This is a genomic window from Vibrio proteolyticus NBRC 13287 (assembly GCF_000467125.1).
GTDB lineage: Bacteria > Pseudomonadota > Gammaproteobacteria > Enterobacterales > Vibrionaceae > Vibrio > Vibrio proteolyticus.
The window spans coordinates 1-57,671 of record NZ_BATJ01000020.1 but is presented as its reverse complement, the minus strand read 5'-3'; the positions used below and the strand labels follow the sequence as shown (position 1 = coordinate 57,671).

General features: G+C 48.8%; 54 protein-coding genes and 1 tRNA gene (1 of these 55 running past the window's edge). 33 read left to right on the top strand and 22 right to left on the bottom strand.

All coding sequences use genetic code 11. The features are described 5' to 3' along the window. Positions 1-480, top strand: the 3' portion of a protein-coding gene (gene djlA / locus VPR01S_RS18200) for a co-chaperone DjlA (RefSeq protein WP_021706841.1). 369 nt of this gene lie to the left of the window's left edge; only the last 480 of its 849 coding nucleotides appear in the window; the start codon falls outside the window, past its left edge; its stop codon occupies positions 478-480. Between the two features lie 142 nt (positions 481-622). Continuing rightward, entirely contained in the window at positions 623-1,660 is a 1,038-nt protein-coding gene (locus tag VPR01S_RS18195; RefSeq protein WP_040903101.1) for a DUF4382 domain-containing protein, read from the top strand. Between the two features lie 62 nt (positions 1,661-1,722). On the opposite strand, the gene VPR01S_RS18190 is transcribed toward VPR01S_RS18195, so the two are convergent. The 5 genes from VPR01S_RS18190 to VPR01S_RS18170 form a co-directional block, all read right to left on the bottom strand. Further along, positions 1,723-2,112 (bottom strand): RidA family protein, encoded by a 390-nt coding sequence (locus VPR01S_RS18190; RefSeq protein WP_021706839.1) that lies wholly within the window; start codon positions 2,110-2,112, stop codon positions 1,723-1,725. 100 nt (positions 2,113-2,212) lie between these two features. Further along, positions 2,213-2,674, bottom strand: coding sequence for an aspartate carbamoyltransferase regulatory subunit (gene pyrI, locus VPR01S_RS18185; protein WP_021706838.1), 462 nt, complete (start codon positions 2,672-2,674; stop codon positions 2,213-2,215). A 16-nt stretch (positions 2,675-2,690) separates the two neighbouring features. After that, positions 2,691-3,620 (bottom strand): aspartate carbamoyltransferase, encoded by a 930-nt coding sequence (pyrB, locus tag VPR01S_RS18180; RefSeq protein ID WP_021706837.1) that lies wholly within the window; start codon positions 3,618-3,620, stop codon positions 2,691-2,693. A gap of 233 nt (positions 3,621-3,853) precedes the next feature. Then, positions 3,854-4,858 (bottom strand): ornithine carbamoyltransferase, encoded by a 1,005-nt coding sequence (locus VPR01S_RS18175; protein ID WP_021706836.1) that lies wholly within the window; start codon positions 4,856-4,858, stop codon positions 3,854-3,856. A gap of 118 nt (positions 4,859-4,976) precedes the next feature. Continuing rightward, positions 4,977-6,353 (bottom strand): PhoH family protein, encoded by a 1,377-nt coding sequence (locus tag VPR01S_RS18170; protein WP_021706835.1) that lies wholly within the window; start codon positions 6,351-6,353, stop codon positions 4,977-4,979. A gap of 437 nt (positions 6,354-6,790) precedes the next feature. Here VPR01S_RS18170 and rapA point away from each other — a divergent pair, with 437 nt between their 5' ends. Beyond that, on the top strand, positions 6,791-9,700 hold the full coding sequence (rapA, locus tag VPR01S_RS18165; protein ID WP_021706834.1) for an RNA polymerase-associated protein RapA: 2,910 nt from the start codon (positions 6,791-6,793) through the stop codon (positions 9,698-9,700). A 244-nt stretch (positions 9,701-9,944) separates the two neighbouring features. Further along, on the top strand, positions 9,945-12,623 hold the full coding sequence (locus VPR01S_RS18160; RefSeq protein ID WP_021706833.1) for an Ig-like domain-containing protein: 2,679 nt from the start codon (positions 9,945-9,947) through the stop codon (positions 12,621-12,623). 82 nt (positions 12,624-12,705) lie between these two features. Here the strand turns inward: VPR01S_RS18160 and VPR01S_RS18155 are convergent, their stop codons facing one another. Further along, on the bottom strand, positions 12,706-13,977 hold the full coding sequence (locus VPR01S_RS18155; protein WP_021706832.1) for an NRAMP family divalent metal transporter: 1,272 nt from the start codon (positions 13,975-13,977) through the stop codon (positions 12,706-12,708). Between the two features lie 196 nt (positions 13,978-14,173). Between VPR01S_RS18155 and VPR01S_RS18150 the strand changes: the two genes are divergently transcribed. Both VPR01S_RS18150 and VPR01S_RS18145 read left to right on the top strand, forming a co-directional pair. Beyond that, positions 14,174-14,911, top strand: coding sequence for a pseudouridine synthase (locus tag VPR01S_RS18150; protein ID WP_021706831.1), 738 nt, complete (start codon positions 14,174-14,176; stop codon positions 14,909-14,911). A 31-nt stretch (positions 14,912-14,942) separates the two neighbouring features. Then, a complete protein-coding gene (locus VPR01S_RS18145; RefSeq protein WP_021706830.1) occupies positions 14,943-15,905 on the top strand; it encodes a D-2-hydroxyacid dehydrogenase in 963 nt (320 codons plus the stop codon). Positions 15,906-15,976: 71 nt separating this feature from the next. Here VPR01S_RS18145 and VPR01S_RS18140 read toward each other — a convergent pair whose 3' ends face one another. The 3 genes from VPR01S_RS18140 to pepA all read right to left on the bottom strand — a co-directional run bounded on the left by VPR01S_RS18140 (position 15,977) and on the right by pepA (position 20,957). Beyond that, positions 15,977-18,835, bottom strand: coding sequence for a valine--tRNA ligase (locus VPR01S_RS18140; protein ID WP_021706829.1), 2,859 nt, complete (start codon positions 18,833-18,835; stop codon positions 15,977-15,979). 95 nt (positions 18,836-18,930) lie between these two features. Next, positions 18,931-19,380, bottom strand: a complete 450-nt coding sequence (locus VPR01S_RS18135) for a DNA polymerase III subunit chi (RefSeq protein ID WP_021706828.1) — start codon at positions 19,378-19,380, stop codon at positions 18,931-18,933. 68 nt (positions 19,381-19,448) lie between these two features. After that, positions 19,449-20,957, bottom strand: a complete 1,509-nt coding sequence (pepA, locus tag VPR01S_RS18130; RefSeq protein ID WP_021706827.1) for a leucyl aminopeptidase — start codon at positions 20,955-20,957, stop codon at positions 19,449-19,451. Between the two features lie 190 nt (positions 20,958-21,147). On the opposite strand from pepA, the gene lptF reads away from it, so the two are divergent. Together lptF and lptG are read left to right on the top strand one after the other, a co-directional pair. Then, positions 21,148-22,257 carry an LPS export ABC transporter permease LptF gene (lptF, locus tag VPR01S_RS18125; protein WP_021706826.1) on the top strand — a complete coding sequence of 370 codons (1,110 nt, stop codon included), beginning with the start codon at positions 21,148-21,150 and terminating at the stop codon, positions 22,255-22,257. Positions 22,258-22,259: 2 nt separating this feature from the next. Next, positions 22,260-23,330 (top strand): LPS export ABC transporter permease LptG, encoded by a 1,071-nt coding sequence (lptG, locus tag VPR01S_RS18120; protein ID WP_021706825.1) that lies wholly within the window; start codon positions 22,260-22,262, stop codon positions 23,328-23,330. Positions 23,331-23,377: 47 nt separating this feature from the next. Here lptG and VPR01S_RS18115 read toward each other — a convergent pair whose 3' ends face one another. Both VPR01S_RS18115 and VPR01S_RS18110 read right to left on the bottom strand, forming a co-directional pair. Next, a complete protein-coding gene (locus VPR01S_RS18115; RefSeq protein WP_021706824.1) occupies positions 23,378-23,854 on the bottom strand; it encodes an RDD family protein in 477 nt (158 codons plus the stop codon). Between the two features lie 107 nt (positions 23,855-23,961). Continuing rightward, positions 23,962-25,230: a DUF2254 domain-containing protein gene (locus tag VPR01S_RS18110; protein WP_021706823.1), complete on the bottom strand. Its 1,269-nt coding sequence runs from the start codon at positions 25,228-25,230 to the stop codon at positions 23,962-23,964. A gap of 263 nt (positions 25,231-25,493) precedes the next feature. On the opposite strand from VPR01S_RS18110, the gene VPR01S_RS18105 reads away from it, so the two are divergent. The 9 genes from VPR01S_RS18105 (at position 25,494) to VPR01S_RS18060 (ending at position 34,392) form a co-directional block, all read left to right on the top strand. Next, positions 25,494-25,578 (top strand) — tRNA-Leu (locus VPR01S_RS18105). 165 nt (positions 25,579-25,743) lie between these two features. Next, the gene (locus VPR01S_RS18100; RefSeq protein ID WP_021706822.1) at positions 25,744-26,976 is read left to right on the top strand and encodes an integrase arm-type DNA-binding domain-containing protein; all 1,233 of its coding nucleotides are present in this window, start codon (positions 25,744-25,746) and stop codon (positions 26,974-26,976) included. 102 nt (positions 26,977-27,078) lie between these two features. Next, positions 27,079-27,777, top strand: coding sequence for a hypothetical protein (locus VPR01S_RS18095; RefSeq protein WP_021706821.1), 699 nt, complete (start codon positions 27,079-27,081; stop codon positions 27,775-27,777). Positions 27,778-27,927: 150 nt separating this feature from the next. Continuing rightward, a complete protein-coding gene (locus tag VPR01S_RS18090; RefSeq protein WP_021706820.1) occupies positions 27,928-28,143 on the top strand; it encodes a helix-turn-helix transcriptional regulator in 216 nt (71 codons plus the stop codon). A gap of 28 nt (positions 28,144-28,171) precedes the next feature. After that, on the top strand, positions 28,172-29,026 hold the full coding sequence (locus VPR01S_RS22030) for a BRO-N domain-containing protein (protein ID WP_021706819.1): 855 nt from the start codon (positions 28,172-28,174) through the stop codon (positions 29,024-29,026). 606 nt (positions 29,027-29,632) lie between these two features. Then, complete coding sequence (locus VPR01S_RS18075; RefSeq protein ID WP_021706818.1) at positions 29,633-30,058, top strand: hypothetical protein; 426 nt, start codon at positions 29,633-29,635, stop codon at positions 30,056-30,058. Next, on the top strand, positions 30,042-30,941 hold the full coding sequence (locus VPR01S_RS22025; RefSeq protein WP_021706817.1) for a tail fiber domain-containing protein: 900 nt from the start codon (positions 30,042-30,044) through the stop codon (positions 30,939-30,941). Before VPR01S_RS18075 ends, VPR01S_RS22025 begins: the two co-directional genes overlap by 17 nt. Beyond that, positions 30,928-32,124, top strand: coding sequence for a phage DNA ejection protein (locus tag VPR01S_RS22020; protein ID WP_021706816.1), 1,197 nt, complete (start codon positions 30,928-30,930; stop codon positions 32,122-32,124). The genes VPR01S_RS22025 and VPR01S_RS22020 overlap by 14 nt, the downstream gene beginning before the upstream one ends. Positions 32,125-32,127: 3 nt before the next feature. Continuing rightward, the gene (locus VPR01S_RS18060) at positions 32,128-34,392 is read left to right on the top strand and encodes a hypothetical protein (RefSeq protein WP_021706815.1); all 2,265 of its coding nucleotides are present in this window, start codon (positions 32,128-32,130) and stop codon (positions 34,390-34,392) included. On the opposite strand, the gene VPR01S_RS18055 is transcribed toward VPR01S_RS18060, so the two are convergent. Then, entirely contained in the window at positions 34,389-34,610 is a 222-nt protein-coding gene (locus tag VPR01S_RS18055; RefSeq protein ID WP_021706814.1) for a hypothetical protein, read from the bottom strand. The two genes, VPR01S_RS18060 and VPR01S_RS18055, sit on opposite strands and share 4 nt — an antisense overlap. A gap of 14 nt (positions 34,611-34,624) precedes the next feature. Beyond that, a complete protein-coding gene (locus VPR01S_RS18050) occupies positions 34,625-34,942 on the bottom strand; it encodes a hypothetical protein (protein ID WP_021706813.1) in 318 nt (105 codons plus the stop codon). Positions 34,943-35,841: 899 nt separating this feature from the next. On the opposite strand from VPR01S_RS18050, the gene VPR01S_RS18045 reads away from it, so the two are divergent. The 6 genes from VPR01S_RS18045 to VPR01S_RS18020 all read left to right on the top strand — a co-directional run bounded on the left by VPR01S_RS18045 (position 35,842) and on the right by VPR01S_RS18020 (position 39,243). After that, positions 35,842-36,060, top strand: a complete 219-nt coding sequence (locus VPR01S_RS18045) for a hypothetical protein (protein WP_021706812.1) — start codon at positions 35,842-35,844, stop codon at positions 36,058-36,060. Beyond that, entirely contained in the window at positions 36,057-36,410 is a 354-nt protein-coding gene (locus tag VPR01S_RS18040) for a hypothetical protein (protein ID WP_021706811.1), read from the top strand. Before VPR01S_RS18045 ends, VPR01S_RS18040 begins: the two co-directional genes overlap by 4 nt. A 3-nt stretch (positions 36,411-36,413) precedes the next feature. Further along, positions 36,414-37,220 (top strand): hypothetical protein, encoded by an 807-nt coding sequence (locus tag VPR01S_RS18035; protein WP_021706810.1) that lies wholly within the window; start codon positions 36,414-36,416, stop codon positions 37,218-37,220. Positions 37,221-37,428: 208 nt separating this feature from the next. Further along, the gene (locus VPR01S_RS23205) at positions 37,429-37,746 is read left to right on the top strand and encodes a terminase small subunit (RefSeq protein ID WP_040903095.1); all 318 of its coding nucleotides are present in this window, start codon (positions 37,429-37,431) and stop codon (positions 37,744-37,746) included. Between the two features lie 297 nt (positions 37,747-38,043). Further along, entirely contained in the window at positions 38,044-38,478 is a 435-nt protein-coding gene (locus tag VPR01S_RS18025) for a Rha family transcriptional regulator (protein WP_021706809.1), read from the top strand. A 309-nt stretch (positions 38,479-38,787) separates the two neighbouring features. Further along, positions 38,788-39,243, top strand: coding sequence for an antiterminator Q family protein (locus tag VPR01S_RS18020; protein WP_021706808.1), 456 nt, complete (start codon positions 38,788-38,790; stop codon positions 39,241-39,243). A gap of 54 nt (positions 39,244-39,297) precedes the next feature. On the opposite strand, the gene VPR01S_RS18015 is transcribed toward VPR01S_RS18020, so the two are convergent. Both VPR01S_RS18015 and VPR01S_RS18010 read right to left on the bottom strand, forming a co-directional pair. After that, entirely contained in the window at positions 39,298-40,461 is a 1,164-nt protein-coding gene (locus VPR01S_RS18015) for a phage integrase Arm DNA-binding domain-containing protein (protein ID WP_021706807.1), read from the bottom strand. Beyond that, positions 40,451-40,675, bottom strand: coding sequence for an excisionase (locus tag VPR01S_RS18010; RefSeq protein ID WP_021706806.1), 225 nt, complete (start codon positions 40,673-40,675; stop codon positions 40,451-40,453). The genes VPR01S_RS18015 and VPR01S_RS18010 overlap by 11 nt, the downstream gene beginning before the upstream one ends. 352 nt (positions 40,676-41,027) lie before the next feature. Here VPR01S_RS18010 and VPR01S_RS18005 point away from each other — a divergent pair, with 352 nt between their 5' ends. Continuing rightward, positions 41,028-41,864: a hypothetical protein gene (locus VPR01S_RS18005; RefSeq protein WP_021706805.1), complete on the top strand. Its 837-nt coding sequence runs from the start codon at positions 41,028-41,030 to the stop codon at positions 41,862-41,864. A 245-nt stretch (positions 41,865-42,109) separates the two neighbouring features. On the opposite strand, the gene VPR01S_RS18000 is transcribed toward VPR01S_RS18005, so the two are convergent. The 5 genes from VPR01S_RS18000 to cod all read right to left on the bottom strand — a co-directional run bounded on the left by VPR01S_RS18000 (position 42,110) and on the right by cod (position 46,251). Then, complete coding sequence (locus VPR01S_RS18000) at positions 42,110-43,030, bottom strand: IS5-like element ISVpa3 family transposase (RefSeq protein WP_021706804.1); 921 nt, start codon at positions 43,028-43,030, stop codon at positions 42,110-42,112. Positions 43,031-43,248: 218 nt separating this feature from the next. Further along, positions 43,249-43,380, bottom strand: a complete 132-nt coding sequence (locus tag VPR01S_RS23170) for a hypothetical protein (RefSeq protein ID WP_021706803.1) — start codon at positions 43,378-43,380, stop codon at positions 43,249-43,251. Positions 43,381-43,567: 187 nt separating this feature from the next. Beyond that, positions 43,568-44,089, bottom strand: a complete 522-nt coding sequence (locus VPR01S_RS17995) for an ImmA/IrrE family metallo-endopeptidase (protein WP_021706802.1) — start codon at positions 44,087-44,089, stop codon at positions 43,568-43,570. Positions 44,090-44,093: 4 nt separating this feature from the next. Beyond that, positions 44,094-44,447, bottom strand: a complete 354-nt coding sequence (locus VPR01S_RS17990; RefSeq protein ID WP_021706801.1) for a helix-turn-helix domain-containing protein — start codon at positions 44,445-44,447, stop codon at positions 44,094-44,096. A gap of 520 nt (positions 44,448-44,967) precedes the next feature. Beyond that, positions 44,968-46,251, bottom strand: a complete 1,284-nt coding sequence (cod, locus tag VPR01S_RS17985; protein WP_021706800.1) for a chitin oligosaccharide deacetylase — start codon at positions 46,249-46,251, stop codon at positions 44,968-44,970. Positions 46,252-46,510: 259 nt separating this feature from the next. Here cod and VPR01S_RS17980 point away from each other — a divergent pair, with 259 nt between their 5' ends. From VPR01S_RS17980 to VPR01S_RS17955, 6 genes are all read left to right on the top strand, one after another. Continuing rightward, the gene (locus tag VPR01S_RS17980) at positions 46,511-46,816 is read left to right on the top strand and encodes a PTS sugar transporter subunit IIB (protein ID WP_021706799.1); all 306 of its coding nucleotides are present in this window, start codon (positions 46,511-46,513) and stop codon (positions 46,814-46,816) included. A gap of 99 nt (positions 46,817-46,915) precedes the next feature. Further along, positions 46,916-48,250 carry a PTS sugar transporter subunit IIC gene (locus tag VPR01S_RS17975; protein WP_021706798.1) on the top strand — a complete coding sequence of 445 codons (1,335 nt, stop codon included), beginning with the start codon at positions 46,916-46,918 and terminating at the stop codon, positions 48,248-48,250. Positions 48,251-48,301: 51 nt separating this feature from the next. Then, entirely contained in the window at positions 48,302-48,610 is a 309-nt protein-coding gene (locus VPR01S_RS17970) for a PTS lactose/cellobiose transporter subunit IIA (protein WP_021706797.1), read from the top strand. 9 nt (positions 48,611-48,619) lie between these two features. After that, positions 48,620-49,930 carry a 6-phospho-beta-glucosidase gene (locus VPR01S_RS17965; RefSeq protein ID WP_021706796.1) on the top strand — a complete coding sequence of 437 codons (1,311 nt, stop codon included), beginning with the start codon at positions 48,620-48,622 and terminating at the stop codon, positions 49,928-49,930. A 27-nt stretch (positions 49,931-49,957) separates the two neighbouring features. Continuing rightward, positions 49,958-50,698, top strand: coding sequence for a chitin disaccharide deacetylase (gene chbG, locus VPR01S_RS17960; RefSeq protein WP_021706795.1), 741 nt, complete (start codon positions 49,958-49,960; stop codon positions 50,696-50,698). Between the two features lie 111 nt (positions 50,699-50,809). Then, positions 50,810-51,805, top strand: coding sequence for a LacI family DNA-binding transcriptional regulator (locus tag VPR01S_RS17955; protein WP_021706794.1), 996 nt, complete (start codon positions 50,810-50,812; stop codon positions 51,803-51,805). Positions 51,806-51,843: 38 nt separating this feature from the next. On the opposite strand, the gene VPR01S_RS17950 is transcribed toward VPR01S_RS17955, so the two are convergent. Together VPR01S_RS17950 and VPR01S_RS17945 are read right to left on the bottom strand one after the other, a co-directional pair. Beyond that, entirely contained in the window at positions 51,844-53,394 is a 1,551-nt protein-coding gene (locus tag VPR01S_RS17950; protein WP_040903088.1) for a DHA2 family efflux MFS transporter permease subunit, read from the bottom strand. Between the two features lie 4 nt (positions 53,395-53,398). After that, on the bottom strand, positions 53,399-54,475 hold the full coding sequence (locus VPR01S_RS17945) for an HlyD family secretion protein (protein WP_021706792.1): 1,077 nt from the start codon (positions 54,473-54,475) through the stop codon (positions 53,399-53,401). A 127-nt stretch (positions 54,476-54,602) separates the two neighbouring features. Here VPR01S_RS17945 and VPR01S_RS17940 point away from each other — a divergent pair, with 127 nt between their 5' ends. From VPR01S_RS17940 to VPR01S_RS17930, 3 genes are all read left to right on the top strand, one after another. Then, the gene (locus tag VPR01S_RS17940; protein ID WP_021706791.1) at positions 54,603-55,514 is read left to right on the top strand and encodes a LysR family transcriptional regulator; all 912 of its coding nucleotides are present in this window, start codon (positions 54,603-54,605) and stop codon (positions 55,512-55,514) included. Positions 55,515-55,581: 67 nt separating this feature from the next. Then, positions 55,582-55,989, top strand: coding sequence for a VOC family protein (locus VPR01S_RS17935; protein ID WP_021706790.1), 408 nt, complete (start codon positions 55,582-55,584; stop codon positions 55,987-55,989). 115 nt (positions 55,990-56,104) lie between these two features. Further along, positions 56,105-57,367 carry an HD-GYP domain-containing protein gene (locus tag VPR01S_RS17930; RefSeq protein WP_021706789.1) on the top strand — a complete coding sequence of 421 codons (1,263 nt, stop codon included), beginning with the start codon at positions 56,105-56,107 and terminating at the stop codon, positions 57,365-57,367. Positions 57,368-57,671: the final 304 nt, after the last annotated feature.

The following is a 57,671-nucleotide window of genomic DNA, read 5'->3' as shown; positions in this document are numbered from 1 at the left end:
CGGGTGCGCATTTCGACGGGGGGCCGTTTTGACCTATTGCAGTTCTTTCTCGAGCTGCAAATATCGGCGGCGTTTGCCGATGGCAGCCTGCATCCGAGTGAACGCAATGTCCTGCACAAAATCGCTCGTGGCCTGGGTTTTTCGTCCGAGCAACTCGAACAACGTCTGCGGATGCAGGAAGCGGCGTTTCGCTTTCAGCATGGGGGCGGGCAGCAAAGTGGCCAGCGTTCCCATCAGTCTGGTTGGCAACAAGCGTCTCGGACCAATCACCTTGCCGATGCCTACGACGTGCTTGGTGTGAGTGAGAGTGACGATGCGAAAACGATCAAGCGTGCGTATCGCAAACTGATGAATGAACACCATCCTGATAAGTTGATGGCGAAAGGTCTGCCACCGGAAATGATGAATGTGGCCAAAGAAAAATCGCAGGAAATCCAGAACGCCTACGATTTGATTAAAAAAGTCAAAGGGTTCAAATAGCGCACGCGGAAGCAGGATCGCACTTTACCTGAGTATTGCCATTTACTAACCAAACGCTGACCCTTAAACGGGGCAGCGTGCCCATATGTTTGCTAATGTTTTATTTGTTAATAAGAAAAGTCACTTATTCAAGGTAATACATATGAAACATTGGAATATGGCGATGGTTGCCGGAGCTGTGGCTCTGGCTTTGACTGGTTGTGGTTCAGATTCAGGATCGGATTCGAACTCAACCACACCAGTGACGTTATCGGTATCGGATGCGCCGGTGGACGATGTCTCCGAAGTAGTCGTGACCTACAGCAAAGTCGCGTTTCTGCCACTGGGTGGCGGTGATCCGGTTGTGGTCGAGGTGTACAAACGCGATGCTGAGGGAAATTTGATTGACGAGAACGGCGATCCACTGCCGGACGGTCAGGAACCGTTGCCGTTGAGTGTCAACCTGCTGGATTTCCAGGGCAGTGACGCGCAGGCTCTGGTGGAAGACCAGGTCTTAGGCAACGGTGACTACAAACTGTGCGTGTTCGCCAACGACGGTGACCATCCTGAGTACCCTTCTTATGTCGTTGAAACCGCTTCCGGTAACCAGTATCCGCTGACGGTCAAAGGTGAGGGCAAGTGCCCTCAAGGGGTTGGTGAAGAACCTAACGCCGGCGTGTTGTACTTTAACGACACCTTTACGGTTAATAACCAGAACGACGATTTTGTCCTGGAGTTTGATCTACGGCGTGGCCTCAAAGAGGACACCACGTCACCAGACAACTACACCATTCAGCGTACGTCCGTGGCGCTGGTTAATACCGTGACCACCGGAGAGATTGAAGGGGAGATTGCCACGGCCACTTATGGCGCATGCGAAACGGATTCGCCATCCGGTAATGGCTACGCGCATGCTGTTTACCTGTACTCGGGCGATGTCGCCCAAGCTGATATGGGCACTTTTGCCGGAACGGGCAGCGTTGCGCCACTGAGCGCCGCCAATGTCACAACCGACGATAACGGCGTAAGCTACGAATACGAATTCGGCTATCTGGCGCCGGGCACTTATTCGATCGGCTACACCTGTACTGCGAACGATGACTCGGAAGAGGGCATTGTGGACGGTGAAACTTTCCGTATCCACGCGTCTCAGAGTAATATCGTGGTGACGGCAGGGCAAGATAGCGAAGCCAATCTGTAACGATGACCAGCACGAAAAAGGCGAGCATGAGCTCGCCTTTTGTGTCTTGCGCGCCGCTTAGGTTATTTACGCACTGCGATGGCTTCGATTTCGATACCTACGTCTTTTGGCAGGCGTGCCACTTCCACACACGAGCGTGCCGGGTAATTGGCAACCTGATGCTCATCAAAGAACTTGCCGTACACCTCGTTGACGGTGCCAAAGTCGTTCAGGTCTTTAACGAAAACCGTCATTTTCACGATGTCTGCGACGGTCAGGCCAGACGCTTCTACTACGGCTTTGACATTGTCCAGTGACTGACGTGCCTGCTGTGCGATGTCGGCAGACACTTCACCTGTCGCCGGGTTCACTGGGATCTGACCCGAAGTCAGTACCATATTACCCAGATCAACGCCTTGTACGTAAGGACCAATTGCCGCTGGCGCGGATTCCGTGTGAAGTACTTTCGTCATTATTATGTTCCATCTTAGTAAGGGGAAATCGGAAGCCCCAGTGTGCCGCGAAAGCCGCGGGGGGTAAAGAAAAATCCCCGCTCGAGGCGGGGAAGAGTGACTAGCGTTCGGTGACGATTTCGCGCGAGAAGACTTTCTCGCAGTACTTGCATTTAAGGCGGATATCATCCCGTTTTTCAATCACCTTAAAGCTGCTGTCGACTGGCTCATTGTGTGAAATGCAGTTGCTGTTTGGGCACTCGAACACGGCGTTGATTTGCGGTGGCAGTGTCAGCGCCAGTTTTTTCACTACCTGATAGTCTTCAATCTGGTTAACGGTTGCGTGCGGCGCATACAGAGCCAGTTTGTTGGCCTGCTCTTCACTGATGAATACGTTTTCAATCTTGAGTAAATCTTTGTGGCCCAGCGCAGAAGACGGCAGGTTGAGGCCTATGGTCACGCGTTGCTCCGCTTTGTCCATTGCAAACAGTTTCAGCACCTTGATGCCGATCTGAGCCGGGATATGGTCAATCACAGTGCCGTTTTTGATCGCTTCGACCTGAAGTTGCGTTTCTTTTCCCATTTGAATTGTCTCCCGATTACAGTGTTTCGTTTAGGACCAGTGCCAACAAAGCTTCACGCGCATAGACGCCGTTTTCTGCCTGCTCAAAGTAGTAGGCATGGGGGGTCTTATCCACGTCGGTGGTGATTTCATCGACACGCGGCAGTGGGTGCAGCACTTTCAGGTTATCCCGCGCCTCCTTGAGCATCGAGGCCGTCAGGATGTAGGCGGACTTAATGTGGGCGTATTCTGACTCGTCGAAGCGCTCTTTCTGTACCCGGGTCATATAGAGGATATCCAGTTGTGGAATCACGCTCTCCATGTCGGTATGCAGGCTGTATTCAATGCCCGCATCGTCCAGTTCTTCGCAGATGTAATCCGGCATCGCCAGCGCCTCTGGCGCGACGAAGTAAAAGCGGACCTGCTTGAATTTCGCCAGTGCCTGAGTCAGTGAGTGGACCGTACGGCCATACTTGAGGTCTCCGACAAACGCGACGTTCAGTTGGTCGAGGCGTCCCTGGGTTTCCGCAATGGTAAACAGATCGAGCAGGGTTTGGGTGGGGTGCTGGTTGGCGCCATCTCCGGCGTTGATGACCGGAACGCCTTTCGAAAATTCCGACGCCAGACGCGCCGCGCCTTCCTGAGGGTGGCGCATCACAAACGCATCGACGTAAGAAGCGATCACTTGCACGGAGTCCGCCAGGGTTTCTCCTTTTTTCGCCAGCGAGGTGTTACCGCCGTTGTCAAAGCCGATCACATCCCCCCCGATGCGTTGAATGGCCGTCTCGAACGACAGGCGGGTACGGGTGGAAGGTTCAAAGAAACAGCTGGCGATGACCTTATTTTTAATCAGCTCCGGATTTGGCTGCGCTTTCAGCTGACCAGCGGTGTCCACGATGAGTTCCAGCTCTTCGCGTGAGAGTTCCGGAATTGAGATGATGTGCTTGTGATAAAGCGTATTGGTCATGATCGTCTTCCCTAGCAGTATACTTCAGACAATAAAAAAGCCTCCCGAGATGGGAGGCTTTAGAAATCAGATGAGGAAGAAAAAGAATTCGCCGGTAAGCCAACCAGCTTACCTAGAGTATGTCGCATTGTCGCTACCAGACTCGGCTTCATTTCACTTCCCTCAGACAAATTGCCGAGCATTATACGCCGGAAATTTGTGAGCGCAAGCGATTACATCATGCTTTGCGCGTCTTACTGGCCAAGTGTGGCGACCATGACGGCTTTGATGGTATGCATGCGATTTTCGGCCTGATCAAACACGATGGAACATCCGGATTCAAACACGTCTTCCGTGACTTCGAGCCCTTGCATGTCATATTGTTCGGCCACTTGCTTGCCGATGGTGGTTTCATCATTGTGAAATGCAGGCAGGCAGTGCATGAATTTCACCTGTGGATTGGCGGTTTTTTCAATCACCGTCTGGTTGACCTGATAAGGCGTCAGAGTGGCGACGCGTTCACCCCATGCTTCGGCGGCTTCGCCCATGGAAACCCAAACGTCAGTGTAGAGGAAGTCACAATCTTTGACGCCGTCGTCGACACTTTCCGTCAGCGTGATCTGGGCGCCTGTCTCGGCCGCAATCGCCTGACACTCCGCGACCAGCTCTGCCTGCGGCCAGAACGCTTTCGGGGCGACTAAGCGAATGTCCATCCCCATTTTTGCGGCGCCGACCATCAGCGAGTTGCCCATGTTATTGCGCGCATCGCCCAGGTAAGCGAAACGGATCTGGTGTAACTGCTTGCCGCGGCCGTGTTCGAGCATGGTGAGGAAGTCGGCCAGGATCTGAGTGGGGTGATATTCATCGGTCAGACCGTTCCATACCGGTACACCGGCGTGGGTCCCCAGCTCTTCGACAATCGCCTGACCAAAGCCACGATATTCAATGCCGTCATACATACGTCCCAACACCCGGGCGGTGTCTTTCATCGACTCTTTGTGGCCGATCTGGGATCCGGACGGACCGATGTACGACACCTGGGCGCCCTGATCAAAGGCGGCCACTTCAAACGCGCAGCGGGTTCGGGTCGAGGCTTTTTCAAAAATCAGGGCGATGTTTTTGCCGCATAAGGTTTTCTGCTCGGTACCGGCGTATTTGGCCTTTTTCAGCTCTGCTGACAGCTCGAGCAGGAAATGGATTTCTTTTGGGGTAAAGTCCAGTAACTTGAGGAAGTTACGGTTACGTAAGTTAAATGCCATGCTCCAGTTCCTGAATCGTTATTTAATTATCAGGATTAGTTAACCATAAAAATAGACTTTTTGTGAATAATTATTTTAAAAATAAAGCGAGATATAAATAATATCTCGCTTTTTTTGATTATAAATTCTCTTCTGCAAACTCAGCCAGACGACTGCGGACCACGCCGTTGAGGTGAATGTTGGCGCTGCCTTCAAAGTTTTTGAAGCGTTCAACCATGTAGGTCAGGCCGGAGGTGACCGGAGTCAGGTAGTGAGAGTCGATCTGGGCCAGGTTACCCGAGCAAACGATCTTCGTACCTTCACCACAGCGGGTAATGATGGTTTTGATCTGTGAAGCGGTCAGGTTCTGACATTCATCGAGCAGCACAAATGCATTTTGAATTGAGCGGCCGCGCATGAAGTTGATCGACTTGAACTGAATGTTGGCTTTGTCGCAGATGTATTTGAGAGAGCCTTCAGTGCAGTGATCGTGTTTGTGCAGCGCTTCCAGTGTGTCGGTGACCGCCGCCAGCCAGGGCATCATTTTCTCTTCTTCTGTCCCGGGCAGGAAGCCGATGGACTCACCGATATCTGGCGTATTACGGGTGACGATGATCTTATCGAACATGCCTTTCTCAATGGTCTGCTCAAGCGCCGCCGCCATCGCCAACAGGGTTTTACCACTGCCGGCTGCTCCGGTGAGGATCACCAGATCGATGTCGGGATCGAGCAGGGCATCCAGCGCCATGCCCTGATAGATGTTTTTCGGCGTGATATCCCACGCTTTGCGGTGCATCATACGTTCGCGGCTGAGATCGCGCAGCGTAATTTGCTCCGGATTGATCGACTCGACTCGTCCGGCGAAGTCACTTTTCTGGTCGATGACGTATTGATTAATGAAGGTCGGTTCAAACGGCCCACGGGCCAGAGTGTGATAGGTGTAGCCGTTGATGGTACGGCTGTCGACCTGGTCGATGTTGCTCCAGAAGTCACCTTCGACCTGCTGAAAGCCTTTGGTCAGGTACTGAACGTCATCGATCAGTTGATCGGTCCGGTAGTCTTCGACAAAGCGCACGCCGGCACCTTTGGCACGCAGACGCATATTGATGTCTTTGGTGATCAACACGACTTCGCGCGGCGCTCGTTTATTTTGCAGGTACAATACCGCGTTGAGAATCCGGTTGTCACCCTCTTTGTCGGTGAAGGCTTTGACGGTTTCCTGCAGTTCAAAATCGGCCAGAATGGAGATGTGGCCTGTCTCATTGCCTTCCTTATTGATGGGAATGCCTTCTGAAATCTGATCGGGAGTGGCGTCACGGAACAGATCTTCAAGTGCGCGAATCGCCACACGAGCATCGCGCGCCACATCGCGTTTGCTGTCTTTGATTCGGTCGAGTTCTTCGAGGACGGTCATGGGAATGACCACGTCGTGTTCTTGGAAGGAATAGATGGCAAAAGGTTCGTGAAGAAGGATATTGGTGTCGAGTACAAACAGTTTCCGATCGGTATCGCCCATAAGCGTCTCCTTGCCGCAGCGCGGCGTGCTTAGCCGAAGATGCTTGCAACAGAGGTGACGGATTTCTGCTTGCCGGGATGCGAGGGAGAAATCCACTACGTGCTGCAAACCCGTGTTGATACATCGTCTCGTATACCGAAGATACAGGCTTAAGCTTATGAGTCCGTAAGTGCTGTCCTGCATATTCAGTTCGAGTATAGCAACACTCCTGACTAGGAATGACACGAATTTCTTACAGTTTGATTTCAGCCACAAAAGCGCGGTAAAAAAAACGTCGTAAACGGGGTGTTTGCACGTGACCTGTATCACAGCTTCAAGTAATATTAGCGGCCTTTTTTCCACCTCCTTACTGAGCCGGATTATCCTGTTCAGTCGCCTTTCAACAGGTGGGATTCACACTAAAATAGTTTCAGACCAACAGATGAGGTAGTCGATTCATGACATTTGCTTTGGGGCAGCGCTGGATTAGCGATACGGAAAGCGATTTGGGATTAGGTACCGTCGTAGCAATGGATGCTCGAACCGTAACGCTGATGTTCTCAGCATCGGAGGAAACCCGGGTTTATGCCCGCAAAGATGCGCCAGTGACCCGGGTGACGTTTAATCCCGGTGACCTTATCGAATGTCAGGAAGGCTGGTCTCTGAGTGTTGAGGACGTGCAGGAAAGCAATGGTCTGTTCTGCTATATCGGCACCCGGCAAGACACCGGCGAAAGCGGTGTGGTTTTGCGTGAAATCATGCTCAGCAACCAGATTCGTTTCAATAAGCCACAGGACAAACTGTACGCCGGCCAGATTGATCGTATGGACAATTTTGTCCTGCGTTATCGTGCCCTGAGCAATCAATACCAACAGCACAAGAGCCCGATGCGTGGTTTGTGTGGCATGCGCGCCGGCCTCATCCCTCATCAATTGTACATTGCTCACGAAGTTGGCCGCCGTCATGCGCCGCGTGTGCTGCTGGCGGACGAAGTGGGGCTGGGGAAAACCATCGAAGCTGGGATGATCATTCACCAGCAGGTCCTGTCTGGGCGTGCGGAGCGCATTCTGATTGTGGTACCCGAAACCCTGCAGCATCAGTGGCTGGTGGAGATGATGCGTCGTTTCAACCTCCATTTCTCCATTTTTGATGAAGAGCGTTGTGTCGAAGCGTTCGAAGAAGCCGACAACCCGTTTGATACGCAGCAGTACGTGTTGTGTTCATTGGATTTCCTGCGCAAGAGCCGTCAGCGTTTTGAACAGGCGCTGGAAGGGGAGTGGGATCTGTTGGTGGTGGACGAAGCGCATCACCTGGAGTGGAGTCAAGATAATCCGAGCCGTGAATATCAGGTGATTGAAGCGCTGGCAGAGAAAACACCGGGAGTGCTGCTGTTGACCGCGACGCCTGAGCAACTGGGACGTGAGAGCCACTTTGCCCGTTTGCGTCTGCTCGATCCGGATCGCTTTTACGATTACGCCGCGTTTGTCGAAGAAGAAGCGCAATATGCTCCTGTGGCCGACTCGGTGGCGGCGCTGTTTGCCGGTGAGCAACTGGCGGATGCGGCCAAAAACCAGATCAGTGAGTTGTTGTCCGAGCAGGATGTCGAACCACTGTTTCGAATCATTGAAAGCAACAGCGACCAAGACGCCAAAGCGAGTGCCCGTCAGGAATTGATCGACAACCTGATGGACCGCCACGGCACCGGACGCGTGCTGTTTCGCAACACCCGTGCCGCCATCAAAGGCTTCCCGCAGCGCAATGTACAGTTGCTGCCGATGGACATTCCGTCACAGTACACTACGTCGATGCGCGTTGCCGGTATGTTGGGTGGCAAGATGAGCGATCAGGCCCGGGCTTTAAAGAACCTCTATCCGGAAGAAATCTTCCAGGAATTTGAAGGCGATGACGCCAGTTGGTGGCAGTTCGACTCTCGGGTCAACTGGCTGCTGGAGAAGATCAAAGAAAAACGCAGCGAGAAGATCCTGGTGATTGCATCGCGCGCCAACACGGCACTGCAACTGGAGCAGGCGTTGCGAGAGCGTGAAGGGATCCGCGCAACGGTCTTCCATGAGGGGATGTCGATTCTCGAGCGTGATAAAGCGGCGGCGTACTTTGCACAGGAAGAGGGCGGCGCTCAGGTACTGATTTGCAGTGAAATCGGCTCGGAAGGGCGCAACTTTCAGTTTGCTAATCAGTTGGTGATGTTCGATCTGCCGTTCAACCCGGATCTGCTGGAGCAGCGTATCGGTCGTCTGGATCGGATTGGACAACAACGCGATATCGACATTTATGTGCCGTACCTGAAAGACACGGCACAGGCGATCCTCGCTCGTTGGTTTGATGAAGGTCTGAACGCGTTTGCTGAAACCTGCCCGACCGGGCGCGCGGTGTACGATCAGTACGCCGATGCGCTGATTGAGATGCTGGCCAGCGGAAATGTGGACGCGTTGGATGAGGTGATTGAGGCGTCTGCCAAGCTGAACAAGTCATTGAAATCGCAGCTCGAACAGGGGCGTGACCGTTTACTGGAAATGCACTCTAATGGTGGCGACAAAGCGCAGCAAATCGTGGAAAAAATTGCTTCAACCGACGGCGATACCAATTTGGTGACGTTTGCTCTTAGCCTGTTTGACACCATTGGTCTTAATCAGGATGACAAAGGCGAGAACGCCTTGGTGGTTACTCCGTCGGAGCATATGATGGTACCGAGCTATCCGGGGTTGCCGTATGAAGGTGCCACCATCACGTTTGACCGGGATACAGCGCTGTCACGCGAAGATATGCACTTCATCAGTTGGGAGCACCCGATGATTCAGGGAGGGATTGATCTGCTGATGAGTGAAGGGGTCGGCACCTGTGCGGTGTCGCTGCTGAAAAACAAAGCCCTGCCGGTGGGCACTATTTTACTCGAGCTGGTTTATCTGGTGGATGCGCAGGCACCAAAAAGCAGTGGCATCAACCGCTTCCTGCCGCAGACGCCAATCCGACTGATGCTTGATAAACAGGGCAACGATCTGTCCGCTCAGGTGGAGTTCGAAAGCTTTAACCGTCAGCTGAGTCCGGTGAACCGTCATTTGGCCAGCAAGTTGGTGAACTCAGTACAGGCGCAGGTGCATCAGTTGATTGAACAGGCTGATCAGCGCATTGTCGAGCAGGTCGCGGCGGTGCGTGATCAGGCTCAGAAGGAGATGCAGGCCAGTCTCAACAGTGAGCTGGGGCGCCTACAGGCACTCAAAGCCGTCAATCCAAATATCCGTGATGAAGAGCTGGAAGCCATCGATCGTCAGATTCAAGCATTGTCGGATTACATCAGTCGTGCTCAGTATCAGCTGGACTCTCTGCGTCTGATTGTGGTGTCTCATAACTGATCCATGCTGTGACACTCTCAGGGCAGACACAGATTGGTCTGTTGCTAACAAAAAAACCTGCTGCGGCAGGTTTTTTTGTTGGCGAAGCCTCAATCAGGGCCTGATAGGGTGACTTTTATCACGCATTCAATGAGTTGGGAGTCGCAGACCCGGACATTTCTTACCCATATTTCATGGAAAATATGAAAATACTTCATATCCTACTTATTGCTTATGTTGTTGACGTGAATAATAAGGATATGAAATGGGTAGACGATTCAAGAATGGATACCTCAGAGCCGCTGTGGTACTGATGTTATCGACATTGGGACTGGTCGGGTGTAACAGTGACTCCGACGATGATGTGTCCAGCCAGGTGCAGGCATTGTCGTTCAATGTGACCAATACGACCGATGACACGCCACTATCGAATCTGGAAGTGAGATTTGTGTTTGATGTCAGCAATCAGTCACAGGACTTTCGGGTGAGTGTGACTGACGTTTCGGGGCGTGAGGTGGCCGGTTATGTTGACGGGACGGCTTATCAAAGCAATGTGCTGCTGGTTCCGGACTCAGGCATCGTGCCAATTTCTATCAGTGCTTTCAACGTGTCCTCCAGTGGTGATAGCCGAGCCAGTTTGACACTGGTGACGCACGGCAAAGGCTTTTTCTCTAACTCCCAATATTTCGATCTGACCCAAACGTCGATGGAGACGAGCTACTGGGTCGAGGTCATGCCGAAATCTTCCTCTGACGATGTGGCGACCGCGTACGCAGCACAAATCGTCGCCATGTCCGGTTCCTCAACCGCGAGCACGCTGACGTTGTCCACGCCTATCCAGTCAACTACCACCAGCGGGGGGCAGATTCTCGATGGAGCCAGCGCCAGTTTAACCATCCCTGCCGGTACGACCCTGCTGGCAGAAGACGGTTCGGCGTTTGTGCCCGTCGGTGACATCACCGCGTCGTTGATGATGTTCTCCGCCGATCCCCAGGGGATTGCCGACGCAGACAACAATCCGTTGTACCTGTTCCCGGGGGGGCTGTCGCCACAAGAAGTCACCGGTGATTTACCGGCAGACATTCGCTCTGCTACCGGGTTGACCTTTATTTCTGCAGGCTTTGTGGCCATCGAACTGGAAGACGAAGCGGGCAATCAGGTCAAAGGCTTTGATGGCAGCGGGATTCGCCTGACCTTTGACGTGCCTAAGTCCACCACTAACCCAAATACCGGCGCACCGCTTTCTCTCAATGATCAAACCATCCCGATCTGGAGTTATACCGACACCACGGGTAAATGGCACTATGAAGGGGAGGCGAGTATCGTGAAGGAAAACAGCGATACCTTTACCCTATCCAAGCAGATCACTCATCTGTCTTATTATAATCTCGACTGGTATGATCAGGATCGTTGTAAGCTGGACATCAATGTGGTCGACCAGAATGGTGAGCCGAATAATCAGAAACTGAGGCTGTCGTTTGCTAAAGCTGGCGGTGGCTGGGCCTACAAGCCGTCGGGCTGGGGTGACAATCCGGAAAAACTGGAAATTAACCGGGTACCGGCGTTTGCGGGGCATTTTGATTTGCTGGACAGTCAGGGCAACAGCTTACTGGCCTCTATAGAAGTTGATAGTCAGGTGACATCGGTTGCCAGTGGTGACACCGGCCTGGATCTGGACGATTTTTGTTTTGGTTTGTCGGGGGATAACACCAAGTCGCTGAAAGCCACCCTGAATATCACTAATCCACCGACGATTGATATCCAGCCGACTCTGAAGCTGGTGTGTCCGACCAACACCAGTGTTGCTCAGGCGGTGACCTCTGGCCGTTATTACCTCTATTCCGGTTATTCCTATGAGTCGTCCGGCGAGATCTCTGGGGATACGCTGTCACTGACGAATTTGCTGCAAGATGGGCTCTATCGTCTGTACTACTATGGCGGACAAACCTGGGGACAGGTCGAGTTCACGGCCAGCGCGAATCTGGATGAAATCCAGCTCATGTCGCTGGAGCTGTGCGACAAGATCGACCAAACCGTAAACGTGCGCTTGGTTTGTCTTGATGATCAGCAAGATGTCACCCGCGAGAAAGCCGCGCCTTCGGCGTACTATTGGATGTATAACCAAGACTACGGCCAATACTTGTGGGGACAAGTGGATGAGGACGGCACCGCTCAGGAGAGCCGCGCCGTCGATACGGTTCAGTACGAAGGGTCGGCGTACGTGCGACTGGACAACCAGTATTACTGGGGCGAGCGGCAAACGGTGACCGCCAGTGATTCACAGCCGGTTGTGTTCGATATCGCACTGCCTTCGGATCACACCTTCTGTAGCGAGGTATCGACTGTGGATTACAGCGGCAGCACGTTAGTTATTGCTGATACCCAAGGAATGGATATCGCCGCGACCACAACTCTGACTGTGACACTCAAAGACGGCGATAATCAGGATTATACGCAAAGTGGCGGAACGCTGGAGTTGGCGTCATCGCCGTCTGGACTGGTGTTTACGGATATCACCGATAATGCTGATGGTACTTACAGTGCCACCGTGTCAGCGACGGACGCCGGCAGTTATACGATTTCCGCGACGGTAGGCGGCGAGGTGCTGAGCAACACAGCGCCGCTGACGATAACGGCAGTCGATACGTCGTTGAGTGCGGTGTCTCCGGATACGGTCGCCCAGGATGAAGGCAGTACCACCAACGTGACCTTAACGCTACGTCAAGCAGACAACTCCGTGGTCGGACACGGTGGTCATACGGTGACTGCGACTGGGCTGGCGATTGATTTCGGGCTGGTCAGTGTCGCGACCACCGATCATGATGATGGTACCTACACGTTGGCGGTCACCTGCGACAACGGATTTAATGGTTCACAGGACATTAACGTCAATGTGAACGCAGTCGTCGTGGATACCTTATCGGTCAGTTGTAACAGTATTTAGCGGTAAAGACCGTACGACAAAGGGCAAGCGTGAGCTTGCCCTTTGTATTTTCTGGATACCGATGGCGCTTTTCAGGCCGGCGTTACATCAACCACTTCCACCACACAAACAGCGCCAGAAAGCCAAACAGATACACCAGACCGGCGAGCGACAACCATCTGAGTTTACGACTCAAGGCCAGATTGGCCGGCAGCGCGGTGCGAGTCACCAGAATGTAGTTCAATAACGCGAAGAAAGGGGTGGTCATAAATGCCATCACCATGGCGAAGTCAAGCATGGGTAACAGCGCTGACATCCAGAACATCAGAATGGCCAGAGCGGCACCAGACACCAGCAGCATCCAGGCCTGGGTTATTTTAGGATTGGCCTCTTCTTGATTACGCAGCAGGCGCTGAGACTCGGAAATCACTCGTGAATAGCCATCGATCACGGTAATCGTACTGCCGAAAATCGCAAAAAAGGCGATCACCGTGATCAGGTAACGTGACCACTCACCAATGGTGGAGGCGTACAGGCTGACCAGTTGGTGAGAGAAGCCGACACCAGATTGAGACAGTTCTACTCCCGTACCATGCAGCACCAGGGCGCCCAAAGCGAGAAACACAATGGCCAGCAGTGCCGTGCCGATGTAGCCGACATTGAAATCGAACAGCGCTGACTGAGCGGTAACCTGTTGATGACGACGCTGACTCTTAAGCCACATCGACGTCAGGCTGGAAATTTCAATCGGAGCTGGCATCCAGCCCATGGTCACTACAATAAAACCGATGGCGGCCAGAGACCAGGGAGAAGGCGTCTCGAATGTGGGCGGCGTGGTGACCGGATTTCCGGCTGCGACCGCGACGGCCAGTAGTGTTGCCAAAGTCAGGACCAGCATGATGGCCTTAGACAGAGTGTCCAGCGCTTTGTAGTGACCGGCAAACAGGATCACCAGGCAAGTGACCAGAACAATGATGGCCAGTGTGGTCATCGGCAGTTCGAGCGGCATGAAATAGCCGAGCAGGCTGGCGCTGAAGAGCGTCAGGGCCGCGGTGTTAATGATCGCGGAAATCACCGCCAGTGCGACAAACAACCACAGATACGGGCGCCCCAGCTTAGCATAACCTTCGACCAGGCTCTCCCCCGTGCCCATGGTGTATTGGATACCGGCCCGGAAAAAGGGGTATTTAAACAGGTTGACCAGCAGGATCAGTGCGGCCAATTGCCAGCCGTAGATGGCACCGGCTTTGGTGGATGCGACCAGGTGGGAGCCACCGACACAGGCCGCAGCCATCATTATTCCGGGGCCCAGAGAGCGTATCAGTTGAGGCAGAGAAGCGCGCTTCTCCAACGTTTGCACGGCGGCAGTGTCCATTCTCATTCTTCCTTTATGTTGTATTTGTTTTTTCAGGCGTTTTTATTTTTGTCAATATTCTCTATGAGTATCATAGATTTTTACTCCGTCCAAAGGGATTTACATGGTTGTGACCATTTTATCGTGACAGATGGGCATTCAGCCGCTCTGGCTCTCCTGTTATACTCGTCGGTCATCGATTGAGTAGAGACAAACTATGGCCATGCTGGAATATCACCCGCCAACCCAACCCTGGGTCGATGTGGTTTATGAAGATGACCACATCATTGCCGTCAACAAACCCTCGGGCCTGTTGTCGGTTCCCGGGCGACTGGAAGAGCATTACGACAGCATGTGGAGCCGTCTTCTGGAGAGCTATCCTGATGTCAAAGTAGTACATCGATTGGATATGTCGACGTCTGGATTAATGGTGTTTGGCAAAAATCGCCATGTGGAAGCGGCGCTGAAGAAACAGTTCCAATATCGACTGACACATAAAGTGTACTATGCACGCGTGTGGGGAGAGGTTGAGCAGCAGGAGGGGGACGTGGATCTGCCCTTGTGTTGTGATTGGCCAAATCGGCCAAAACAGATGGTGAGCCATGAACACGGTAAGCCTTCCCGCACTTTGTATCAGGTTGCCAAACGTGAAGAGAAAACCACGGTGGTGCGGCTGTTTCCGATCACCGGGCGCTCGCATCAGTTACGGGTCCACATGCAAGCGATAGGACACCCGATCGTCGGGGATGAGTTCTATGCTGAGCAAGAGGCGTACCAGTTTTCTGAGCGTTTAGAATTGCATGCGGCAGAGCTGAGTTTCTACCACCCGCGTAGTCACTGGTTGCGCAATATCTTTGTGCCGTGTGATTTCTATCCTGAAGCGCAGGAGATGCTCTTTGATTATTTCGATCCTGTGCGAAAATTGCCAGACTATAAAATGCTGCCGCGTCCATAACGAGACCGCTTAGGCAGCACAAGGAGATTGTATGTCGCTGCCTACTATTGTGTTTCTCGACCGGGCCACCATCCCGGCTCATATCCGTCTGCCGCATCTGCCGTTTGATCATCAATGGGTAGAATATGACTTAACCGCGCCTGATCACGTGTTTGAGCGGGTGCAAAGTGCCGATATCGTCATCACCAACAAAGTTGTGCTGGATGAGCCATTACTGCGCCGTCTTCCGGAGCTGAAATTGATCGCCGTGGCGGCAACCGGATATAACAATGTCGACCTCCAGACTTGTCGTTCGCTCGGTATCGCTGTTGCCAATGTCAGAGGGTATGCCACTCAGTCGGTTCCTGAGCATGTGGTCGCGATGATGTTTGCACTGCGGCGCAACTTGGTGGGCTACCATCAGGATATCCAACAGGGAGAATGGCAGCGCAACAAGCAGTTCTGCTTCTTTACGCATCCGATCGGAGACATTGCCGGGGCCACGCTGGGTGTGATAGGCAGTGGCGAGTTGGGGCAGGCAACCGCGGTACTGGCCCAAGCGTTGGGGATGCACGTTATTTTTGCTGAACGTAAAGGTGCGCAGCAGTGCCGGGAAGGCTACCTGCCGTTTGAACAGGTACTGATGCTGGCCGATGTTCTGACCCTGCACTGTCCGTTGAACGCCGAAACGCACCATTTGATCGGTGCCAAAGAGTTGGCCCGGATGAAGCCTGATTCGGTATTGATCAATACCGGTCGCGGTGGCCTGGTGGATGAAGCCGCACTGGTGGCTGCGTTACAGCGAGGGGGGATTGGCGCGGCGGGCGTAGACGTCTTCAGTACTGAGCCAGCGGATGAGCACAATCCGTTGTTGGCGAACATGAACATGCCCAACCTGCTACTGACTCCGCATGTGGCTTGGGGCAGTGACTCATCGTTTGAAAAACTGGCCCACATTCTGATCGAGAACATCCAGGCATTTGTAGAAGGGCGCGAACAAAACCGCTTGGTATAGTCCGCTTATCGAATGAACCCAGACAGAAAAAAGGCAGCGAAATCGCTGCCTTTTGGGTGCCTGTCTCCGCGTTACAGCGCGGCGATGGTGGTCTTTTGCTCGGCCAGTTTCACCAGCGTTTCTTTGTAACCGTCCAGCTTCTCGCGCTCTTTCGCAACGACCGCTTCCGGCGCTTTAGCGACAAAGCCTTCGTTGTTCAGCTTGCCTTCCAGACGCTTGATTTCACCTTCGGTTTTCTTGATTTCGCCATCCAGACGAGCCAGTTCGGCGTCTTTGTCGATCAAGCCCGCCATTGGGATCATCAGTTCAGACTTCGCTACCAGTGCAGTGGCACACGCTGGCATCTCTTCACCGGCGGCGAGCACGCGCACAGACTCAAGCTTCGCCAGAGAAACCAATACTTGTTTGTTGGCTTCCAGGCGCACTGCGTCTTTCTCGCTGGCGGCTTTGAGCATCACTTCCAGTGGTTTGCCCGGGTTGATGTCGTATTCTGCACGCAGGTTACGAATACTGGTAATGAAAGACTTCACCCATTCGATGTCATCGAGTGCTTCTTGGTGGAAGTTCGCTTCATTGTACTGAGGCAGGGCTTGCAGCATGATGGTGTTACCTTCAACGCCGTCTACCAATGGTTTCACGCTCTGCCAAATGGTTTCGGTGATGTATGGGATCACCGGATGCGCCAGGCGCAGCGTTTTCTCAAGTACTGTGATGAGCGTGCGACGTGTGCCGCGTTGCTGCGCTTCCGAACCTTTCCAAAGCACAGGCTTGGTCAGTTCCAGATACCAGTCACAGAATTGGTTCCAGATAAACTCGTAGAGGGTGTTCGATGCCATATCGAGACGGAAGTTGTCCAGATGATGGTTAAAGTCTTTGGCTGCCAGTTCAAACTGAGACTCGATCCACTTATCAGCCAGTGAATATTCGATCTTGCCACCGTTAAAGCCACAATCCTGCTCTTCGGTGTTCATCAGCACGTAGCGGCTAGCGTTCCAAAGCTTGTTACAGAAGTTACGGTAACCTTCCAGGCGCTTCATATCCCAGTTGATGTCGCGACCGGTTGATGCCATCGCGGCCAGAGTGAAACGCAGCGCGTCAGTGCCGTAGGCTTCGATACCATTTTCAAACGTCTTACGTGTGTTCTTTTCGATCTTCGCCGCAAGTTGAGGCTGCATCATGTTACCGGTGCGCTTCTCAACCAGAGATTCCAGATCGATGCCATCAATCATATCGATTGGGTCAAGGACATTACCTTTTGACTTCGACATTTTGTCGCCGTTTTCGTCACGGATCAGACCGGTCACGTAAACTGTCTTAAATGGTACCTGCGGCTTGCCGTTTTCATCCTTACAGAAGTGCATCGTCATCATGATCATACGAGCAACCCAGAAGAAGATGATGTCGAAACCAGTGACTAGTACGTCTGAAGGATGGAAGGTTTTCAGATCGTCAGTGTTCTCTGGCCAACCTTGCGTACCGAACGTCCATAACGCTGAAGAGAACCAGGTATCCAGTACGTCGTCGTCTTGGCGTAGAACCACAACTGGCGCTAGGTTGTTGTTAGCACGAACTTCTTCTTCTGTGCGACCTACGTAGACGTTGCCGTCGTTGTCGTACCATGCCGGGATGCGGTGACCCCACCAAAGCTGACGAGAGATACACCAGTCTTGAATGTCGCGCATCCAAGAGAAGTACATGTTTTCGTATTGCTTAGGTACGAACTGGATTTCGCCGTCTTCCACCGCTTTGGTTGCTGTCTCTGCAAGTGGGGCAGTACGTACATACCATTGGTCAGTCAGCATCGGTTCGATAACCACGCCACCACGGTCACCGTAAGGAACGGTTAGGTCGTGGTCTTTGATTTCGTCCAGCAGGCCAAGTTCTTCAAATTCTGCCACGATCGCTTTACGCGCCGCAAAACGCTCCATAGTTTGGTATTTGGCTGGAATCTCGGTGGAGTAAGCATCGCTTGCTTCGCCGTTGGTGTTAAACACTTCAGCCGTGTCACGAATGTTCGCGTCAAACGTCAGGATGTTGATCATTGGTAGCTGGTGGCGCTTACCGACTTCGTAGTCGTTGAAATCGTGCGCTGGCGTGATTTTCACACAGCCAGTACCTTTTTCCATATCTGCGTGCTCGTCACCCACGATAGGGATACGACGGTCAACGACAGGAAGCAGGATTTCTTTACCGATCAGATCTTTGTAACGAGGATCTTCTGGGTTAACCGCCACACCGGTGTCGCCCAGCATGGTTTCAGGGCGGGTCGTCGCTACAACGATGTAGTCTTTGCCGTCGGCGGTTTTCACACCGTCGGCTAGCGGGTAGCGGAAATGCCACATGTGGCCTTTTTTGTCTTTGTTTTCAACTTCCAGGTCCGAGATCGCTGTGTGCAGTTTTGGATCCCAGTTCACCAGACGCTTACCGCGATAGATCAGATCGTCTTCGTACAGACGCACGAACACTTCCTGAACCGCGTTAGACAAGCCATCGTCCATGGTGAAACGTTCACGATCCCAGTCGACCGAGGCACCCAGACGACGCAGCTGTTTGGTAATGGTGCCGCCAGACTGGCCTTTCCATTCCCAGATCTTGTCGATGAACGCATCACGGCCGTAATCGTGCTTGGTTTTGCCTTCTTCTGCTGCGATCTTACGCTCAACCACCATCTGAGTTGCGATGCCCGCGTGGTCGGTACCCACTTGCCAAAGGGTGTTTTTACCCTTCATACGCTCAGCACGGATCAGTGTATCCATGATGGAATCCTGGAACGCGTGGCCCATGTGCAGGCTACCAGTGACGTTCGGTGGCGGGATCATGATGCTGTATGATTCTTTAGTCGTGTCACCGTGTGGCTTAAAGTAGCCTTTCTCTTCCCAAGTCTGATACAGAGCTTGTTCGATTGAAGTTGGGTTGTATGTCTTTTCCATAGCGCTCTTAAATGGATACGTTGATGGTTTAAATCAGTGGTCAATCTCTATAAGTGAACTCTCTGAAGAGAGAGCTTAACTATAAGGATTGACCGTTATGGGTGTTGTATTTCGACCGTCTGCAACTGGTAGCCAGCCTGACGGTAAAGTTTATACCTTTCTCTTGCGAGCTGCTTCGCTTTTTCCTCGCAGGGGACGAAGTCTACCACTTCGGCAAACTTGTTCGCAAAGGTTGTCTCATTATCGGCCAGATTAATCACCAACTGGCGGTTCCAGCTCGGGCGAACACCTTGAAATCCGATTTCGATCGCGGTGGCGTATTTCGGGCCTTCCCCCACCAGATTGTGCGCGACGAACTGATCCGGCTCAACTTGCCAGAACGCTTCGGCCAGCTGTTCAGCATGAATTTTATTGTGACAGTTGAGGTAGACCTTAGCCCCTTGCTTGGCAAAGTGGTGAGCCAGAAAAACCACATACGGTATAAAGCCAGCGGGCTCGGCTTGCGGGCTGCCGTCTTTAACGATGTAAAAGGTTGCCGTTTGCATTGTGTTTTCGTCGTGGTGAAAGTGGTATTAAAAAAGGGCCTGACGGCCCTTTTGGATGTTTGCAGAAATTATTCTTCTGTCTCTTGGCCGCTGCGGTTCAGGAGGAACTGGACAAGCATCGAGACTGGTCGGCCAGTTGAGCCTTTCGCTGCGCCAGATTTCCACGCCGTACCGGCGATATCCAGGTGCGCCCAATTGTACTTTTTCGTGAACTTCGACAGGAAGCAACCGGCCGTAATGGTGCCACCCGGACGACCGCCGATGTTTTGCATATCCGCAAACGGGCTCTTCAGCTGTTCATGGTATTCGTCCGCCATTGGCAGGCGCCATGCACGGTCACTGGCCTGTTCAGACGCATTCACTAATTCGTGCGCCAGCGGGTTGTGGTTCGACAGAACCCCGCTGATGTGATGACCCAGCGCGATCACACAGGCGCCAGTCAGCGTTGCAACGTCGACCACACAATCGGGTTCGAAACGCTCAACGTAGGTCAGTGCATCACACAGGACCAAACGACCTTCTGCGTCCGTATTGAGCACTTCGACAGTCTGACCGGACATGGTGGTCAGAATGTCACCCGGACGGTATGCGTTGCTGCCTGGCATGTTCTCACACCCAGCCAGGACACCCACTACGTTCAAAGGCAGATTCAGTTTGGCCAATGCTTTCATCGCACCAAATACCGAAGCTGCACCACACATGTCGTACTTCATCTCATCCATGCCTTCGCCGGGTTTGAGTGAAATACCGCCTGAGTCGAATGTCAGACCTTTACCCACCAACACGATAGGTTTGGTGTTCGCATCTGGGTGGCCTTTGTATTCGATGATCGACATCATGGACTCGTTTTTCGAGCCACGACCAACCGCCAGGTAAGACGTCATACCCAGCTTTTCCATCTCTTGCTCACCAATGATTTTGGTGGTGATGGTCTCGTAGTCGTCAGCCAGACGTCGAGCCTGAGAGGCCAGATACGCCGGGTTGGCAACGTTGGGTGGCATGTTACCGAGATCTTTACACGCTTTCACGCCAGATGAGATAGCCAGACCGTGCGTGATCGCTTTTTCACCCAGGCTCAGTTCGCGACGAGTCGGGACATTAAATACCAGTTTACGCAGCGGACGACGGGTTTCCGGTTTGACGGTTTTGAATTGATCAAAGGTGTACAGGCCATCTTTGGTTGCTTCCACCGCCTGGCGGACCTTCCAATAGGTATCACGGCCTTTCACATGCAGTTCAGTCAGGAAGCAGACCGCTTCCATCGAGCCGGTTTCATTCAGCGTACTGATGGTTTTCTGAATGATTTCTTTGTACTGACGCTCACCAAGTTCACGCTCCTTGCCACATCCGACAAGCAGAACACGTTCAGACAGAACGCCTGGTACTTGGTGAAGCAGCAACATCTGCCCCGGTTTTCCTTCCAGATCACCACGACGAAGTAGTGAACTTATGTAGCCATCGCTAATCTTATCTAATTGTTCGGCTACTGGAGAAAGGCGACGTGGCTCAAAGACACCAACGACGATACAGGCACTGCGTTGTTTCTCTGGACTGCCACTTTTTACACTGAACTCCATGCGTACTCCTACATCCTGAAGACAAATAGACCTAAATGTTAGATAATGGACGCTTAACTTGTTGAATCCTTAATCAGGACTAAGTTTAAAAGGTCCTCAACACTTAGTGAAATTTTTAAAAAATAAAAGGTTCAACGGGAAATTATAGTGATTCGACTAAAAAAACAAGTTTTGTATAGGTAATTTCAGCGTGATTATTGTTAGATATTTGATCCGCGAGACACTCAAGAGCCAATTAGCGATATTCTTTGTGCTGTTTCTCGTGTTTCTAAGCCAAAAGTTTATCCGGGTTTTGGCGGAAGCGTCGGATGGTGAAATTCCTGCACGAATGATTATGTCCATCGTCGGGTTGAACATGCCGTCGATGGGGCTGCTCATGCTGCCACTGAGTCTGTTTATTGGCATCCTGCTGACGTTCGGTCGCTTGTACGCGGAAAGTGAAATTACCGTGATGAACGCCACGGGGATCGGCAATAAGTTCCTGATCCGGGCGGCGCTGTATCTGGCGATCATAACCGGTGCGGCCGCGGCATTTAACGCGTTCTGGCTGTCACCGTGGAGTCAGGACAAAGAAGCGCAGCTGATGGAAGAGTTTTCCTCCGAAAACAGTGTGGATCTGTTGCAAAAAGGCACGTTCCAGCGTACGCCGGATGGATCGTCGGTGATGTTCATCGATGACATTAAAGGCAAGCAACTGGAAAACGTGTTTGTGGCTCAGCTGCGTCCGCGTGATTCGGTGTCGCCGAGCGTGGCCTTTTCTGACGCCGGTGTGGTGAAAGAGCTCAGCGACGGGCGTCAGGTGATTCGCATGTTTAACGGTACCCGCTACGAAGGAATGCCAACCAGCGTGCAGTACATGATCACCGATTTTGAGCAGTATGAAGGCTTGATTGGTCAACGTGACGTGAAGAAAAAGCGCCGCGACTGGGAAGCGATCCCAACTCATCAGCTGATCAAAAATCCGGACCCGGAAGCCCAGGCGGAGCTGCAATGGCGGATCTCGTTGGTGGTGTGTATTCCATTGCTGACCATGTTGGTGGTGCCACTCTCTGCGGTTAACCCGCGTCAGGGGCGTTTCGCCAAAATGGGCCCGGCGATCTTGATCTACCTGACTTACTTCCTTGCTATCAGTGCAACCAAATCGGCACTGGAAGACGGAGCCATTCCGGGCTGGCTGGGTATGTGGCCAATCAACCTGTTGTTGTTGATTACCGCGGTCATGGCGAACTCCATGGACAGTGTGGCAATGAGACGATTCAAAGATAAATTACGACAGAAGAAACTGAAAAAGGCAGCCTAACAGTGTTTAAAATTCTGGATCTTTACATTGGCCGAACCATTGTTGCGACCACGTCACTGGTTTTGGTGACCTTTGTCGGTCTGTCGGCCATCATTAAATACGTCGAGCAGTTGCGTAAAGTTGGACAAGGCACCTACGATTTACTGCAGGCACTGTTTTTTGTGGTGTTGAGTATTCCTCGTGATGTCGAAATGTTTTTCCCAATGGCCGCTCTGCTGGGAGCGTTGATCGGGCTTGGGATGTTGGCGTCCAGCTCAGAGCTGGTGGTGATGCAGGCGGCAGGGTATTCCAAACTTAATATTGGTATGTCGGTGCTGAAAACCGCGGTGCCGCTGATGATTTTTGTCACCTTGCTTGGCGAATGGGGCGCACCACAAGCGCAGAAAATGGCGCGTGATTTACGGGCATTTGCCACTTCGGGTGGTAGCCTGATGTCGGTCCGGACCGGGGTTTGGGCGCGTGATGCCAATGATTTTATCTTCATTGGTAAAGTGGATGAAAACAAAATCCACAACCTGAATATGTGGCGTTTTGATAAGAATAAAGATTTGTTCAGCGTTATATACGCCCGCGAGGCGGATTACATCGGTGACAATCAGTGGGAAATGAAGCATGTTCAGCTGACGGACATGACCGATGACATCGTGATCAGTAAAGAAAATTTACCGGAATACCGCTGGGTGACATCCCTGGCGCCCGATAAACTGGCGGTAGTGACCGTCAAACCGGAAGAGCTGTCGTTGTCAGGATTGTATGACTATGTCAGTTATCTGAAAGCGTCAGAACAGGACGCTTCCCGTTACGAGCTGGCGTTATGGCGGAAGATCACCTCGCCGTTTTCGATTGCCGTGATGATGTTGATGGCGCTGTCGTTTATCTTTGGTCCGTTACGTAGTGTGACCATGGGGGCGCGGATTCTGTCAGGGGTAATTGCCGGATTTACGTTTTACATTTCCAGTGAGTTCTTTGGTCCGCTAAGTTTGGTCTATGGCATTCCACCAGCATTGGGTGCGATTGCACCAAGTGTGGTGTTCTTGTGTATTGCCGTGATGCTCATGCGGCGCAAGTTGTAAATCGTCAAATAGAAAAGGAAGGCGCCAGCCTTCCTTTTTTGTATCGCTCAGTTGGCTTTGGGCAGAACCACGACCTGCGTTTTCGCCACCAGATCGTGCAGTCCGCGTTTTTTCGGGTCAACCAGCGCCATAATGTTCGCTAACCCGAAGCCCGCCACCGCCAGTCGCAGCACAGCCTGTGTCCAGCGGATCGCGCTGCCATCTTCGTTTTGGATTCGCAGTTTCCAGGCTCGCATCCCGAGCGTCTGTCCGGCTCGAGTCCAGAAGAAAATAAAGAAGTAGCACCCGGTTAATACCAGGTACAGACTGTACAGCGGGCTCCAGAGCGGATGATTCGTCAATAGATCGCTGACATCCACATAGTTGCCATAGGTGATAAGGCCCGCCGCGAACAAGGCTTCAAGGATCGCAATCACGATACCGCCCGCGATCATTTCAATCGCAATCACAATCAGCGCATCGTAAAACAGCGCCGCCAGACGGCGGAAAAAGCCCGCAGGTGGCAAGGTTTGAGAAGGAGTCATAAATTCGTGTCGTACCAGAAAATTTGGGCGTCAGAATATAGTGCTCATCAGAGGGAGAAAAGTGTCCGCGTTAAGTGACCGGTATTTATGTCGTGGCTATCACAGATTTACCCCCGCCGAGTCTGTGCTGTGATCTGGTGCGACAGTTCGGCAAGCAGGTGTTTCTCATCTTCGGTGTAATGTTGAGGCAAGGCCAGTTCGAGGGCTTTTTCCGACAAGCGTAGCGCGGGCTGAGCGAAGCGTGCTGGTTGCATACTCGCCAGCGCCAGCAACGATTTCTGCAAACGAATCTGAATGGGGAGTTGTTCACAACCATCATGAGCAATGGGCAGAAAAATATCATCAAACAGATCCTGGTTACTGAGCGCGGGTACATAGAGACGTGGGAACCGGATCGTTTGCGGAGGCTGATCTTGCAACTCCCCCCACAGTGCCAGCGCACGCACCGCTCGGCCCATTACATCAATCGCAGTACCGCTGTCATTAACCGCCGGTGACAGCGCCCGGGATGCAATCTCCGCCAGTACCACCAAACCGAAACGTGGATCCTGATCATAGGAGCGTTCGCTGCGCACGCTGAAGGCAGAAAGCATGTCTTCGCTGTCGGGCGCTGAACCACAAATCCAGGCCAGCGGTTGTCCGAGGTACACAAAGCTGCCAGGTTGTCTGGCCAGATAAATTGTGCAGTCATGATGCTCGGCGAGGTCGTTGAGGTGACGCATATCGACGTGCTGAAGGTAGCCGATCGCCTCGCTGCACAGGGGGGGACTGTTTCGCGGCTTGTGCTCAGGGTGGCTCCAGGGGTGACCGCCCAACCAAGGTGCTGCCCCGCGTTTTTGGATCGCGTCGCGCAGGGCCTGCTCCACTTTTGCGGTGGTTTCGTTGACCCGGCCCAACACCGAAAGGTGCTGTATCCAGCGCAGTAAAGTCAGGATGATCATCACGATGACCGCCATAGTGACGACAAACAGATAGATTCGTCCTTGTTGATGGTAGGCGCCAATGCCCAGTGCGATAATGCCAACCAGACTGAACAGAAACGAACCGAGAAATGTCGCCAGCGCATTTTGTGTGGTGCTGTCTTCCATCAGTAAACGCGTCGCTCTGGGGGTGACCCCCGCGCTGGCCGCGCTGTACGCGGAGACCATAATATTGAGCGAGAAAGTGGTCACAGCCAACATACTGGTCGCCAGAATATTGAGAATGTTTTCCAGCAGATCAATATTAACCGTCATCGCGGCGGGTAGGGTCAGCACCTGATTCAGAGCTAGCGATAGCAGGGCGGTCAGCACAGCCAATAAAGCAAACAATGAGGTACGAAACCACAATTTACGCGTCATCTGATTCAGTAACCACTGCCACTTTGACACCATCATTGGCGTACTCCTGTCAATTATTCGTTTTATCTCCAAGCGCTATCTGCTGAGAACGCTTTGTTTAGCTTAGATGAAACGTTTGGTAACTGTGTGATGCGGCGGGGAAAAGTGATAAGCGGCGACGGAAAAGGAGGCCAATGAGTGAGGAAATTCGAACTTATGGCGAAATTATCGGCAAACGAGTTGAAATCCTTGCTTTTCTTGTTGCGCACGCTCCGGAGTTACGTATAATGCCATCCATCGAAAGGCAATAGCCTCAAGATGCCGGTGTGGTGAAATTGGTATACACGACGGATTCAAAATCCGTTGCCTTCGGGCGTGGCGGTTCAAGTCCGCCCACCGGTACCATATTTAAGATGAAGACGTCCTCGGACGTCTTTTTTCGTTTTATAACCCCCTGAAATATCAATACCTTAACTCCGAGGATGTCGAAGAGGTATTGTTACAGCCAGTGATTTATGTAACCCTGTTAGTAACCCTAGCGGTATATTTCCCCTAACACGGAACTGAATTATGGCGCGTCTCACCACCAGCTTAACAGCGACTCAAATCAAGCAAGCGAAGCCAAAAGAGAAAGAATACACATTGGCTGACGGAAATGGTTTGCTCCTTCGTATCCGTCCAAATGGCGCAAAATCTTGGATGTTTAACTATTACGTCCCGATCACTAAAAAGCGAAACAAGATCAGCTTAGGTAGTTATCCAGAGGTGTCTTTAGCTTTTGCCCGGGAACAGAGAGACGAAGCTAGAAAACTACTTGCTCAGGGTATAGACCCAAAAGCTCATAAATTGGCATTAGAGCAATCTAAACGTGATGAACTCACGAATACCTTTGCAGCGTTCGCTGATGAATACCTGGCTATCAAGAAAGAAACGACCGTTATCACGACATATAACAAGCGTGCTCGAATGGTGGACAAGTATTTAATACCTGCAGTTGGCCATGTGCCGGTGACCGAAATTAAACCCATGTTGATGAAGGGTGTTCTGGATCCGATAGCTAAGCAAGGCAAGATAGAAACGGTTAAACGTATTTGTATCATTGCTAATGAGATCATGCGCATTGCGGTGGTAAATGGTGCTATTGAATTTAATCCCCTGGTTGAACTCACTAAGCTGTATCCATCTCAGAAAGTGAAACATAACCCCGCTCTTAGCCCCGAAGAACTCCCAGAGCTCGTTACCTCCATAGATAACGCTAACCTATCTACCACGACCAGAAACCTTATCCTTTGGCAGTTGCACACTATGGTGAGACCTAGTGAAGCTGCAACCGCTAAATGGTCGCAGATAGACTTGGAAGAAATGGTTTGGGTTGTTCCGGTACCCAAAATGCACACTACTCACACAGTGCCTATCACCCCTCAGGCATTGGCCATCATTGAAAGCATGAAACCTATCTCTGGCCATAGAGAATATATTTTCCCTGCCGACCGCAACCCTAAGACTCACGTAAACACCCAGACGGCTAATGCAGCTCTTAAGCGTATGGGCTTTAAAGACAGGACTACGGCTCATGGTTTACGTGGCCTAGCAAGTACTACGCTAAATGCTCAGGGCTTTGATGGTGATGTTATCGAGAGTGCTTTGTCGCACCAGGAACCAAATAAAATCAGGCGAGCGTATAACCATTCCGACTATCTAGAACGAAGAAAGCCGGTTATGTGCTGGTGGAGTGATCGTATTGAACAAGCCAGCAAAGGTGAAACATTAAAGGTTGGTATCCGTGGTTTGAGAATCGCCTAACCACCAGCATGACAAGATTAGTGTTGCCTAGGGTAGCTCCCGAACGCCGTCACTCTAACGGCTGGCAACACTTCCCTTTAGAGGTCGCATTAAGAGGATGTGATGAATATTCCGCAATTATATTATTCGATTGATGAACTTGCCTTGTATCTGGCTGGGCTAAACCCCTTCGAAGTAAGCAGTGTTAACCAAGCTGAATATGAGAACTGGACTAATTCAGCAGAAGCTAAGCAGTGGCAAATAACCATTGTTCAACATCTAGCATCCAAGTCATTGCGATTGAGAGGTGATGTTTACATCAAAACTGAACAACATTGCCATAGCTTAGATGGAGAGGTTATCAGTGATTATTACTCTCCATTTGATTTACTTGTTCAGGAGCTTGACAGTATTAATCCTCCTTTAGATAAAAGGGTTATTCCTGTCATTGAGATTGTTAAATGGGCGGAAAGGTTTTCCATAAAGCTATGGTTTAACTATGAATTACCAGCAGAAAATGGGAAAACAGCTAGCAAAGTAATACAACCTGAGCCTAATCAATCGGAAGGGAGCAACTGTTCCTGCCCTGACTGGGTTAAGGATGTCGAATTATTGCTTGATTATTCGCATGAAAAAACGGCACCAGAGCTAGCCATAGCGTTAAGATCATGGCTAAAAGCAATTAAAGACCCAAAAATTAACCAAATAAATGTACCTGATGGAATTCAAGATTATTTTCCAGATGGGTTGAGTAATGCAGCAACTGAGAGATTACGTACAGTTACCAACTGGAATAAACTAGGAAACGCACAAAAAAAATAGTACCCCGAGAAGCCTTTATTTATAAGGGATACGCACGGGGTATACCCCACTATTCATAAAAAATCTTCGGGGTGGTTCTATCCCACTCCCACAATTCATCCCCTTATATTTGTCCTTGTCGAAAACGTACACAGTTAACGCGAGGGCAACATGACAGAACAAGTTAAAACCACACGACGCCTAATGCGCATGATCGAAGTCATTCGTATGACAGGCTTATCTCGTAGTTCCATCTATGACCGCATGAATGCCGGTCAATTTCCAAAATCTGTTTCTCTTGGTTGCCGATCAGTGGCTTGGGTTGAAGCTGAAGTTGATGATTGGGTTGAAAACCAAATCGCTCAGCGTGATGAACTGGCTGCATGAGAGTGCACTAAAGGGGGGACGTTGAGTCATGAAAAAAGAAAACGCCCACGAGAGGGCGCAATCTAACTTAGTTTCCGAGAAAGATTATAACACTGATAGTTCACTGAAGGTATTCACAAACTCCCAGTTCGGAGAGTTAAAGGTTGCCACTGATGTTGATGGTCAGCCTTGGTTTATTGGTGGAGAAGTCGCTAAAACGTTGGGCTATAAAAATCCACGAGATGCATTAGCTAAGCATGTTGACATTGAGGACAAGGCCGTCGCGAGGCACGACACCCGTGGAGGTGAGCAGGAAGTAACCACGATTAACGAGTCCGGTTTATATGCTCTTATCTTTTCTTCAAAGCTTCCTAAGGCTAAAGCGTTTAAGCGCTGGGTAACGAGTGAGGTATTACCGTCTATTCGAAAGCATGGAGGTTATACACATGGTCAGAGTGAGCTATCACCGGAAGAGCTAATGGCAAAAGCATTGCTGGTGGCACAAAGCGCTATCCAGGAGAAAGAGCAGGAGAACGCTCGGCTATCAAGTGCTATTGAAGATCTTTCTGCGCAGTTGGCTACAGGAGTAACAATCCCGTCGTTCTGTATGCAGCTTAATGGAGTTAACACTCAAGACGTTCAGGGATCTTTGGCGTCTATTGGTGTTCTGATTGCTGAGAGACATGGTTTTAGACCGTCTTCAGCTTATAGAAATACATCGTTTACGTGTAGTTCATATGAATACCAACCAGGGAAGCGCAGTTATAAGACGCTTGTTACTCCAAAAGGTGCTGAGCTTTTGTATCGATTGTATCGGAAAGACAAATTGCCGATGCGTAAGGACTGGGATGGGCTTTATACCACCAGCCAACTGACTCCGGCGCAGCTTAAAGCTCTTCACTAATAAGGTGGCGGACTAATGATTTATGGCAATAACGAGAGAAAGGACTAAAGGGCGCCAGAGTGGACGAAGGAGCTTTGCCGGTATACCTCGCCATGTCATGGATAGTGACGACTTTCGGTACTTATCTGCTAATGCTGTTCGTCTGCTGTTGTGGCTTGCTTATCAATACAAGGGCAATAATAACGGTGATTTATCTGCCACACATACGCAAGCTCAAAGCTGGGGGATTGCTGGAAAGGCCACTTTAACCAAAGTGTTGGGAGAGCTTCAAGCTCGCAGATTCTTAGTATTGACGCGGCAAGGCAAGTTCACGAATCCAGGGGGAAGGTGTGCCCTGTATGCTTTGTCATGGGTTCCAATTGATGAGTGCCCGGGAAAGCATTTAGAAAGAGATGCAACAAGGAGGCCTGACAGGTTGGACTGGTAAAACTACCCGGTTCAAGTTTTGAACTGAGTTCGGTTCAATTGTTGAACCTTAAGGCGATTAAAAGGCGGGAATGTGATGTTCATCAGTTCAGTTCTTGAACCCATGGGGTGAATAACTGGGTTCAAATTCTGAACACCTTTATAACAATACCATGTATCTAAGATACGGATGGGGGCGGTGTGAGTTATATGCGCTTTTCTGGTGAAAAAAAACTTAGTAAGACACTACATAAGATAGACGAGTATACCGGGTCTCAATTGATGCGCCTTTGGGGGGTGGCTTCGTGGCCTCAGGTAGAGGGCAACTATTACCTTTGGAGTGATTGTGGCGTATTTGTTGTGATCAATCGCGTAGGTTATGTTGAGTTGCACATGGCCATGAAAGATGGAGAACGACACTGGTGCCGAGATGCGGTCACTGATGTACTGACGTTCATTGGCGATCGTGAGGTTTGGGCTGTTATCAGGGAAGAAAGAAAGCGAGTTTGTAACTTAGCAAGAAAGTTTGGTTTTGTTGAAACCTGGAAGGGACCATCAAAGGTTGTTGGTGCGGGTGTAAAAAACATCATTTTAATGAAGAGGTTTAGTTATGGGCGATGTATTTGACAAGGTTGGCGGGGCTCTGGGAGCGGATGGCGCCGGCGGGTTGCTGGGAATTTCACATGATCCAGGGGATTTTCTTGGGACTCAAGCAGCTAGAAAAGCTGCGAATACTTCTGCTGATTTAGGTTATCGAACGCTCGGAATGCAGCAGGACTGGCTCGATTATATTAAAAACGAATTTGAGCCGTATTCTGAGGTCGGCCAGTTAGCTCTCGGAAAGCAAAAAGGGTTGCTCTCAACCCTGCAGGGGATGAGTGGTCCAGACTATAAGTCCGCATCTCTATCCCCTGAATTCAAGCAAATGCAGAAAGAAGCGCAGTACTCACTTCTAAATGCTGCTGAAGCAACTGGAGGTCTTGGTTCAACTGCTACTGGAAACGCTCTAGGCGCGAGTTCGGGAGCTTTATTAAGTCAGCTTGCCAATCATAAGTATGCTCAAGACTACCAGAAAAATTATGACTACTTTAATGCGCTAGGTGCGCTTTCCGGTCGTGGCCTTCAGGGATCACAAGGGCTTGGTACGTTTGGTGGCAGTACATTGAGCGGAATGGCAAGTACTATGTCGGGCATCGGAACCGGAATGCTAAACTCTGCGGCATCTCAACAAAATATGGCGTCTGGTGTTCTTGGTGGTCTTGCAAGTGCGGCGCCAGCTCTGATATCCGCATTTTCAGACATCCGACTCAAGAAAAATATTAAAGCCACTGGAGAATACACCGAGCGCGGAAACGAGATTTACACTTGGGATTGGAATGATAAGGGCGAAAAGCTTGGGCTTTCAGGGTCTGGACGTGGCGTCATCGCAGATCATGCTGAACAGGTTACTCCAGATGCAGTTTCAACAGACAAGACTGGTTACAAGGTGGTGAATTATGCAAGGGTATAACCCAGATTGGAGTGGCATCCTGTCTTCTAGTCAGAATTTAGGTTTGGCTCTTGGAAAAGTGGGGTCAGCTGTTGGGCAGGTAGCGCAACAAAATCAGCGGCAACAACAGCAACAGATGATGCAGGAAGAAGTGGCTGCGGCATTTCAGTCAGAGAATCCGGACGCCATTGCTCAGGTTATGCTCAAATATCCTGAAGCGGCCAGCTCAATAAACAAGGCATTTAACTTCAGAAGTAATGAGACAAGAAATAATTTTTTAGATACGAATTATAAAATAATGTCTGACCCACAAAATGCTGAAAAATACCTAAAAAAACGGGCTGACTATCTAACAAAAATTGGCGGAGATCCCGCCGAAACGCTCAATAGAATTCAAATATTGAAGAATTCTCCTGAGCGATTTATGAATATGACAGCAGGCTATACTGCATCGCTATCTCCTGAGCGATACAACGCTTACAAATCCTCTCAGCCAAAGGAACTTACTCCTTATCAGCAAGCCCAACTTGATGCTGAACAGCAGAAAACTCAGTTTGATCAAGGTATCAAAAAGCAAGAACTCGAAATTAAGAGAATGGAGTTGGAAGACAAGAAAATAGACCGTCAACTTCAGCGAGAAACTAATCAAGCTAAACTTGCAGAACTGAATCAGAAGAAAGAATCCAATCAGAAGAAGTTAGAGCAGGAAAAAGCCAATCGCGAAGAACAATATCTATCCAGTATGGACACAATGGCAAGAACCATTGATACAGCCCAGTCAATTCTGGATAGTGACGGGTTTAGCAATTATTTCGGTACCAACTTCTCTCTAACATCTCCTTCTATTGCTGGTGTTTTTGCACCAGGTTCGTCTGGCGCGGATACTTCTGCACTGGTAGATACGTTGAAGTCACAAGGGTTCTTATCTGGCGTACAACAAATGAAAGGAATGGGGGCTTTATCTGATGCTGAAGGTAAGAAAATCAGCGATGCGATCGGTAACCTTTCACATACACAATCTGAATCTTCCGCAAAAAGATCAATTAACAACATTATCGGTACGATAAAGCTTGGTCAGAAGCGGTTGTCTGATAAGTACGGGAAGAAAACTTCTGATTATTACAACTCTAGAGAGCAGGTGATAACTGAATCTGGTGGTAATCAGAGTGATGATGAGTTGTTGAATAAATACCTATCGAGGTAAGACATGGCCGTTGCAAACTATACAGAAGAGCAGTTGATGACTGCTCTTAGAGCGGCAGATGCCGCAGGAAATGAGCAAGATGCACAGCGTATAGCTCAGATGGTTGACCAAAAGCGTCAGGAGTCTTCTGGTTCAGTTCTTGGTGCTGTATCCGATTTCTTTACCGGGGCAGATCGTGAAACCAGAGCTACAAGAGAGTTGCCAGAGCTTGCCACATCGTCAGGCTTTTTATCTACAGCTGATACATCTACTGTGGCAAAGGTGGCACCAGCGATACTTACAGCAACTGATCCTCAGGAAGTAGCTGATATTTTGAAATCGAACTTTCCTGAAGTTGGAATCCAGTACGATGAAAAAGGTAACATCATTGCAGGGAATAATAAAACTGGCCAGAGAGTTGTTCTGAATAAACCAGGGGCTTCAATGATGGATTTATACAATGCTATTGGCCTTGGTTCTCTTGCTATTCCTGCTGGTGCTAGTGGAGCTGCTTCACTGCCTGTCCGTGCTGCTCAAATAGCGGCTCAATCCGGAGCTACAACGGCGGCACAAGAGGGATATCAGTCTGCATTAGGTGGTGACTTTGACCTGACTAACGTGTTAGTTGATACGGCGGCGTCTGGTGCGCTTGAAGCTATCCCTGCAATTCTTCAGGCAGCTAAAGTTAGATCAGCGAAAGTTGCTACTACTGCAGAACAACAGGCTATTAATGCTGAAGCAGCGAGAGTTAGTGACAACCTGTCTCCTGAAATGCAACAGGCTAAGCAAACTGAAATCGCTCAAGAAGTGGCTAAACAATCAAGAGCTCGACGTCCTGACTTAGAACAGGTTGCCTCTGATGTCGCCCCAATACCAGAAGTTACTCAAGCTGCAGAACGCTTAGGTGTTTCTGATACTCTCACACCTGCGCAGACTTCTGGTAGTCAGGCTTACCGAGAGTTAGAGGGGGCGCTTGCTGCGGTTCCGGCTTCAAAAATGAGCGTGATGCAAAAGAACGGCATCGATGCTGTTGCTCAAAAGGCTGATGATCTTATTGAAGAATTTGGTGGTTCACTGGACAAGTCTGAATTGTCTGAGAGTGTTCGTGATGGGATATTCAAGACAATTAATGATCTCGATGATGAAGCCAGTACTATCTACAAAAACATTGCTGACACGGTACCGGCTAAAACAACCGTCGATACAAGTTCGTTAAGACAGTCACTAGAGGCGAGGGCGAATGAGTTAGGTAGAGAGAAATATCTAGATCCTATTCAGCGTAGAATTTTAGGTATCGCGAAAAGCAAACCAACATACGCGCTCATCGATAGCGAACGTAAGAAGGTGGGCTCCGCTCTCAGGAAGTCACAAGGTCCATACAAAGACGCTGATACCGGTGCTCTAAAAATGCTTTATGGTGCTTTGACAGATGCTCAGGAATCAACAGCTAAAGCGGCTGGTGCAAATGATATGTGGGATGTTGCTAAAAAGCTGGTGGCACAGCGTAAAACTTTAGAAGATCAGTCGATTACTCTACTTGGCAAGAATAAGACGGCAGCGATAATGCCTAAAGTTGGTCAGGCAATGAAGAAGCTTTCTACTGGTGATTTTAAGTCATTTGATGAAACCATAGCAGCTATTCCAAAAGAGAGGCGTCAGGAAGTTGTACTCAGCGCACTGAACGATGTATTCACTGGTTCCTCTAGAAAAGAGAAACAACTTAATCCGGCAGCATTCGTTGACTGGTATGAATCGTTATCTCGAAACTCAGCAGTTAAAAAACGTATCATGAGTAATTTGCCAGACGGTGCGCCTGAACGTCTTCGTGACTTATTCTTGGTTGCTCGTGGAGTAAGAAATGCTTCTTCTGAGCGAGTTCGCACCGGTGTAATACAAGGGCTATTGAAAGACTTTGATTCTGAGTCCGGAATGATATCCAAACTTTATCAAGTCGGTAGAAATGCTGTCGCAGCTGAAGGGGTATCTACATCAATAGGCGTGCCCGGAGTCGGAACAGCAAGTGCTATAGCGTCAGCTCTTTCAAAAGGTAAGAGTGAACCAATCGCTAATGCTGCAGATAGTTTAATCTCAAGTGCTGAATTTAAAAGTCTCGTTAAGCTATATGCAGGGAAATCGGTTGGGGCGAAAAACGCGCAAAAAGCAGCGGAACGAGCACTCATGAAATCTGAAAAATATCAGAGATGGTTCGAACTATTACCAAGCGAAGATAAGAGAACAATTATTAGATCTGGTCTCATGGCTTATCTTTCTGGAGAGGAAAGTGATTAGTCTATCTTCTCATTGATGCTAGCCAGCGTGAGCTTAACTTCGTCAAGGTCTTTGTATAGATTTTCACTTAAATCAGCAATGGCCTTTTCTGCATCCTCTTGGATGGTTGATGTTACGTTGGCAGTTTCTTTAATATCGCAAAGAAGATTAGCAATTCTTCTCAGTACAATGAGTATCGCAAAAAGGAGGACGATTAGTATTACATACACGGATAACATTGATGGACTACCTATCAGTTTGATGTTGTTTCCATAAGATTCATATAGTACTTGTAGTATGATGCTGCTTTATCACATGAAGAAAGAAATTCTTCACCTGTCATGTTTAATCTAGCAAGCTCAGTGGCTACAAATCTAGATATAAATTCATCTCCACCAGCAAGTTGCGTTGAGTTTTGAAAATTTGCCATTTGGTGAACCAGTCCGCATGCTCCATGCATTTTGGCTGATATCAGCATAAGTTTTAGATCATCTGTTTGATCGCTTTCTTCACTGGCATGTACCGGTGAAGCAGATAAAGCAGCCATTATAGCTACCATCAACATTTTCATTATTTAGCTCCTGCATTCTCTTTAGAGAACAAATTTTCACCATATGTAATCTGCCTACGACCCCAAAAACTTTAAGAGCTTTGCCCTAACGTCATCCATCTATTCATCTTCTTCTACGATAACCGTGTAGTTACCTGTTGGTGTCGTCGTTCCTCGTATTTTTGATCCAGTTAACTACTGTTCCATTTGTGATGTCTGCCCCGAGCCAAAACTCGTCTAAGTATTGTCGTGGTTTGATTATTCTCATGGTGGATCCTCTAACCGGAAGTGAGGAAATCGATGAATGAAATAAATATAGTTTAGGTGTCGTGAAGTGAATCAATTAACTGTTGGTATTGCGAACGCGAAAGGCAAAACTTGAAATCAAATACATAAATATCGTTGAAATTCATAAGAGAAGTACGTTATATTCTTTTCGTTACAGCAAAATCTGTAACCGGGATTGGTCTCCCGAAATATTACTCGGCGCATAGACGCCAGCTCACTATTAGTGCTGGTTTTTTTATGCGTAAAATCTGCACACACATCTACAATTCCTTAGGGATATTGTATCTAAATTATGGTGGGCTGGTTGAGGGCGCTTCGGCGCGCCGTTTCCGAGTATGCGGTAAGACCAACCTTGATCAGTCCACCACCAGCCGATTGGTCTCTGCTTGTGGTGGTTATATCAAACCATACTCGGAGGCGGTCATCATGACTACTACCCCTATCCAAGCTGTATCAACAGCAATGATATACACATTTTTGATTTCACGAATCAAGACGCAACTAACTACAAATCGCAAACTACGCTTCATATCAACATGTGCTAAAAGCGAGCAGGAAGCACGACACGCGCTTTTAGGCTTGCCGCTAGTGTTTGTATCTCGAACTCCAGCAAAAGCTCAGGAGGTCGCAGCATGAACCCTCGCAACCTTGAGTCAATCAACACTCTCAACAAGTTAATTCTTCAAACTACATCGTTAGTCACTGCGCTAAGTGAAGAGGAAAACCTAAAGACTATGCAGCCAGAGGCGATTGGGAATAGCCTTTGGTTGGTATCAGACCAGCCTGAACGCATGGAGCAAGCCGTAAAAGAACTGAGTGATTCAGTGCAGGGTAAAGGGGGCGCGGTATGAGCAATTACAGTGACCTTTGCCAAGCGCAACAGTTTTGCATTCGTGTTGGCGCATTACACGGAATGACCAATACACATGATGCTGAGAACCTGAACCACGTTAAGGCGACAGCAACACAGTTCACGGACTCTATCGGAGCAAAAGCCCCGGACCTTAAACGCCTGTCTTACTTCAATGACGGTGAGGTAGACCCGCAAAAAGTTGCGGTTGTCTTTGAGGATGGTTCCCTAGTCCGAATCAGACACAGCCTAACGTGTGAAATGGTACAGCGTGTATTTGGTATTAGTGAAGAGATTGATCTGTTCTGGCTTCCTGCTGAGTTAGTAACACCTCCTTGTGTAGAGGAGTAGGTTATGTCCATCCCAAATGAATATTGGGATTTGGTCGATAATATCAGCGGCATGAAAGGGACTGAGAAACATGTGCTAACGTTTTTATGTCGCAAAGCCAATCCTAAACAAAATTACTCTTCGTGGTATAGCGTGTCAGAAATGGCACGCATTAACTGTATTTCGGTTGCGTCAGTTAAGAACGCTACCAAAGCATTGTCTGATATGGGGCTAATTACAAAGAAAAGAATAAAGGATTCATCCAGCATTTATACATTGAATCTTGAGCGTATTTCCCAGCTTGGTAGGGATAATATTTGTCTCAACCAAAAAGAAGAGGAGACAGCTAATCCGACAGAAAATCCAAAACAAGATGTTGGTAGAGCTAATAATTATCCCTCGTTTAGCCAAATATTAGCTGAGGGTGAGCTAAATAATAGCTATAAAAACGTAAATGAAGACGTAAATACAGGGGGAACAGGGGTGCGTAAAAAAGTTACGCACGAAAATTTATCTGATGAGATCATTGCATTCTGGAAAGCAATTCGTATTCATGTGAGAGACTTGTACCAGGTGGAAAGATTTCCATCACGACCAAGTCAAGAAGATATCGATGCAATGGAATGGGCTATTGATGAAATGCTACCTAATGGAGTGAGTGACAATGATTGTCGATTACTTTGTATCTATGTTGATGATGAGCTAGGAGAGCCTCACAGCGTTTTAAACCCAATAGTAAGGCTCAGGCTTGCTTATGGCGCCCATGAGTGGCCTGAGATGCGTTTCGGTGAGAAATTTTGGCAATACATGGAAGACTATAATCCCGACTAATTTTTTTGACTGTCCTTGACGTTTTGATGTTATCAATATGCCAGCTAAATATCCTTGAAGCTTTATGCAGCAAGCATTGCAAGCCATTTTACTGACTAAATTTTACTATGGACTGTCAAAGTTATTGGATGAAATGGCGGCTGTTTGTAGCATGCAGGGTGCTAGTGAATGTTAGTATTAAAAGGCAAACTTTAATGGAGGTTGAACGATGACAAATGTAGACCTTTTTTTAGCGAGTTCATATCAAATCACGGATAGATACGATAGGTTTTGCCATGAGATGCTTATCGATTTGAACCCTACCAAAGCGGTTAGGCGCACCGGTTGTTATTCCCACAAATATGCCAAGCAACAAGCATGGCGACTTATGCGGAATCCTATTGTAAGGGCAAGGATAGCCGAACTAATGGATCTGCGCATACAGAGTACCGCCAGCGTTGAATGTGTTGGCATAAGATCAAACAGAGACGCCAGTAAGCTGATGTTGTCTAGGGACGCCGCCTGGCTCATGAATTATCAGGATTAGATCTCTGTTTTGAGTTATCCCTATTAACTATCCCAAAAGGGCGAGGTTAGGGCGAGGTTGGAAAACGCCACGACCATGTTTTAACCGACCTTAGAAATATGCTGGTTAAAATTCAATCTCCCGAAAAATCGGGAGAATACAAAGACGGACGAGGAAGAAATCAGGTGTAATAGGTTTTACTGCAATGCAGGAAAACCCCAACGGACAAGGCGGCAGGACACTCACTGTATACAATGTAAACAAGCGTGATAGTTACATCGTCGTGGCCCAATTATCACCAGAATTTACCGCCCAAATTTGGACGGTTCAGAATACGAGCATCGTGGCAACATTTACACAGAGTTAAAAATAGATGCGAGCAAATTTGCTCATATCTATCTAGACGTCCAAAATCTAACCATGGGCAGCCGAGAGATTGCGGAGTTAACAGTCAAGCGTCACGACAACGTTAGAAGGACAATAGAAAGCTTATGGGATTTGTCTTTGGTTTCGGTAACTCAATCTGAGGAACCGACAATTGGAGGTGGTAAGCCAACAAAAATTTACCACGTTAACGAAGAAGACTCTTACATAGTTGTGGCCAGACTTTCACCAGAATTTACAGCAAAGATTGTAAAAAGATGGAGAGAACTTGAAGAAGCCAATCAATTCAAAATCCCTCAAACGCTTCCAGAAGCTTTGCTGCTTGCCGCTGAGCTTGGGGGAAGAACAAAATCCATTTTTGGATTTTGATAGTTCTAAAGACGGGCGAGGAAGAAATTCTCAAATTGAGGTTTTATAAGAAATCAACTACTTAAAGGTTGACGTAACCAAGATGCTTGATGAGTTAAATCTAGATGTCCTGAATTTTCAGGGCGTCTACGTTTACACCAATGGTGGGAAACCCCGCTGTACAAGGGGGCACTATTGCGAAGATGCTTGTCAAAAAAAAGGATAATGTACGGCAAGGTGTTGCGGTCAAAAGCTGTCATTAAGAATTGCATTTATGAAACCTAACTACTGTGTTTAAATACAGGTCAATAATTGCGCAGAGGCTTTCAAATGGGAAATCTTAGACTGAGTAAACATGACGGAAGGGTTACTGGTGGCAATGGTGTATTAGACCTTTCAGGAACGAGAGACCTACTATATGCGTGGGGCAATTGGTCTAACAACAACACCTTCACCGATTGGTATCGAGAAGCTCCATACCTTGCTTCTGTGGCTCCTAAGCCAACACGCAATCATATCTCTATCACTGATGAACAAGCCGGTATTATCGATAAAGCGATCGCTAACTTACTTCAAAGCCATGATTCTCAGGCTATGGCTTTCCTGGTGCTTTATTATGTCTACGGGCTAAATAAGAGCGAAATCGCGCGACTGGCAACCAAAGCCGATCGGGTTAAATGTTCAGAGGGTAAGGTTAGAAATGCAATCCAGCTTGCAGAATTCTTCTTGGCTGGTGTGTTCTTTCATCAAGGCTTGTTGAAAGAGCTATCAAGCAAAGCCGCATAAGAGCCAAGCAGTTTATCTCTTGCTGATTTTATCAAGACATGTAAATAACCGCCATTATTCGTGTGTCTCGTGATCTGATGGGATAATGATGTATGTATAGCTGTTCTTAAGATCGTCATTGTACTTGTCGGTCATATCCTGGTGTTTGTGTCCCAGTATGGCCTTAGTATCGTAGCCAGCATCTCGATAGGTTCTCTCGGCAAATGACCGAAGTTCATGAAACGAGAACGACGATTCAGCCACTGACTTGCTGCACTCCCGCTTTGCTGCCATGAATGACTTGCTCAGTGTTGATAGCGATATCTGATCGCCACGTTTCGCACGTCCGGCGTTCTCCGATGAGTGCACCATGTGCTTTGACACTATTCGACTCGATCGGCACTCCTTGATGATTTCCCCCAGCGACTGACCAAGAAACGGATTCGTCAGAGTGAGAGGGAAGGCCAGCTTCGTTTTCCCCACTGATTTTTTGAGCGATACGAACAGGTGATCGCCTTTCACGTCACTGAATTTCAGATCGGCAATGTCAGCCCGACGCAGGCCCGTTGTGATCGCAAGCTTAACCGCCATGCGCAGATAGTGCCGCGACTTGAACAGGTCGGTATCCATCAGCTCAATCAGGTCTGATTCGCTCACTCGTTGGCGCTGTGGCGTGAGTTTGATATTTCGCGTGTGAATGGCAGGGTTAAATCCCGGCTCGACCTCTCCGGCGTACTGGGCCTCTTTGTACAGGTCAATCCACAGGCTTTTGATATTCGATGCCATCGCCGCTTTACCTTCTAATTTGTAAGCATCGATAACGTCAACAATGTCCTTTGTTGATATGTCCTTTATTCCACGGTTGCCGAACCTATCCGCAAATATCTGCGCCAGGTAGTTTTTGTTTTTCAGTGTCGACTCTGTCAGCTCGCCAGTCTTTGTGCGTTCCTGCTGAATTTTCTGGTACCGGGCAACCCATGACTTAGCTGACAGGCCGACAACCTTAACCGCTTTCGGGTTCTGCTGAATTGCAAAGTTGAGCTGTTCAAGCTTCTGTTCTGCGATCAAGATATTCGCTTGTCTCGCCGCTTCAAATGCCTTATCTCTGTCGCACCCGAGGCCAATCATTTTTCCGGTTAACGGGTGCTTATATGTGAAATAGGTCTTGCCGTTCCGCTTGTCTGTTTTTTGGTATAGGTTTGCGACATGCTGCTTGTACTTTCTTGGCCTAGCCGCCATTTAAGATCCTCCCCAGTAATGGATTTGATGTGTCATGATTGGCCGGTTGCAGTTCCAGAAACTGAGCTTCCGGATCAACTCGCCACCGACCGCCGAACTTAACGGGCTTAGGGTATATCTGGCCGTTCTTGGCATAGCGTGAGAGAGTTGCTGATGTTGGAACGTAACCGAACTTTCTTTCGGCCCACTCCTGTAAAGATACATATGTACTCATTGCTATTTCCTTATTTGTTTACCTGATGAATGTTGTTCAATGAGTGGAGGCGTTTTTCTGGAACTTAGTGTAGTCGGTGAAATAGGAATCCGACATAGTGGCACCGTGACACCATAAGGCACCGTGCCACTACTCATAATCAGCCATACTAAGCACTTGCCTAATGTAATGCTTTGTGAAAGTCTCTTGTACTCAAAACATATAGTTAGATGTATAGGTCGGAGCCGTTGCTTCGAAAGACGTAATGAAAAGTGAGCCAAGCAAAGAGAAGTCAATAAAAACTATCGAGTATTGCACCATACGGAGAGCGTCAGAGAGTTTGGGGTGTAGTACCGAGGATATAGAGCATTACATGATTAAAGGCTCTATAGGCACATACGTTTATTTAGATAAGAAAGCGTTCCCACTTAGCTACATTGTCGGTAAGGAAATAGCAGAACAGATTACAGCAAATCGACTGCCTCATGGTGACATTGATATTCTGCTGTATGGCTCAAAATCAGCAGCCTCAACAGATCTTTCAACAATCTCTTATGGTACCGCTAATGACCCCAATTTTGATACTGAGTGCTGGGGGCCTGATGTCACCCCGTATGCATCAGGGATATGGCGTATTTCTGAACGTAAAGCTATTAAGGATTTAATTCAGATCAACAATGTTTCTGAAGTAAGAGTTACTGCCTGCAATTCAGACGGTTCACTAGATCAGCCGAACTTTCTTGGAGCACTAAATTCAGATGTATGGGATAGAACTATTCGGGTAGGTAATGTGAGTAAGTCGGACCTATATCTAATCCAAAGTGATTTACTCAAAATCTATAATGCTCTCTACAATGAACAGCCTATGGTAACCGATAGTTCAGTTGATCATTCGCAGCAAATAGAAGCGATTCTTTCAGGGGTTAAAGAACCTCAAGCAGAACCAATTATGTCAGAAAATAAATCCCATCAGCTTCCGGAATACTTAGCTGAAATTCAAAAGCTGCTCAATGGCCAGCATGAATATCATGCTCCAGAGTTAGTGTTGGCAATTAAAGTCTGGCTCGATGCGATAAAAGATCCCGATTTAAACCATAACAATGTACTTGGTAGCCTGGACAAATTCATACCTAGCGACATTACTTCTGAAGCTGCTAGGAGTCGGATTAAGCAAGTAGCAAACTGGAACAAAAAGGGTAACGCTAAGTAAAAGTTTATGAGTGATTGGTGGCCGTTCTCTATGGGCGGCTTTTTTACGCTTGGGTTACCCCGATAATTAGCAATTTGTATTCACATTTTAGTTATAAGGGGATTTTAAGCTTGGATTCCCCTTAATGGGATTTCAAATGATTTTTTTGCCAGTTTTTAGGGAAATACACACTGCCAATTGGAACTATTACCGGCTTTGTTGCGTAATTCGGTCAGAGACCCCAACTGCCTGAAATTGAAAAATTCTTATACAACATACTGAGTTTTAGGTATACCAAGCCCTGTAAGTTTGTTCAGCGCTTTAATCATGGCGTAAGTCTCACCAACCTGAGCATTGTAGTTTCTCAGGCTTAGCCGCCCACCTAACAACTGCTTCACTCGATACATTGCTGTCTCTGATAGGTAGCGTTTATGATAGCCGTACCGCTTTTTCCACTTATTGTTGGAGCCGTAGAGCTTCTGGCAACCTACCGCTAAATTCCTAGGGTGACCATTCTCCCAAAAGGCTGCCCCTTCTCTTGGGGGAATGAGTGGAACAGCTCGCTTGAACCGTATGGCATCGTGGCAATCCCTTGTGTCATAAGCGCCATCACCAGATATCTCGATAATTCTTCGGCGTGTTTGCTTGAGCAAGTTAGGAAGGACTTCTGCATCAGTAACATTAGATAAACTCAGTTCTGCCGCGACGATTTCGTGAGTGCTGGTGTCTACCGCTAGATGCAATTTTCTCCAGACTCTACGCTTCCCGTCAGTACCATGCTTCTTGACCTTCCATTCACCTTCGCCATAAACCTTGAGACCTGTCGCATCAATGGCTAGATGCTGTATTGCACCTCTAGTCTTGGGTTTAAATGAAACCTCGACTTGCTTAGCTCTTCGACTGATACAACTGTAATGTGGACAAACTATAGGGACGTTAGCCAATGAAAAAACAGAATCGATAAACCCTTGCAATGCTCTCAACGGCATTGAGAAAACTCGTTTCACCATAAGCGCAGTGGTAATGGCTAAGTCGCTGAACTGACGAGGTCTACCGCGTTTATCTTGTTTACTCTGCTTCCACTTGCGAATGGCTTCTTCATCAATCCAGAAAGTGAGTGAACCACGGTTGATTAAGGCTTTGTTGTACTGTTTCCAGTTCGTTGTTTTGTAGCGAGGTTTCGGCATGAGACTAGGGTAATTAACTTACTTAGCCGATCAGATCGTAAGTTTCTGATTTAGTTTCCTCGAATTACGCAACAAAGCCTCTTGCTTTGTGAATTTTCATCTATACGCCAAATGTTCTTAGCTAAAAATTGAAAGGACTGAACAACTAAGAGTAAAAAAGAGCAACGAAATTTAATTCATTTGCTCTTTTGTTATTAGTTATAGTTTCCTATCCACTGTTACTTATACTGCGATGCTGGTATTTCTAGCCGCCACATACCACCATTTTTACGGTAAATACGCTTACCGTTTTTGGTGATATATGGACGATAGATAACAACAACATCTTCTTTCGAAGGACGGCTGTTCATAGCACTATCTCCATACTAGCCATCGTTGACAAACTGGAGTTAGTGGGATACGCTTTAACCGTCAAGTTTACGTGTGCACATGTCCAGACTTTCAGATGATAGCGTTACCTGAAAGTTTTGTTCTATATAGTGTTCACTCTTAAAAAGAGTAGTGAGTAGCTCGTTGCAGGAGTCCTTACTACTTTTTTTATCTTATCTTCTTAAGCTTCATACCAGCAGCAGTCCGACTGACTCCAAATTTTTCAGCTACAGACTGTATGTCATCGCTCGCATTAATCAAGGTATCGTCTATTAGAAAAGCACTTGCAAACTCATCTGCTTGCCACTCACTGTCTTCAAATACCTTATGTTCTCGCCGATTCCTTGCATAGCTGTGATGAATTTGATTTTTGTGCAAAAATAGATGCCCAAACTCATGAGCTATGGTAAAGCGGCAATGACCGTCACCAGCTGCGGCACCATCATATATAGATTGCTTTATGACAATTCGTCCCTCATCAGGATAAGTTACAGCTTCCTCTTCACCTAACTCATCATCCTCGACCACTTCATAACTAGCTATTTCGTACTCCATAAAGATATCGAGCAGCCTACACACATCTACTTCTGGTTTTGCAATTCCAAGCACATTTCTAAGGCGGTTTGCTTGCATTTTAATTTTATCCCTAGAAAGTGGCGTTACTTTATTTCCAAGTTTACGGTGCTTCATAATGCTACCCCTCGAGAAAATCCATCAGTTTTTCTTTTTTCTCAGGAGACATTTCCTGATATTTTCTAGCGAAAACAGCGACTAACTCCCTTTCCTGTGAATTCGCATTTTTTAAGTCAAATTTAACTACTGGTTGAGAAACGGTTGCAGCGTCCCTTAACTCATTAGCCTCATTTGCATTTAGTCCATATAAACCAATAATTTGATTTACAACTTCATCAGAAATATTCTTTTTACCGAGCTCTAAAGCAGATAGATAAGCAGAACTCACTCCTAACGCATCAGCTAAATCTTTAAGAATCATGCCCTTATCAATTCTTAGCTTGCGCAAATAGCGTCCAAAAGCTGTAGTTTTCATAATCGTGACCCCTTGCCTTTAAGGATTGTTATAACCCTTATTTTTAAATCTACCTAAAGTAGAAGATTAAATCAACCTTTTTTAGGTTTAATTATTCTTTGGATAATGGGTTACACTATATGTTCAGGTGTGCATATAATTGTTCAATTATTGACTTCAAGAGGATCTACAATTTGCATTCTTACTTGACGACATTTTAAAAGTTTTAGTAACTATCAGAAAAATAGTAGTGGGTTGGTAACTTATTATTATGGTAACCCTATTGGTAACCCTGTGTTCGTTTTGTTTTTGATAAGTAACTTAAATACATATAATTACGATAATTAATCAAGTCCGCCCACCACCATACATAGAAAGGTCGCTTTTATAGCGGCCTTTCGTCGTTTTGGGGTAAAGGCACGTTGCCTGCGCGGTGGCGGCAGGACTGATAGATCCGATCGACTTTTGTTTGGCGCGCAAATATCAAAAAGGCCGCTTTGTGCGGCCTTGATAAGGTTAAGTGTAAACGTCGATTATCAGATCACAGCGCGCTGAACAAACTGTTCTCCTGATCGGGTGTCCAGCTTGCCTGGGAGACGTGCGCCACATCTACCTGATAGCGCAGCCCTTTGTAGACGACGATATCGCCCTGTTGATAAGCCACGTTCATGCGCCAGTTGATTGCAGGATCCGCATTAGTCCATAAGGTAGATGTGGCGGAAGGAGCCCAGTCTGCTTGTGCGGTATGAGGGGTGGCCGCTTGATAAACCGTCCCGTTGTGCAGGACATAATCGCCTTGGTGATAGGTTACACCGACCTGCCAGTTTGGCGTGTAATTATCCATCGTATCAAAGACATAACCGGCTTGTTTGGCCAGACGGATAAACTCTGCCAGTTTCGGTAGGTTTTGGGTTGCGCCCATGCCACGTTTACCATCTTCGAACAGAAACTCATGCGTTAAAACGATCACTTTGTCGGCATGCAATGGGGTGCCACATGGGAAGTTTTGTGTTTTGGAATTGATTGGCTCAAGGGTTGCCGGCGCACAACTGTTTAATGCCGCATCAACGTAGCCGAGAAACGCCGCCGCTTCGGTTAGGCTATTGGCAGGCATAGGGATCCCCCAGTTTTCCGGTGCCCAGTCTACGTCCCAGCCATGAGTCTGATAGCCTTGGTTGGCCAGAATATTCTGTACTTCAATTGACGCCTTGACGCTGTTGGACGGATTGTCGGTATCGCACACGTAGCCCGGCTCCCAGGGCTTGAGTTCATCAGAAGTCGCGCATAAACCGTCAGCCTGGTAGTTTTTGGCGACCCGCCAACCATTGGTGTAAGGCAAACGAGCCAGTTGATGTCCTTTGTAGTTAGGGTAGCTGCTTATCCCCGGCAGGTATGTTTCCATTACCGTCAGATTCTGAGTGAACGTGGCGGCGTCATAGAGTGGATCCTGATACGAATTGATCTGGTGATCACCGGTTGCATTACATTCGGCGCCACTCTGTGGGCCAAATTCTTCCACGCAGTTATGGATCATATGATCATAGCTGTGGTTGGCAACAATGTGACCGGAATCCAGGGCCAGCTTGAGCGCTTCCAGAGCGCGATCTTCATTTTCATCACCGATGCCGTCTAAATGCCAGGCGTTAAAGTAAAAGGTGGCTTTGACTCCGCCATCGTTCAACACCTTAATCACATCCAGTGACGCATTGATTGGTCCGTCGTCAAAAGTGAGATAAATCGTACCTTTTACATCCTCCTGAGCCAAAGCGACTGGCGAACTCAGGGCGCTAATTGCTGCCAACAGAGCAAGTTTTTTTAACTTCATGATGATTTCCTTATGTTGAAATTAATAATGGTGACGTTGTTAATTTTTATTAATTTGATGGTTTTTGTTTTCTATATTTAAATGTTTATCGACCCTGCTATTTCTGTTAATTATCCTAGCGTCGATTATTTGAGTGAAATATCGTTACTTTCTTAAATTGAGAGTTTGTTCACGAATAACGCAACCGGTTGCGCTTTTGTGCATAGAATAAATTTGCTACAGTTTTTATGGAGCAAAAATTAACCTATCGGAGTGAGTGATGAAGAAGATTCTATTGTGTTGCAGTGCCGGGATGTCGACCAGTATGCTGGTAAGGAAGATGGAGCAAGCTGCTGAAATTAAAGGAATTGAATGTAAGATTGATGCGCTGTCTGTCAATGCATTTGAAGATGCGATCAAGGAGTATGACGTGTGTTTGCTAGGGCCTCAGGTGCGTTTTCAATTGGAAGCACTGCAGAAAACCGCCCAGGAACATGGTAAGAACATTGCCGCCATCTCTCCTCAGGCTTATGGAATGATGAAAGGCGATGAGGTTCTGGAGCAGGCTTTGGCATTAATAAATTAAATATTATAAATTAACTATTTAATTAAATAGTAAAGAAAGTTTTCACACCATATTAAATTATGGTGCGGAGAGCTTATATCTAAAATAAGGATGGATTCTATGAAGCTTTATGACGCCATAATAGGAGTAGTGGAAAAATATATTGCTCCCATTGCTGCGAAAGTGGGTAATCAGCCACATGTTCGGGCCATGCGTGACGGGTTTATCGTTGCCATGCCGTTTATCATTGTCGGTAGTTTTATTCTGATTTTCGCTTTTCCGCCATTTGGTGAAGAGACCCAAAATGCTTTTGGGCGTCTTTGGGTTGATTTTGCGACCACACACTTCGACACCATCATGATGCCGTTCAATATGTCGATGGGCATTATGACCATATTTGTCTCGCTCGGTGTGGCCTACAGTTTGGCGAAAGCTTACAAAATGGATGGTATCACCAGTGCGGTACTGTCCTTGATGAGTTTTCTGTTGGTGGCTGCCCCTGCCACGGACGGCACGCTTTCGATGTCGCACATGGGGGGCACAGGCATCTTTACCGCGGTAATGTGTGCCTTTTTCTCTGTTGAACTGTATCGATTAATGAAAAAGTACAACGTTACCATCCGGATGCCAGAGCAGGTTCCACCCGCCATTGCTCGCTCGTTTGAAGTGCTGTTACCCGTGCTGGCGATCTTTGTCACTTTGTATCCGCTCAGCTTATTCGTGCAAACACAATACGACATGTTGATCCCGGATGCAGTAATGGCGATGTTCAAACCGCTGATCAGCGCCTCTAATACCTTACCTGCCATCATTGGGGCTTTGTTGTTGTGTCAGTTGTTGTGGTTTGCCGGCATACATGGCGCTGCGATTGTGGTGGGGCTACTGTCACCCATTTTCCTGACCAACATCAGCGCCAACATTGAGGCATTTGTTGCTGGAGACACTGTACCGAATGTCTTTACCCAACCATTCTGGGATTTCTACATCTTTATCGGTGGCTCAGGGGCAACCTTGGCGCTGGTACTGCTGATGTCCTTCAGCCGTTCGGTGCACCTGAAAAGTATTGGCCGTATGAGTGCTGTGCCCGGGTTCTTCCAAATCAATGAACCAGTGATTTTTGGCAGTCCGGTAGTGATGAATCCTATTTTGTTTATTCCTTTTGTGTTCGCTCCTGTGGTGAACGCGACGATTGCGTATTTTGCTATTCAGCTGGGTTTTGTTGGCATGGGCGTGGCAACGACTCCCTGGACGACGCCAGCACTGATCGGCGCCTCATGGGGCAGTGGTTGGACTCTCTCACCAGTGTTGCTGGTGATCGGCTTACTGATCCTGGATCTGTTTATCTATCTACCATTTTTCAAAATGTTCGAAAAACAGATGCTTGAGCAAGAACAGCCCTCAGAGCTGCAGGACAGTGCGCAGCCTCAGCCAGCCAGCGTTGGCGCAACCGCTTAATCAATTTATCCGGGCCGCCGTGCAGGGTGGCCCGCTATCGGGAGAAACACAATGGAACAAGAATTGGTTGTGATGGAAATTATTTGCAATGCCGGTGAAGCTCGCAGTCTGAGCTATGAGGCATTACGGCTGTCAAGAGAGAAAGCTTTTGCGGAGGCGGAGGCAAAATTGGCTCAGGCCAAAGAGTGTTTGAACAAAGCGCATTTGATCCAGACTCAGTTGATTGAAGCGGATCAAGGTGAGGGAAAAGTGCCGATGACCTTGGTGATGGTACACGCTCAGGATCACCTCATGACCACCATTCTGGCTCAGGAATTGGCGACCGAGATGGTGGCCCTGCACAAACAACTGGCGCAATAAGGAGGAGTTATGCCGAGAGATGCTTTGAAACTGGCCATTATTGGTGGCGGCAGCAGCTACACGCCAGAGCTGGTTGAGGGGGTGCTCAAACGCCTTGAATACCTGCCGATAAAACAGCTGCATTTTGTCGACATCGAATCTGGAGCCGACAAACTGGAGATCATTCGCAGTCTGGCGCAGCGTATGGTTGACAAAGTCGGTGCTGAGATCGAAATCAAGGCTGGATTTGATCGTCGGGAAGCGATTCGGGGAGCGGATTTTGTGATGACTCAGTTTCGTGTCGGAGGGTTAACCGCACGGGCGAACGATGAACGCATCCCTTTGAAATATGATGTCATTGGTCAGGAGACGACCGGGCCGGGTGGTTTTGCCAAAGCCCTGCGCACGATTCCTGTCGTGCTGGATATTTGTCGGGATATTGAAGAGCTGGCACCGGACGCTTGGATGCTCAACTTTACTAATCCGGCGGGGCTGGTGTCTGAAGCGGTCAGCAAGTACACCAAGGTGAAAAGCATTGGACTGTGTAATGTGCCCGTCTCAATGGAGATGATGATCGCCGAAATGATGGAGTGTGAGCCTGCGGAACTGCAGCTCGAATTTGCTGGTTTGAACCATCTGGTGTGGGTACATAATGCCTGGTTACGTGGGCGCAATGTTACTCAACAGGTTTTGGCCAAAGTGGGGGATGGCGCTAACTTCAGCATGAAGAACATTTTTGAAGAGCCTTGGGATCCAGATTTTCTCAACGCACTTGGGGCGATCCCTTGCCCATACCACCGTTATTTCTATCAGACCGATGCGATGTTGGCAGAGGAAAAACAGACGGCCAGTGAGCAAGGCACCCGTGCAGAACAAGTCATGGCGACCGAACAGGCACTGTTTAAACTTTATCAGGATCCTCATTTAGATCATAAACCTAAGGAGCTGGAAGAGCGTGGAGGTGCATACTATTCTGATGCTTCTTTGAATTTGGTCGATGCAATCTACAATAACCGTAACACTATCCATGTGGTCAATGTTTTGAATAATGGCGCTATCAAAGGACTGGCGGACGATGCGGTGATTGAGTGCAGCGCGGTGGTTGGCAATTGGGGCGCGAAGCCACTGGCGGTTGGTGAACTGTCACCCAAAATCAGCGGATTGTTGCATCAAGTGAAAGCGTACGAGCAACTGGCGATTGAGGCCGCAGTACACGGTGATTACGATCAGGCCTTGATGGCACTGGCAAACAATCCATTGGTGCCGGACATTCAGCGTGCCAAACTGATCTTGAATGATATCTTGGACGTCAACGCCAGTTATCTGCCTCAGTTTCGTTGATGCGGCGTGTAACAAGAGAGTGGACCGATGAAAGTTATTTTTAACGCTGACGATTTTGGTTTGACGCCTGGCGTGAACGCCGGGATCGCCAGAGCACATCGCCAGGGGGTGGTGAAATCGACCACCATGATGGTCGGAATGGCGGCTGAAGCCGATGCATTAGCGCTGGCTGCCGAGTTACCTGAGTTGAAAATCGGATTGCATTTGAGGTTCACGGCGGGGGCTCCATTAACGGGGCACCCGAGCTTGACGTCAGATGGCCATCATTGTCTGACTTATGCGGATTTTTGGCGTAAACAGGATTTTGATCCTTTGGTGGTCTATCAGGAGTGCCACGCTCAAGTGGAGTATTTTTTACGTCTCGGGCTGCCGCTCAGTCATATCGATAGTCATCACCATGTGCATCGCCATCCTCAGTTGTTCGATGTGGTAAAAGAAGTGGCAAGCGAGTTTCGGGTTCCAATGCGTGAAGTGGGGCTGGTGGGCGCCGCTGCGCCCCTTCGCTACCATTTCAGCGATCGTTTTTATGATCACGGGGTGAGCATGGACGCTCTGACCACGCATTTGCATGCGATGAGGGCGGATTGTGATGTGTTGGAAGTGATGTGTCATCCGGCCGAGGTGGATCATTGGTTAGCGCAAAACAGTGGCTATACGCATCAGCGAGAGCAAGAACTGCAGCTTCTCACCTCAGCGCAATTGATGGACTGGTTAGTGCAACATGATATCAGAGTCACGGATTATTCAGAGCTTGGTTCTGCCTCTTAGGCGCTCTGTGTATGATTAGACTGCCAGTTGCGCCCCCGGGTTAGTCACCTTTCGCATCCGGCAGTCCCTTTTTCTTAACCAATGAGATTTCTCAGCAGTCAGAAGACAAATATGGCCAGAATTAAAGATGTAGCAGAGCTTGCGGGCGTCAATCGTTCGACTGTGTCACGGATCATCAACGGAGAAGGCAAGTTTCGTGAAGAAACTCGCCGTAAAGTTGAACAGGCGATGGCGGAGCTCAATTATAGGCCGAGCGCCATTGCCCGCTCTCTGGCGACAGCTTCGAGTAACATGATGGGGTTGCTGGTCACGTATTACACCGGGGGCTTCTTTGGTGAAATGATGGAGCAGGTGCAAACGGAGCTGGATTCTCATCACAAGTTTTTGATCACGGCGCAGGGACACCACAGCGCAGAAGGCGAGCGTGAGGCCATTCAGCGTTTTCGTGATTTACGCTGTGATGGATACGTACTGCATAGCCGTTATTTGTCTGACGACGATCTCCGGGCCTTGGCGCAACAACCAACGCCGTTTGTGCTGCTCGATCGCTATGTCGAGGGATTGGAATCACGCTGTATTACCTTTGATCACCGTCAGGCCAGTCGCCTTGCCGTTGAACACTTGATTCAGCAGGGGCATCGTCGTATCGCTTGTATTACCGGGCCATTGCAACGGCAAAACAGTATGTTGAGAAAACAAGGTTATCTCGACGCAATGCAAAGCGCAGGAGTGACGCCAGATGAGTCGTGGTGTGAAGAAGGCAACTACGGCCGAAAAAGTGGCTATGAAGCCATGAAAGTATTACTCCATCGCCATACCGACATGACGGCAGTGTTTTCCTGTAGCGAGGAGATGACCGTCGGGGCTATGCAGTGTCTTCAACAGTTCGCGATTCCGGTGCCAGAGCAGATTTCACTGACCAGTTTTGACAGCGTGGACGTCTGCGATGGCTTATATCCGACAGTATCAGCGGTACATTTTCCGATCAGTGATATGGCCCGTGCAGCCGTTCAGGTATTGATGGGGCTGGTTCAAAGTAACGGTGCGCCTGAAATGCCACATTTTCAGGCGCAGTTGATCAAACGTCATGCGGACAGAGCCCTTTAGTGGTATCGGCTCTTGAAAGATGAAAGACTTGCCAGAGATCAGTCTTTCATACTCAGAATTAACACAGCAGCAAGGGCCAGAAAGCCACTCATGATCAGAAACACGTCATTGTATGCCATGATGGCGGCTTCACGCTGCATGGTCACGGCCAGAGTGGATTGCGCTTGCATCAGTGCTGTCGCGCTGTCACTCCCCGACTGTATAAAGAAGCTTTGTTGCTGCTGCAGAGTTTGCCAGCCTTGAGTGCTGACCAGCGGCAGGGACTCTTTGATGTGTGCCAGATGCTCTCGGGTTTTGTTGTCCAGCAGGGTGGCAATCACGGCGATGCTAAAGGCCCCGCCTAGGTTGCGCATCACATTGGTTAGAGTGGAGGCGTCGGGGGTATCGGGTGGGCGGATGTTCTTCATGGCCACCAGTGATAACGGCACCATAATGAACGGGCTGCCGATGGCCCTCAGAATCATCGATAAAATCAGCTGATGCCCGCCAAAATCGATGGTCATGTGCGTGTTCACGAAACAGCTCAGTCCGAACATCAGAAACCCGAACGTCACCAGCCAGGTGGGTTTAATCATGCGGGTCAGTTTCGGCACCAGTGGGAAAATCAACAGTTGAGGAAAGCCCATCCACATCAGAACTTCACCAATCTCCATTGCGTTGTATTGTTGTATCTGAGTCAGGTAAAGTGGCAAAACGTAAATTGACCCCAGCAGCGCCATACCGAGGATCATGTACGCGATGCACGACATGGCGAACTGCGGATCACGCAGCAGTCGCAAGTTCACCAGTGGCCTTTTATGCTGCAGTTCATTAATGACGAAGTAAACCAGGCTGACGGCGGAGACAATGCTCAACAGCACGATGAATTCAGAGCTGAACCATTCCTCGCGATTTCCTTCTTCCAGCACCACTTCCAGGCACCCCAGACCCAGCGCCATGGTGGCAATTCCAAACCAGTCCGCCCGTTTTAAATGCGTCAGCTCTATGGGTGCATCGTCCAGCCCGTAGCGGATCATCGAGATCACCAGCAGCGCCGGTGGGATATTGATGTAAAAAATATAGTGCCAGGAAAGGTTCTCGGTTAGCCACCCGCCTAATGTGGGCCCGATGGATGGCGCAAACGTCGCGGTTACCCCAAACAATGCCATACCGATAGCGCGTTTGCTGACGGGCAACAGCTGAATCACCAAGGAAAACGCCAGCGGGATTAAGGCGCCGCCGCTAAAGCCCTGCATTGCCCGGAATACAATCATCGATGTCATGTTCCACGACAACGAGCACAGAAAGGACGACAGGGTAAAAATCGTGGTGGTCCAGGTCAGATAGCGGCGGGTGCCCAGTGCTTTTGACAACCAGCCACTGAGTGGAATCGCAATCATCTCTGCCACCAGATACGACGTTGAGATCCACGAACTTTCATCGAGTGTGGCCGAGAGCGCGCCTTGAATGTCTTTTAGCGATGAGTTTGTGATCTGAATGTCGAGAATCGCCATAAATGCACCGACCAGACCACCAATAAGAGCAATCCAGTGGCGTTTTGGCACGCTCTGCTCTTGATGGTCTGCCGGTATTGATGCGGTACTGGCCATATGCTTAATCCCGGGTATCAACCGTAGCGATCACGGATAGCCCTGGTAACAGGCGGCCAGCAAGCGATTTTTGATCGGGTATCAGTATTTTAACCGGGACACGCTGGACAATTTTTGTGAAGTTGCCGGTGGCGTTTTCAGGTGGCAACAGCGCAAACTTGGCACCAGTCGCCGGAGAAAAGCTATCGACGATCCCGTCCAGTGTCTGGCCAGGGAAAGCATCCAGCTCGACCCGGACTTTTTGTCCTTGGTGGATCCCGGCCAGTTGAGTTTCTTTGAAGTTGGCTTCGATCCAAACCTGGCTGGTCGGGACCAGGCTCATCAGCGGCATGCCGGTTTGCACCAGCATACCAACTCGTGCGGCTCGTTTGCCGACGATGCCATCCACCGGCGCATAAATTTTTGTGTATTCCAGATTGAGTTTGGCCTGTTCCACCTGAGCCTCGGCTTCTGCAACGGCGGCTTTCGCTTGTTGGGTTTGACTGTCGAGCACCGACAGTTGCTCCAGTGACGCCTGATGGGTAGCTCGTGCTTCATTCAGTGCTGCCCGGGTCACTTTCTGGTGTGACAACATGCTGTCGAGTTCATCTTGCGATGAATAGTTTTTCTGCAGCAGACGGCGTGTGCGGTCGACTTGTTGGCCTGCACGGTCATATTCGGCTTGCTTCGATGCGATTTGACTTTCCGCCTGCCTGATTTGGCTTTGCTGCAGGATACGCTGTGCTGTGAGATTACCGATATTGGCTTTATTGACAGCTAATTGAGCGTTGGCTTGAGCCAGTGCCGCAATAAAATCACGATCATCGATGTCTGCCAGCAGAGTGCCTGCGGTTACATACTGATTGTCGCTGACGTATGAGTGAACAATATAACCGGCCACTTTGGGACTGATGGTAGTGATGTCGCCCTGCAGGTAGGCATTGTCGGTGGATTCAAAATACTGGCCATAACCATACCAGTAAACAGCGCCGGACACGCCGAGTACGAGCATCACTAATGTGGCGATCAGTGGGGCTTTCTTTTTCCCTTTGACGGGGAGAGCAACGTCGTCGTTTGCACGGTTGGCGTGGGGCTCTGACATCTTAACCTCGATGGATTCGTTTCGTCGATGAATGGTTGCTAAGTGTAACGGATGCGGATTGGTTGATAAGATAGGAAAAACAAGAAACACTGTTGCAAAAATTTTACTAATCTAAGGAGCAAGGCTGGTGGACTTAAATGCGATTGTGGTGTTTACGCAGATTGTGGATGGCGGCAGCTTCACTCAGGCTGCTCAGGCATTGGATATGACTAAGTCAACGGTCAGTCGCAAGCTGGCTGAGCTGGAAAAACATCTGGGGGTGAGGTTGGTCACCCGGTCAACTCGCAACCTGGTATTAACCGAAGAGGGAGAACATTTTTACCAGTCGTGCACTCAAATGCTGGAGGTGCTCGATCAGGCTGAACTTGAGCTGACGGCCAATCAAGACATGGTCCGGGGGCGGTTGAATGTCGTGATGCCAGTGGAACTCGGGCATGAGGTACTCTGTGCCCATATTAATGCGTTTTTGTCCGAACACCCGAATGTCACAGTGAACTTGGAAATGAGTAACCGCGAAGTCGACCTCATCGCTGAAGGCATCGATGTGTACGCGCAAGTGGGGGAGTTGAGTGATTCGAGTTTAATCTCACGTCGGATCAGCAGTTCGCCGCGAGTGCTGGTGGCGAGCCCTGGCTATTTGATGAAACACGGTCAAATTAATGCACCGGCTGATTTGAAAGCGCCACATAAAATGGTCAAATTGCATAATCCGGCGGTGAAGCTGCCTCCCTGGCAGTTAAAAACCGCTAATCAGGCCCCGGTATCCATTGAGTTACCGTATCAACTGAGGGTGAATACCATTACGTCCTGCCTGAAAGGGTGCCTGAGCGATCTGGGTATCGCGGTGTTACCCGAGTTTATCTGCCGCGAGTATTTTGCCTCGGGCCAACTGGTTCAGTTATTGCCCGAATGGGAAATGACGGAAGTTCCCATCAGTTTGGTCTACGCCAATCGTCAATTGATGCCTAAACGGCTGAGCGTGTTTATTGAGTTCCTGCTGGGCCGTTTCGGTCAGCAATTCAGGCCGTTTCCTCGTTAAGTTGTACCGCAACGCGTGCCGACTCGATTTCGTCTATCTTGTAGGTATAGAGTGAAAGGAGGTGGTTATGTTAACGGTCACGCCCTATCTGTTTTTTGCCGGATACTGCGAAGAAGCCTTGAGTTACTATCAACACTGCTTTGATGGCCATGTCGTATTGAAGAAATATTTTCGCGATGCACCAGAGCAGATAGAAGGTGTCAATCCCGATTGGGTGATGCATGCGGAGTTTCAAGCACACGGTATGACGGTGATGCTGTCCGATGGATTGGCTGCCCGGGAGTTAGGGGGAAACAACATTGCGCTGTCGGTCGTGATTGATGAGTTGAGTGTACAAGAGCAGATTTTTAACCGTTTGGCGGCAGAAGGGCATGTCATGATGCCGTTGGCAGAAAGTTTTTGGGGCGCACGGTTTGGTAAGGTGGAAGATAAGTTTGGTGTGCGGTGGATGCTGCATGCGGGCATGAGTCGTTAATTCGCCCCGGGGTCTGGCGAGTGTCTCACTCCGTCGTTTCACTAATGAATTTATGATTTTAATACACTAAACTGATGTTTCGAGCGACTCGTTTGTTGAATAGTAGTGATAAGCCGTGGCAACCATAAAAATAACTGTTGACCGAATTCAGCCCGGGCTGCATATCCGTCTCCCAGTGAAGTGGAATGAGCATCCCTTCTTATTTAATAGCTTCAAAATCAAATCGGATGAACAAATTCAGGTCATTCGCCACCTGGGCATCAAATACGTCTATATAGATCTCAGCCAGAGTGATACTCAGCCGTTATCGGCAAATGTGCTGGTGGACAAACATCAAGATGAGAAAGAAGACGCGCAGAGCATCGATATCGAAGCGCAAAAGTTATGGCAGGAAAAGCAGCAGCGAATTGAAAAGCTCAGCGCCTACCGTCGGCGGGTTATTCAATGTGAAAAGGAATTTGAGCGCTCTTTGGCCAGAATGCGTTCGGTCATGAACAAAATCCGCAATCGACCTGAGCAGGCGGTCAGCGAAGCGACCTCGCTGGTCGAAGATATTGTCGATAAGCTTTTAAGTGATGATAACGTCACTTTGCACTTGATGAACGGTAAGACGGAATTTGAAGATATTTACTTCCATTCGCTAAACGTTTCAGTGATCGCTATGATGATCGGTCAGGCCAAAGGCTACAACGCCCAGCAATTGAGAGAGTTGGCTTTTGCCGCGTTATTTCATGATATGGGGAAAGTCAAAATTCCAACTGCAATCTTGCGTAAGCAAACGCCGTTGACGGACCCGGAAGTGAACTACCTTAAACTGCATACCAAGTACGGTGTGGAGTTAGCCGATAAAATAGACGGCTTTCCTGACAGTGCACGTATCGTGATTGCGCAGCATCATGAATTCAATGATGGATCCGGGTATCCGAAAGGCTTGAGCGGTGATGAGATTGACGAATTTACTCAGGTCATTGCCGTCGCCAATGCGTTTGACAACATGTGCCATGCCAATAACACCAACGAGCAAAAAATTCCGTATGTCGCTTTGTCTCATCTTTATAAGCATGGTAAGCATCTATATAACAGTGAAAACCTCAGCATTCTGGTTAAGTTTATGGGGGTCTATCCGCCAGGAACTGTAGTTCAGCTTTCTAATGAGATGATTGGCCTGGTGATTTCTGTCAATGCTCGGAGCATCTTATACCCTAATGTGTTGGTATACGATCCATCGGTACCACGCACTCAGGCACCGATCATTGATCTGAAAGAGAAGGACATCAGTATTGTGAGTGCTATCTTACCTGCCAAATTGCCGGATAAAGTTCGCGAGTACTTAAATCCGCGCTCACGGATTTCATACTTTTTTGATAGTGACGACTAGTTATCCACAGCTTTTTGTGGGTAAGTTATGGAAATCGTGGCGATAAAATGGGTGTAAATAAAGGGTTGATTGAAAGCTGTTCAGTTGACTCTTTTTTTATGAAAAAAACGGATTTTCCTCTTGCCTTCATTCTCCATCTCTCTATAATGCGCATCCACTGACACGGCAGACGCCACAAGGCTTTAGCGGTATCAGCGAGGTGAAAAACTTCTCCGAAAAGAAATTTGAAAAAGTGTTTGACTCTTCAAATTATCTCGCTAGAATGCACCTCCGCTTTGAGAGAAAAACTTCTCGAAAAGCAAGG

Bases quoted from the DNA above. Each gene is read 5' to 3' on its own strand.
- VPR01S_RS18090 (WP_021706820.1), top strand. From the start codon at position 27,928: ATGACAGAACAAGTTAAAACCACACGACGCCTAATGCGCATGATCGAA.
- VPR01S_RS18050 (WP_021706813.1), bottom strand. From the start codon at position 34,942: ATGAAAATGTTGATGGTAGCTATAATGGCTGCTTTATCTGCTTCACCG.
- VPR01S_RS17935 (WP_021706790.1), top strand. From the start codon at position 55,582: ATGTTAACGGTCACGCCCTATCTGTTTTTTGCCGGATACTGCGAAGAA.
- VPR01S_RS18000 (WP_021706804.1), bottom strand. From the start codon at position 43,030: ATGCCGAAACCTCGCTACAAAACAACGAACTGGAAACAGTACAACAAA.
- VPR01S_RS18110 (WP_021706823.1), bottom strand. From the start codon at position 25,230: ATGATGGTGTCAAAGTGGCAGTGGTTACTGAATCAGATGACGCGTAAA.
- VPR01S_RS17965 (WP_021706796.1), top strand. From the start codon at position 48,620: ATGCCGAGAGATGCTTTGAAACTGGCCATTATTGGTGGCGGCAGCAGC.
- VPR01S_RS17955 (WP_021706794.1), top strand. From the start codon at position 50,810: ATGGCCAGAATTAAAGATGTAGCAGAGCTTGCGGGCGTCAATCGTTCG.
- VPR01S_RS22030 (WP_021706819.1), top strand. From the start codon at position 28,172: ATGAAAAAAGAAAACGCCCACGAGAGGGCGCAATCTAACTTAGTTTCC.
- VPR01S_RS18055 (WP_021706814.1), bottom strand. From the start codon at position 34,610: ATGTTATCCGTGTATGTAATACTAATCGTCCTCCTTTTTGCGATACTC.
- VPR01S_RS18135 (WP_021706828.1), bottom strand. From the start codon at position 19,380: ATGCAAACGGCAACCTTTTACATCGTTAAAGACGGCAGCCCGCAAGCC.
- VPR01S_RS17995 (WP_021706802.1), bottom strand. From the start codon at position 44,089: ATGAAGCACCGTAAACTTGGAAATAAAGTAACGCCACTTTCTAGGGAT.
- pepA (WP_021706827.1), bottom strand. From the start codon at position 20,957: ATGGAGTTCAGTGTAAAAAGTGGCAGTCCAGAGAAACAACGCAGTGCC.
- VPR01S_RS17945 (WP_021706792.1), bottom strand. From the start codon at position 54,475: ATGTCAGAGCCCCACGCCAACCGTGCAAACGACGACGTTGCTCTCCCC.
- VPR01S_RS18005 (WP_021706805.1), top strand. From the start codon at position 41,028: ATGATTAAAGGCTCTATAGGCACATACGTTTATTTAGATAAGAAAGCG.
- VPR01S_RS22025 (WP_021706817.1), top strand. From the start codon at position 30,042: ATGGGCGATGTATTTGACAAGGTTGGCGGGGCTCTGGGAGCGGATGGC.
- pyrB (WP_021706837.1), bottom strand. From the start codon at position 3,620: ATGACCAATACGCTTTATCACAAGCACATCATCTCAATTCCGGAACTC.
- VPR01S_RS17970 (WP_021706797.1), top strand. From the start codon at position 48,302: ATGGAACAAGAATTGGTTGTGATGGAAATTATTTGCAATGCCGGTGAA.
- VPR01S_RS18155 (WP_021706832.1), bottom strand. From the start codon at position 13,977: ATGGACACTGCCGCCGTGCAAACGTTGGAGAAGCGCGCTTCTCTGCCT.
- VPR01S_RS18095 (WP_021706821.1), top strand. From the start codon at position 27,079: ATGAATATTCCGCAATTATATTATTCGATTGATGAACTTGCCTTGTAT.
- VPR01S_RS17975 (WP_021706798.1), top strand. From the start codon at position 46,916: ATGAAGCTTTATGACGCCATAATAGGAGTAGTGGAAAAATATATTGCT.
- VPR01S_RS18010 (WP_021706806.1), bottom strand. From the start codon at position 40,675: ATGAGTACATATGTATCTTTACAGGAGTGGGCCGAAAGAAAGTTCGGT.
- VPR01S_RS18060 (WP_021706815.1), top strand. From the start codon at position 32,128: ATGGCCGTTGCAAACTATACAGAAGAGCAGTTGATGACTGCTCTTAGA.
- VPR01S_RS18150 (WP_021706831.1), top strand. From the start codon at position 14,174: ATGGCCATGCTGGAATATCACCCGCCAACCCAACCCTGGGTCGATGTG.
- VPR01S_RS18020 (WP_021706808.1), top strand. From the start codon at position 38,788: ATGGGAAATCTTAGACTGAGTAAACATGACGGAAGGGTTACTGGTGGC.
- VPR01S_RS17990 (WP_021706801.1), bottom strand. From the start codon at position 44,447: ATGAAAACTACAGCTTTTGGACGCTATTTGCGCAAGCTAAGAATTGAT.
- VPR01S_RS18170 (WP_021706835.1), bottom strand. From the start codon at position 6,353: ATGGGCGATACCGATCGGAAACTGTTTGTACTCGACACCAATATCCTT.
- VPR01S_RS17950 (WP_040903088.1), bottom strand. From the start codon at position 53,394: ATGGCCAGTACCGCATCAATACCGGCAGACCATCAAGAGCAGAGCGTG.
- VPR01S_RS23205 (WP_040903095.1), top strand. From the start codon at position 37,429: ATGACAAATGTAGACCTTTTTTTAGCGAGTTCATATCAAATCACGGAT.
- VPR01S_RS18035 (WP_021706810.1), top strand. From the start codon at position 36,414: ATGTCCATCCCAAATGAATATTGGGATTTGGTCGATAATATCAGCGGC.
- rapA (WP_021706834.1), top strand. From the start codon at position 6,791: ATGACATTTGCTTTGGGGCAGCGCTGGATTAGCGATACGGAAAGCGAT.
- VPR01S_RS18045 (WP_021706812.1), top strand. From the start codon at position 35,842: ATGAACCCTCGCAACCTTGAGTCAATCAACACTCTCAACAAGTTAATT.
- VPR01S_RS23170 (WP_021706803.1), bottom strand. From the start codon at position 43,380: ATGAACAGCCGTCCTTCGAAAGAAGATGTTGTTGTTATCTATCGTCCA.
- VPR01S_RS17980 (WP_021706799.1), top strand. From the start codon at position 46,511: ATGAAGAAGATTCTATTGTGTTGCAGTGCCGGGATGTCGACCAGTATG.
- VPR01S_RS18145 (WP_021706830.1), top strand. From the start codon at position 14,943: ATGTCGCTGCCTACTATTGTGTTTCTCGACCGGGCCACCATCCCGGCT.
- VPR01S_RS18195 (WP_040903101.1), top strand. From the start codon at position 623: ATGAAACATTGGAATATGGCGATGGTTGCCGGAGCTGTGGCTCTGGCT.
- VPR01S_RS18190 (WP_021706839.1), bottom strand. From the start codon at position 2,112: ATGACGAAAGTACTTCACACGGAATCCGCGCCAGCGGCAATTGGTCCT.
- VPR01S_RS18175 (WP_021706836.1), bottom strand. From the start codon at position 4,858: ATGGCATTTAACTTACGTAACCGTAACTTCCTCAAGTTACTGGACTTT.
- VPR01S_RS18015 (WP_021706807.1), bottom strand. From the start codon at position 40,461: ATGGCGGCTAGGCCAAGAAAGTACAAGCAGCATGTCGCAAACCTATAC.
- VPR01S_RS18100 (WP_021706822.1), top strand. From the start codon at position 25,744: ATGGCGCGTCTCACCACCAGCTTAACAGCGACTCAAATCAAGCAAGCG.
- VPR01S_RS18160 (WP_021706833.1), top strand. From the start codon at position 9,945: ATGGGTAGACGATTCAAGAATGGATACCTCAGAGCCGCTGTGGTACTG.
- VPR01S_RS18040 (WP_021706811.1), top strand. From the start codon at position 36,057: ATGAGCAATTACAGTGACCTTTGCCAAGCGCAACAGTTTTGCATTCGT.
- VPR01S_RS18140 (WP_021706829.1), bottom strand. From the start codon at position 18,835: ATGGAAAAGACATACAACCCAACTTCAATCGAACAAGCTCTGTATCAG.
- pyrI (WP_021706838.1), bottom strand. From the start codon at position 2,674: ATGGGAAAAGAAACGCAACTTCAGGTCGAAGCGATCAAAAACGGCACT.
- VPR01S_RS22020 (WP_021706816.1), top strand. From the start codon at position 30,928: ATGCAAGGGTATAACCCAGATTGGAGTGGCATCCTGTCTTCTAGTCAG.
- cod (WP_021706800.1), bottom strand. From the start codon at position 46,251: ATGAAGTTAAAAAAACTTGCTCTGTTGGCAGCAATTAGCGCCCTGAGT.
- chbG (WP_021706795.1), top strand. From the start codon at position 49,958: ATGAAAGTTATTTTTAACGCTGACGATTTTGGTTTGACGCCTGGCGTG.
- VPR01S_RS18115 (WP_021706824.1), bottom strand. From the start codon at position 23,854: ATGACTCCTTCTCAAACCTTGCCACCTGCGGGCTTTTTCCGCCGTCTG.